The sequence below is a fragment of the Azorhizobium doebereinerae UFLA1-100 genome (genome assembly GCF_000473085.1).
Taxonomy (GTDB): Bacteria; Pseudomonadota; Alphaproteobacteria; order Rhizobiales; family Xanthobacteraceae; genus Azorhizobium; species Azorhizobium doebereinerae.
The window spans coordinates 1-55,982 of the sequence record NZ_AXBA01000025.1 but is presented as its reverse complement, the minus strand read 5'-3'; the positions used below and the strand labels follow the sequence as shown (position 1 = coordinate 55,982).

Genomic DNA, 55,982 nt, shown 5'->3' with positions numbered 1-55,982 from the left:
TCCTCGCTGCCCCCTTCCTCGCCGCGCTCGCCGCCAGCCAGCCGTCGGGTCCTGAGAACGAGACCACCGCACGCACGCTCGCCGCCGCCTTCACCCAGTATCTCGCTGCCTGCCGCGGCGAGCGGGTGGCCATGAGCCTGCTGCCGCCCGGGCGCTTCCTGATGCCCGGGGACCTGGAGGGCTCGCCCGCCCTCACCTTCGCGCCGCTCGACCTGCCCGGCGACGCGAAGCCCGCCGCCGGATCGCTGGCGGCCATGATGGAGCGGCGGTTCGAAGCCTATAAGTCCGCCGTGGTGCGGCCCTTCTTCCGCGACCATTTCGCCCGGCTGGACCGCCAGATCGTGCTGGTGGACGCGCTCTCCGCGCTGAATGCGGGACCAGCCGCGCTGGCCGATCTGGAACGGGCGCTGGACAGCATTCTCGCCGCCTTCCGACTCGGCCGGAACAGCCTGGTCAGCACCCTGTTCCGGCCGCGCATCGAGCGCGTGCTGTTCGCCGCCACCAAGGCGGACCATCTGCACCACACCAGCCACGACCGGCTGGAAGCCATCCTCCAGCGCCTGGTGGAGCGGGCGCTCGGCCGCGCCAAGGCGGAGGGCGCATTGTTCGACGTGGCCGCTTTGTCCGCCGTGCGGGCGACGCGCGAAGCCTCCGTCACCCGTGGCGGGCAGGTGCTCCCCGCCATCGTCGGCACGCCGGAGGCCGGCCAGGAGGTGGCCGGCCACGTCTTCGACGGCAATGAGGAAGTGGGGGTCTTTCCCGGCGACCTGCCGCTGGTGCCGGACGGGCTGTTCGAGCCCGGCGGCGGCGGCTTCCGCGGCCTTGCCAGCGCCGACGGCAGGGATGCCGACTTCCGCTTCGTGCGGTTCCGCCCGCCGCCCGGCATTGGCGCGGGCGCGCCGCTTCCCCATATCCGTCTCGACCGGGCGCTCCAGTTCCTGCTGGGCGATCGCCTCGCCTGACGGCGCCCAAGGAGAGGACACGAATGGCGGAGCAGCGCGGCCGGCGACCCGAGGTCTTCCGGCTGGAGGATGCCGGCCTCACCCTCGCCCCGGCGGAAGCCCTGCCGGAGGCCACGCCGGAGGATCTCGCGCCGATCGTGCCGGCACCGCCCCGCTCCCGGTTCGGCGTGACCCTGGGCGGGCTGTTCTGGACCGCACTGGGCGGACTGGTCAGCCTGGGCACCGGGCTCGCGGTGACGCGGCTGGTGGAGGATCTGTTTGCCCGCGCCGAATGGCTCGGGGCCGTCGGGCTCGCCTTCGCCGGCCTGTTCGCAGTGGCGGTGCTTGCGCTCATTGCCCGCGAGGCCCTCGGGCTCGCCCGCCTGTCCTCCCTCGACACGCTGCGCGCGCGTGCCGCCGACGCCCTGATCACCGACGACCGGCCGGAGGCGGAGGGCGTCGCCCGGGCACTCATCGCGCTCGCCAAGGAAAATCCGCGCCTCGCCCGGGCGCGCGGCGACCTCACCACCCATCTCGGTGCCATCATCGACGGCGCCGACCTCGTGCGCCTCACCGAGCGCACCCTGATGGCGCCGCTCGACGCGCAGGCCCGCGCCATGGTGTCCGACGCCGCCAAGCGGGTGTCGGTGGTCACCGCCGTCTCGCCGCGCGCGGCGGTGGACCTGTTCTTCGTGCTCTACACCGCCGTCACCCTGACCCGCCGCCTCGCGGAGCTTTACGGCGGCCGGCCGGGCTTCCTCGGCATGATCCGCCTCGGGCGCCATGTGCTGAGCCATCTCGCCGTCACCGGCGGCATGGCGGCGGGCGACGGCCTGGTGCAGCAGATCCTCGGCCATGGCATCGCGGCGCGGCTCTCCGCCCGGCTCGGTGAAGGCGTGGTGAACGGGCTCCTGACCGCCAGGCTCGGGCTGGCGGCCATCGCCGTCACGCGGCCGATGCCGTTCGCCGCTTTGCCTGCCCCGCGCCTGTCCGACGTGGCGGCGGGCCTGATCCGCAAGGCGGAAGCCGAGGATGCGCCTCAGCCCGGCAGGAGACGCGCCGGCGGGGCGGACGGTGAATAGGAGCCGGGGCGGTTGCGCCACAAGGTCTCCACCAACGGCCACGCCAGCACCAGGGCAAGGCCGATGATCACCAGGCCTTCCGTCCGCATGCCGGAGAGGAATGCCGCGGCCACCACCCAGGCGATGCCGGCGGCCGTCACCAGTCCCAGCGCCATCATGGCCCACCAGCGCCAGGCGGGCAGGCCCGCCTCATAGCGCACGGCGATGTTCTGCGCGGCGAGCGCCGCATGCAGTGCGGCGAGGAAGGCGACGAAGGCCGGGCCGTGGTCCTTCACGGCGGTGAGGCCCGTGCGCGAAGTGGAGCCCAGGCGCAGCGTCGGCGTACCGCGCCCCTCGATGAGCAGCGCATAGGAGGACGAGCCGAGCTGCCCGAGGTCATGCCGCAGCCGCAGCCTGGTGATGTCCTTGAGCCTCAGCCGGCCGGAGCGCGCGCCGACGGTCCATTCCAGGGCGCCCTCGGCGGCGCTTGTGTCCAGCACCACGCGGGTGGCCGCGCCGATCATGCGCGGACGATAGGCATAGCTGTGCCGGCCCGCGCCGTCGTCGCCGCCATGGACCAGCGTATCGGGATCGGACAGGGCCATCACGCCTCGCCCGGCGCATGGGCAAAGCCGCAATGATCCGGCTTCAGGTCGAGCAGCGGCGTGCCGTCCACGCAATCGAGGCTGCGGACGTCGACGCGCAGCCCGTCCAGCGCCACCACCTCGACGATGGTCGAGGCGATGGGATTGGGCCGCACCGGCGAGCGCACGGAGAAGGTGCCGGTGGTGGTCCCATCCCGGCGCGGGCTTTGCAGCACGAGATCGCGCCGTGCCTGGTCCATCCAGTAGAGCACCTGGAGTCGTCCGCCCGGCACGATGCCGCCGAGCGCGTCGGCCCAGCGCGGGTCTAGCTCCAGGGTACAGACCGGGCCGTCCGGCGCCGCCCGCTTGGGGCAGGCCGCGCGATCCGGGAACGGCGTGCGGATGCGGCCGATGAAGAACAGACCGGCATCGAAGGCCGGCGGCAAGGCCACCGCCTGCTCGCCGGGGCGGATGCCGTCGTCGCGCGCATCTGCGGCGGGCGGCGGAAGGGTCGACAGGGACGCGGACATGGGGCTCTCCTCGGCCCCATCATATCGCGGCGCGATGCGGACGGGAGCCTTCCTCTTTCCCCCGCCCGCCCGCCCCGGCATAAGGGAGCGCGATCCGAAGGAGACCCTCATGCTGCCGTCCCGCGACCTTGCCCGCCTCGTGGAGATCATGGCCGCGCTGCGCACGCCGGAGACCGGCTGCCCGTGGGACCTGGAGCAGGACTTCTCCACCATCGCTCCCTACACCGTGGAAGAAGCCTATGAGGTGGCGGACGCCATCGCCCGCGGCGACCTCGCCGACCTGAAGGACGAACTGGGCGACCTGCTGCTGCAGGTGGTGTTCCATTCCCAGCTTGCCCGGGAACAGGGCCTGTTCGAGCTTGGCGACGTGGTGGAGGCCATCACCACCAAGCTGATCCGCCGCCATCCGCATGTGTTCGGCGCCGCCCGCGACCTCAGCCCGGAGGCTGTGAAGGCACTGTGGAGCGAGATCAAGGATGCGGAGAAGGCCGAGCGCGCCGCCGCCCGGGCCGCCGCCGGCCTGCCGCCGGAAACCCGCGGTGGCGCATTGGAGGGCGTGCCCGCGACCATGCCGGCCATGACCCGCGCCTTGAAGCTTCAGGAAAAAGCCGGCCGCGTCGGCTTCGACTGGAACGATGCCCGTGCGGTGCTGGACAAGATCCGCGAGGAGACCGAGGAAGTGTCCGAGGTTCTGGACGAGGGCGGCCTCGCCGCCGTCCGGGACGAGGTGGGCGACCTCATGTTCGCGGTGGTCAACCTCGCCCGCCATGCGGGGATCGATCCCGAGGCGGCGCTGCGCGGGACCAACGAGAAGTTCACCCGCCGCTTCGCCTTCCTGGAAGTCGCACTGGCGGCACGCGGGCTGAAGCCGCAGGACGCTACGCTGGACGAGATGGAAGCCCTCTGGCAGCAGGCCAAGCATCAGGAGCGGGGCACGGATGGCATCGCCGACGGCCCCGCCTCCGCCTGAGCCCGCCTTGCCCCGGCTGCCCCACGTGTCTTGAGATCCCGATGCCTGCGATCCTGAATGTCGAAGATGCCCGCCGCCTCGCGCGCCGCCGCCTGCCGCGCGGACTATTCGAATATCTCGACCGGGGCACCGAGAACGAAGTGTCCCTCGCCGCGAACCGCGCCGGGCTCGACGCCATCCATCTCGCGCCTTTCTCGCTCGTGGACGTCTCCCAGCGCCGCCAGGACACCACACTGTTCGGCACCGCCCAGCCCTGCCCGCTGGTGATCGCGCCCACGGCAGTCGCGGGGCTCATGGGCTATGACGGCGAAGTTGAGATGGCCAGGGCCGCCAAGGCCCACGGCATCCCCTTCTGCGTCTCGACGCAGTCCATGACGGCGATCGAGCGCATCGCGGAAGGCTCCGGCGCGCGGCTGTGGTTCCAGCTCTATGTCTGGAAGAACCGCGCGCGCACCTTCGCGCTGCTGGATCGGGCCATGGGCGCCGGGGCGGAGACGCTGGTGCTGACGGTGGATACCGCCGTCTCGCCCAAGCGCGAATACAACCAGCGCAACCGCTTCGGCATTCCGCTGAAGCCCTCCGTGCGCGCCGGGATCGACGTGCTCGCTCATCCACGCTGGTTCATGGGCGTGTTCGCCCGCAGCCTGCTGGCGGGGGGCATGCCCACCTATGCGCATTATCCGCAGGACTTCCGCACCCCGCTCGGCCGCCTCGCGGTGGGCGAGGAGGTGAGCCTCGCCACCGACGTCTCCTGGCACGACGTGGAAGCGCTGCGCCGGCACTGGCGCGGGCGCCTGATCCTCAAGGGCATCCTGCGCGCGTCCGATGCGGTGAAGGCCATCGAGCATGGCGTGGACGGCATCGTCGTTTCCAACCACGGCGCCCGGAACCTCGATTGCGCGCCGCACCCGGCCCATGTGCTGCCCGGCATCGTGGCAGCGGCCGGCCGGCGCCTGACCATCCTGGCGGACAGCGGCGTGCGGCGCGGCAGCGACGTGGCGAAATATCTGGCGCTCGGTGCCGATGGCGTGCTGGTAGGCCGTGCGCCGCTTTATGGCCTGGCCGCGGGCGGCCAAGCCGGCGCGGTGCGCATGCTGGAGATCCTGCGCGCCGAGCTCGACACCACCATGGCCCTGCTCGGCCTCACCCGCATCGACCAGTTGCCGGAAACGCTGGAGCCCGCCGCACGGATGTGACGGCAGGACGCTACGGCGCTCAGCCAGCGCTACGCACCTGCGCCGCCCCGAACCGCCGCTTCACCAAGTCCACACGCTCGGGCAGGATGCGCAGCGAGACGTGCAGCAGGCCATCCGCATCGGTCTCCCGATCCATCACCTCGCCATGGCGATAGAGCCAGCCGAGCCCCTCGCCGTCCTCGGCGGGCAGCCGGACGGAGAGCGTCACCCGGCCGGCGGTGATCTGCGCCTCGATCATGTCGAGCAGGCCGGACGTACCCTCCCCCGTCAGGGCCGACACCAGAACCGGGCGCTCCGTCTCTCCGGCGCGCACCGCGGTGTTCACCATGCGCTCGCGCTCTTCCGGCGGCAGCAGGTCGATCTTGTTCCACACCTCCACCATGCGCCCGCCGGGCTCGGTATCGATGCCGAGTTCGGTGAGCACATCCTTCACGTCCGCCGCCTGGGCGTCGGTGTCGGGGTGGGAGATGTCGCGCACGTGCAGGATCACGTCCGCCTCGATCACCTCTTCCAGCGTGGCGCGGAAGGCGGCGACGAGTTGGGTGGGAAGTTCGGAGATGAAGCCGACCGTGTCTGAGAGGATGACGCGGGTGCCGTGTGGCAGGTCCACCGCGCGCAACGTCGGGTCGAGGGTGGCGAACAAGAGATCCTGCGCCATCACCTCGGCCTGGGTCAGGCGGTTGAACAGCGTGGACTTGCCAGCATTGGTGTAGCCGACCAGCGCCACCACCGGATACGGCACGCGCTTGCGGCTGGTGCGGTGCAGGGCACGGGTGCGCTTGACCTGCTCCAGCTCGCGCTCGATGCGGATGATGCGCTCGCCGATCTGCCGGCGATCGGCCTCGATCTGCGTCTCGCCGGGGCCGCCGAGGAAGCCGAAGCCGCCGCGCTGGCGCTCCAGATGGGTCCAGGACCGCACCAGGCGCGAGCGCTGGTAGTTCAGATGGGCAAGCTCCACCTGGAGCGTGCCTTCCTTGGTACGGGCGCGACTGCCGAAGATTTCCAGGATCAGAGCGGTGCGGTCCACCACCTTGGCGGACCACGCTTTTTCCAGGTTGCGTTGTTGCACCGGCGAGAGGGCGGCATCGACGAACACGAGGCCCACGTCCTCGGCCTCAACGATGCCGGCGATCTCCTCCACCTTGCCGGAGCCGATATAGGTGGCCGGCTTGACCTCCGAGAGCACGACGAGGCCCTTGAACACCACGTCGAGATCAATGGCGGCCGCCAGCCCTACCGCCTCGTCGAGACGGGCTTCGGGGCTGCGCCGGTCGGAACCGGCGCGCGCGGCACGCTTGGTGAGATGTGGGGTGATGACGGCGCAGCGGGTCGGCGGGGCGCGACGATCCACGCCCTTCAACCCGCCCCCGGCTGCCCCTCGCGGTCCCTTAGGCTCCACGCCAGATCACGCTTTCTCCGCCACCTCGTCGGTGGGATCGAACAATTGCACCGGATGCCCGGGCATGATCGTGGAGATAGCGTGCTTGTAGACCAATTGCGAGTGCCCATCGCGCCGAAGCAGCACGCAGAAATTGTCGAACCAGGTCACGACGCCCTGGAGCTTGACCCCGTTCACCAGGAAGATGGTGAGGGGCGTCTTCTGCTTGCGAACGTGATTGAGAAAGGTGTCTTGCAGGTTTTGTGTGCGTTCCGCCGCCATTTTCGTGTCCGTTTCTTTCGGCGTTGCCCCGCCATGCCGCAGGTTCTCTGCCCTTAGGGCACCGGAGACACCTGCGGAGACGGGAGTTCCAAACCTAGCATGGCACAGCGCGAGGCCAGTGCAACAATATTTTGCTCTGCAACATAAACGGACGCAGTGCACTCAAGCGGAGACTTCCGCGTAGGCGTGGTAGCGCTCGCGCAGCCGCCGGGCCATCGGGCCGGGCTTGCCGTCGCCGATCTTCGCGCCGTCGATGCTCACTACCGGCATGACCAGATTGGTGGCGGAGGAGATGAAGGCCTCGCGAGCGGCCATGGCCTCGGCGCGGGTGAAAGCCCGCTCCTCGATGCGCAGCTGCTCCTGCGCCGCCAGGTCGAACAGCACCGTCCGGGTGATGCCGCGCAGAATGCCGTGGTCCGCCGAGCGGGTGACCAGCACGCCGTCGGCGGTCACGATCCAGGCATTGGTGGAGGAGCCCTCGGTCACGTTTCCGGCGGCATCCACGAACCAGGCTTCCTTGGCGCCCGCCTCCTTGGCGGCCTGCTTGGCCAGGACGTTCGGCAGCAGGCCGACAGTCTTGATGTCCACCCGCTCCCAGCGGTTGTCCGGCATGGTGATGACCTTGATGCCGCTCTCGGCGGCGCGGTCGTTGGCCGCAAAGTTCACCGAGCGGGACGTCACCACGAGGCTCGCCGGCGTACCCTCCGCCGGGAAAGCGTGGTCGCGCCGGGCGACGCCGCGCGTCACCTGCATATAGACCAGGCCGTCGCGCACGCGGTTGCGCGCCACCGTCTCGCGTAGCACCACGCCGAGCGGCCCCCGCGCCATGGGCGGGGTGATGCGCAGCTCCTTCAGCGAGCGGTCGAGCCGGTCGAGATGGCGGCGCTCGTCCACCAGATGGCCGTCGCGGACCTCGCAGACCTCATAGACGCCGTCGGCGAACTGGTAGCCGCGATCCTCCACATGCACGCTGGCCTCGGCGTGGGGAACATATTGGCCGTTGACATAAGCGACACGCGACATGGGAGCACCGTCTTGAAGGGTTCTTGGAGGGTCAGTTGCGCCAGAAGGCGAGATGGATGAGGACGAAGGCGCCGACCGTCTCGAGCCGCCCGGCGATCATGGCGAAGCCGGCCGCGAGGGCGGCGAGCGGGTTGATGCCGTCGAGGCCGGGCCAGCCGGCGCCGGATTCGTCGTAGATCGGTCCGGTATTGCTGAGCGCCGCCACCGCGCCGGTCACGGCGGCATCAAAGCTGGGCAGGCCGCTCGCCATGACGATGAGCACCGAGCCGAAGGTCATGAACAGCGCCATGGCCCCCACCCACACGCCGCGCATGGCCGAGCCGACGCCGCCCTCCCCGGTGCGCGAGGGCTGCACCAGATTGGGATAGACGAGGCGCAGCAGGTCGCCCCGCGCCCGCAGCAGCATGGCCCGCACCCGCATGATCTTGAGCCCGCCGGACACGGACAGCGCCCCGCCGCCGATGAACGCCACCGCGAGCACGAGACCTGTGGGGACATGCCCGTAGGCGCCCGGATAGGGCGCAAGGCCGGTGGTGGAGATGAGCGAGGCGGCCGCGAACAGGCCGTCCGGCACAGCCTCGATGACCGACAGCCCGGCCGGGCCGCGGAAGAAGAAGGCGGCCAGCACCACCCCCAGCACCAGCCAGTAGCCGGCCAGGATCAGGCTCTCGCTTTGCTCCGGCGCGGCGTTGATCCGCCGGGAGACGATGGCCTTGTGCCAGCGCACGCTGGTGGCGGACCACAACAGGAATGGCAGCATCACCCACTTCGTCGCCGTCCCGCTGCCGAGCGCCAGATGCGCCTCCGGCGGCAGGTGGGCGCCGGTGGAGGCGACGGCGGTGGCGAGGCAGAGCGCGGCATAGACCGAGACGCCGGTGAACAGCACGGCCACGAAGGCCAGCAGCGTCACCGCCGCATAGATGGGGGCCACGCTGCGGACCGCCTCCATCAGGTCGATGGCCTCATGCGATTCGCCCGTGGCCGTGGCGCGGTCCGGCAGCCCGCCGACGCCCGCCGGGGCCAGCACGGCGATACCCGAGATGATGGTAAGCAGGCCGCCGCTCCATTGCAGCAGCGCGAACCAGAGGTAGAGGCCCGCCGGGCCGTCCCTCACCGCCGATGTGCCCGTGGTGGTGAAGGCCGACACCGCCTCCAGCAGCGCCCCGCGCAGCGGCAGGTCGGCGGCGAAGGCGATGGCCGGCGCGCTGACCAGCGGCACCAGCACCCACAGCGCCGCCATGGCGGCGAACATGTGCAGCCGCCGCATGCCGCCCCGGCGGCCATGCACGGAGAAATAGACCGCCCCCGCCAGGAAGGTACAGCCGAGCGCCGTGGCGATGAAGCTGCCCGCCGTGCCGTCTCCGGCCGCCAGGGCCGCCGCCGCCGGCACGAGCGCCGCCGCCGCGACCAGCGCGAAGACCAGGGCAAACAGGCGGATGGCGGAGGCCATGGGCGGGGATCGGGCCGGTTCAGAAGAATTCGAGGCTGACGCGGAACAACTGCTCCACGCGCTTGATCTGGTCGGCCCCGGCGAACAGCACCACGCGGTCCTGGGCGCGGACCACCGTGTCGCCCTTCGGCAGCATCACGGCGCCGTTGCGGACGATGGCGCCGATGCGCAGGCCCTGGAGCAAATCGATGTCCCGCAGCGGGCGGCCGACCAGCGGCGAGGTTTCCAGCGCCTCCGCCTCGATCATCTCGCCGGCGCCGTCGAGCAGCGCATGGACGCCACGGATGCGCCCGCGCCGCACATGCTGAAGCACCTTGGACACGGTGATCTGGCGCGGGTTCACATAAGCATCGATGCCGAGCCCCCGGGCAAAGCCCGCATAGCCCTGCTCGTTCACCAGCGCCAGGATGCGGCGCGCGCCAAGCTGCTTGGCCAGCAGGCAGGAGAGGATGTTGATACGGTCGTCGTTGGTGACGGCCACCATGGTATCGGCGTCCGCCACGCCCGCCTCGTCCAGGATCTCGCGCGCCAGCGTGTCGCCGTTGAGCACCACCGAGCGGGTCAGCGTCTCGGCGATGGCCTGGGCACGCTCGCGGGTGTGCTCGATGACCTTGATGCGGGCTGCGGAATTCCGCTTTTCCAGTTCCTGGGCCACGTAAAGGCCGATGTTGCCGCCGCCGCCGATGATGATGCGGCGGGCCGGGATCTCGTCATGCCCGAAGATGGAGAGGGTGCGGCCCACCTGGTCCGCCTGGGCGATGAAATAGGCGATGTCGCCCACCAGCAGATGGTCGCCGGAGCGCGCCGGGGAGACCTTGCCGCCGCGGTTGATGGCGACGATGGTTGCGGCGAGATCCGGGAACAGCTGGGTCAACTGGCTGAGCGGAGTGTCCACCACCGGGCAATCGTCGCCGCAATGGACGCCCGCCACCACCACCGAGCCGTCGGCGAACGACACGGTGTCGATGGCGCCGGGCAGCGACAGGCGCCGCAGCACCATCTCGCCCACCTCGATCTCCGGCGAGATCACCACGTCGATCGGCAGGTGATCGCGCGACATGAGGCCGCGCCATTCCGGCTGGAGATAGGTCTGGGCGCGGATGCGCGCCACCTTGGTCGGCACGTTGAACAGCGCGTGGCCCACCTGGCAGGCCACCATGTTCACTTCGTCATGCAGGGTAACGGCAATGAGCATGTCGGCCTGCTCAATGCCGGCACGCGCCAGCACATCGGGATGCGACCCGTGCCCCACCACGCCGCGCACGTCGAGCTGGTCCGTGGCGATCTGGATGCGCCGCGGATTGGCATCGACGATGGAGACGTCGTTCTGCTCGCCAGCGAGGCGCTCGGCGATGCCGAACCCCACCTGCCCCGCCCCGCAGATCACGACCTTCATTGGCTTTCCCCCTGGGGCCGTTCACGCGGTGGGCGAACTTCGCCCCCGCATGCGCTTCCCCGTTCCCGTCGGCCCGGCGGCGCTGCCGGGGCTTCCCCCGGCCCGGCGGCGCACGACGGACAATGTGACCTTACCCGTTCCCCGTTCGTCAGCCTACGCCCAGCGCCTTGAGCTTTCGATGCAGGGCCGAACGTTCCATGCCCACAAATTCCGCCGTGCGCGAGATGTTGCCGCCAAAGCGGTTAATCTGCGCCGCCAGATACTCGCGCTCGAAGACCTCGCGCGCCTCACGCAGCGGCAAGCCCATGAGGTGCTCCCCGCCATTGCCGTTCGGCAGGCTCGGCACCAGCGCGCCCACGTCCGGCGGCAGCATGGAGGCGGTGACCTCCGCGTCCGCGTCGCCGCCCGCCAGGATCAGCAGCCGTTCCACATTGTTGCGCAGCTGGCGCACGTTGCCGGGCCAGTCGTGGGACTGGAGCACGGCCATGGCGTCCTCGCCCACCTTGCGGCGCTGCAGGCCGGTGGTCTGCGAGATCAGTTCGATGAAGAAGTCCACGAGGTCGGGGATATCCTCGCGCCGCTCGGCCAGAGGCGGAACGCGGATCGGCACCACGCTGAGGCGGTGGTAGAGATCCTCGCGGAAGCGCCCGGCGGCGATCTCCTCCTCCAGGTGCCGCCCGGTGGAGGAGATGATGCGCACGTCCACGCGCACTTTCTCCGCCCCGCCGATGCGGGTGAAGGTCTGTTCCACCAGCACGCGCAGCACGCGATTCTGCGTCTCGCGCGGCATGTCGGCGATCTCGTCGAGGAACAGCGTCCCGCCGTGCGCCTCCTCCAGCGCGCCGCGATGGCGCTCGCGCCCCTCGCCGTCCTCGACGCCGAACAGTTCGTATTCCAGGCGCTCGGGCGTGATGGCGGCGGCGTTGATGACCACGAACGGCCCCTGCGAACGCGCCGAGGCGGTATGGATAAGGCGCGCGGTCAATTCCTTGCCCGAGCCGGACGGCCCGACGATCAGGATGCGGCTGTTGGTCGGCCCCACGCGCTCCACCGTGGCGCGCAGTTGCTGGATGACGCTGGAGCGCCCCACCATGGTGTGCGGCTGGGTGAGCTGCTTGAGCTCGCGCACCTCGCGGCGCAGGCGCAGCGTCTCCAGCGCCCGCTCGGTGATGACCACCAGACGGTCGGCATTGAACGGCTTCTCGATGAAGTCGTAGGCGCCGCGCTTGATGGCGGCCACCGCAGTTTCGATGTTGCCGTGGCCGGAGATCATCACCACCGGCACTTCCGGGTGCTCGCGCTTGATGATGTCCAGCAGTTCCAGTCCGTCCAGCCGGCTGCCCTGGAGCCAGATGTCGAGGAAGATGAGGTTGGGCCGGCGCGAGGCGATCTCCGCCAGCGCGCCGTCGGCGTCGCGCGCGGTGCGGGCGGAATAGCCTTCGTCCTCGAGGATGCCCGCCACCAGACCGCTGATGTCCGGCTCGTCGTCGACGATGAGGATGTCATGGGCCATGGCTCAGTTGCTCCCCGTCTTGGCGCGCGGAGCGGCCTCGGGCAGCGGACCCTCCGCCCGGATGCGCAGGCGGATCCAGGCGCCGCGCCCGTCCGGGGCGTCATAGAGCTCAATGCCGCCGCCGTGCTCTTCCATGATCTTGCCCACGATGGCGAGGCCGAGCCCCGTCCCCTTTTCCCGCGTCGTCACATAAGGCTCCAGCAGCCGGCTGCGGCTCTCCTGCGGCAGGCCCGTTCCGTTATCGATGATGTCGATCACCAGGTCTTCTCCGAGACGCTCCGCGCTCACGCGGATGCGCCCTTGTCCTCGTACCTCCACCGGAACGGCTTCGATGGCCTCGGCGGCGTTCTTGAGAATGTTGGTCAGGGCTTGTGAGATCAGGCGGCGGTCGAACCGCGCCGGCAGGGAGGATGGGATGTTGGCCTCGAATGCGACTTCCGGATGTCCGACCCGCATGAGGAAGACGGTCTGCCGGGTGGTCTCCGCCAGATCCTGGCTGTCGACCACGGGCTTGGGCATGCGGGCGAAGGAGGAGAATTCGTCCACCATGCGGCCGATGTCGCCCACCTGGCGGATGATGGTGTCGGTGCACTGGTCGAACACGTCGCGGTCCTGCGTCACGTGCTTGCCGAACTTGCGCTTCAGCCGCTCGGCGGAGAGCTGGATCGGGGTCAGCGGGTTCTTGATCTCGTGGGCGATGCGCCGCGCCACGTCCGCCCAGGCAGAGGTGCGCTGGGCGGAGATCAGCTCGGTGATGTCGTCGAGCGTCACCACCCAGCCGTGCTCGGCCTCGGACGACTGCTCGGTGGTGACACGCACCGCGAAGGTGCGCTCGCGGCCGTCGCGGGTCAGGGTGATGTTGCCCTGGACGCTGCGCTGGCGGGCATGCTCGGCCTCGGCCTCCGCCAGCAGGCCGGCCGTCTCCGGCGCCACCTCGGCCAGCGGCTGGTTCAGCGCCTCAACCTCGCTGAGCCCGAGCAGGCGCTCGGCGGAGCGGTTGAGGATGGTGATGCGCTCCTGTGAATCGAGGCCGATGACGCCGGCGCCGACGCCGGACAGCACCGCCTCGGTGAAACGGCGACGGCTGTCGATCTGATCGCGCGCCTTGAGGATGGCCTCGCGCTGGCTGCGCAGTTCCTGCGTCATCTTGTTGAAGGTCTCGCCCAGCGAGGCGAGGTCGCCCTCGGCCCGGTAGATCGGCACCCGCACGTCGAGATTGCCGGCTGCCACGTGGTCGGCGGCGGACATCAAGCGGCGGATGGGAGCCACCAGCCATTTGGAGAAGTTGATGCCCAGCCAAACCGCCGAGAGCAGCACGATCAGCGTGATGACCATGTACATCAGCGCGAACGCCACCTGAACGCCGAAGCGTCGTTCCTCCAGGCTGCGATAGTCCGCCAGCGTCTCCTGCGTGGTCTTCAGATAGCCGATCACACGCGGGTCGATGGGCCGGGCGACATAGAGGTAGAGGTCGTCGAAGTCGCGCAGCGGCATCACCGCGCCGACGAAATCGGCGTCCGAGGGCAGATAGATCACCGGCTGCTCGGCGGTCGCCTCGCCGATGGCGATGTTGCTCGGCACCAGGAATTCGCGGCCGATGTTCACGTTGGCCCGCTCGACCACGCTGAGGTCGCGGCGGATGAGCATGGCGCCGGGCAGGTTCCGCAGCGCCGCCTGGGCGGTGAATATCTGCGTGAAGCGCGCCCGGTCGCTGTCGTAAAGCGGCTTCAGGCGCGTCATGTCCGCGCTCATGGCGAGCAGGTCGCCGCGGATGTTCAGCGCGTGCTCGCGCACATAGGTCTGCGCCACGGACACCGCGCTCGCGACGATCTCCTGGGTGCGCATGGAGAACCAGCGGTCGAGCCCCCGGTCGAGGGTCAGGCTGGCCACGACCGCCACCAGGATGGCCGGCACCACGGAGACCACCGCGAACAGGCCGACGATCCGGATGTGCAGCCGGGCGGCGGCCCGCCCTCGCGCCCGCGCCTTGGCGATGCGCCAGATCTCGCGCCCCACCATGGCGCTGAGCACGAACACCGCCGCCGCATTCACCAGCAGCACGCTGATGACCACCTGGTGGGTCGGCACCACCGGGGTGAGGCCCATGAGAACAAGGAAGGTGGCCAGCGCGGACACCAGGGCCAGCACGACCACCACCGGCGCCAGCAGCCCCAGGGCGAAGCCGGCCGGCGTGATGGGGCCGTTGTCCGGCGTCTGGTCCACCGCGGCTGGGGTCATGGGGCACGCCACTCCTGACACGCGGTCACCGGCGGCGCCGGCACACGGGATTGCATTGCTGACACGGCGAGCCGGGACTGGCCCGTCAGGCATCGCCCCAGCACCGAGTCGCTCGGTACTGATGCAGTGGAACGACACTGGTGCAAAAATGTGACAGCCGCCAGAGGCAGGCGGCGTTGTCCCCGCGCCGCCGGTGCCTCAGCACGGAGAGATACGCTCCGGCAAGGCGGCGGCGGCCCCGCGCGCCATGGGGCGGCCCAGCAGGAAGCCCTGGCCATAGTCGCAGCCCAGCTGTCCGAGGATCTGCAAGGTCTCGCAGGTCTCCACACCCTCTCCCACCACGGTCATGCCGAGTCCGTGGGCCAGCTCAACCATAACGTGGACGATGTCGCGGGTGCGCTCGTTGCGCGCCAGGTCCTGGACGAAACTGCGGTCAATCTTCAGCACGTCCATGGGCAGGCGCTGGAGATAGCTGAAGCTGGAATAGCCGGTGCCGAAGTCGTCGATGGCCGTCGAGCAGCCGAGCGCCCGCAGGCTGTGCAGCGTGCGGATGGCAAGATCCGGCTGGCTGAGGATGGCGCTCTCGGTCAGTTCGAACCGCGCCAGCCTGGCGTCGAGGGCGTGCCGGGCCAGGCCCTCGCCGATCCGTTCGGCGAGATCGGGGGCGGAGAGCTGGGTGGCGGACAGGTTGATGGAAACATGCTGCGGGGCAAGCCCCGCGCCCTCGCGCTCGCGCCTCCAGGCGGCGCAGTCCGCCATCGCCGCCTCGATCACCCAGTCGCCCAGGCTGTCGGCCAGGCCCGAGGCTTCCGCCAGCGGCACGAACACGCCGGGCGGCACGCTGTCCCGGCCGGGCGGCTGCCAGCGCGCCAGCGCCTCGAAGCCGGCCACCGCGCCAGTGGTGATGGCGACCACCGGCTGGTAGTGCAGGGTCAATTCCCGGCGGCGCTGCTGCACGGCGTCGCGCAGGGCGGTCTCCAGTTCCAGGCGGCGCTGGTGGCTGGCCCGGATCGCCTCCTCGAACACGCAGGCGGCGCCGTCCGGGCTGCCTCGCGATGCCATGTCCGCATCGCGCAGGATGTCGGTGATCGGTCCGCCCCGTTCCACCACGCCAATGCCGGCGCGCACGTAGAAGCGGCGGCGGCTCGGCATCACCAGAGCGGTGCCGAGCCGGCGCTGTAGCCGCGCGGCAAGGTCCACGGCGCCGCCCGGTTGCCAGAGCACGATGGCAAATTCGCTTTCGCCGGTACGTGCCAGCGTGGCATCCGGCGGCAGAAGGGCGCCGAGCAGACCGGTCATCTCCAGCACCATGGGCTTGGCCCAGTCCTCGCCCAGGCTGGCGGCGAGGACGCCAAGGTCGCGCAGCTGAACCACCACGGCCCCCGCCGGCTCCCCGGCCCGCCGTGCGCTCAGGCGCATGAGCCCGGCCCTGTTGGGCAACCCCGTGGCACCGTCGAAATAGGCGAGGCGCTCCAGTTCCCGGCGCGCCGCGAGACGGTCGGAGATGTCCCGCAGGTGAGCCGCGAACATCCGCCGCCCATCGGCCTTGATCTCGCTGACCGTCAGTTCCACCGGAAACACGGATGCGTCCGACCGCCGGGCTTCCACTTCAATCAGCCGTTGCAGGATGCGGTTTTCCCCGGTGGCGAGGTGACGGGCGAACCCTTCCTTGTGCCGCCCGGCATAGTGGGCCGGAACGATGGTCTCGGTCATGGAGCGGCCGAGCACGCCGGCACGGGAATAGCCGAACATGACCTCGGCGGCGCGGTTGAACTCGATGATCGCGCCGGCCTCGTCGGCGATCACCACCCCGTCGATCGAACTGTCCAGCATGGCCTGCCGGCTGGCCTCGCTGACCACCTGCTCGGTGCCGGACCGGGCGACGACGCCGGAGAGCACGTCCGCCATGCATCGGAACGCCCGCTGCTCGCCGGCGCTCCAGGCGCGGCCCTCATCCGCGCTGTCGACGCAGAAATGCCCCCACCAGCGCCCGTGGACCATGACCGGGACGGTCAGGAAATTCACGATCCCATAGGCCTGGAAGAAGGCGCCCGCATAGCCCGTCAGGTCGCGCGTGAGGCCGCAGACCATCTCGCCGCGCCGTCGCCGGGCCGCCCATTCGGCGAGCAGCGGGTCGCCGCCATCCACGGTCAGCGGCGGGTGGGTGCCGGCGACGAGGGCGGGACGCCCGGGCAAGGTCCAGTCCACCCGGCAGGTCGCCGAAACACCGGCACCGTCCTTCTCGTGCACCTGGAACAGCGAGATCCGCTGAAGCCCGTAAACCGCCGCCATGCGACCGAGCAGATCCGCATTCAGGCATGACAGATCGCCGGCCCTGTTCGCCGCGGAAACCAGTTCGGCGAGGATGTCGAGTGCCTCGTTTGCCGATGTCCAGGTCACGCTCCGCCCTCCGACCCACGCGGAGCGGAAGCACGGACACCTCATGCGGTGCCACGCCGCCGAACACCGCCTCCCCCACCGGGACGGTTCACACCTCGGCGGACGGTTGGCTCCCCCGAGGTATGCCGATGCAGGGTTGCAGGTCTGGGACGCCGCCGCAAGGGCACGCCGGTATCACTGCGGTCACAATCGGCGGTATCCTATGGCCGCATATCAATCGGCCGAGCGGCGTCTCGACCGGCCGGGATGGGCGGTCAGCGGCTGGTGCGGATCACCTGGATGTCGAGGTCGCGGATCTTCTTGCGCAAGGTGTTGCGGTTGAGGCCCAGCAGTTCGGCGGCCTTGATCTGGTTCCCCCGCGTGGCGGCGAGAGCGGCCGACAGCAGCGGATATTCCACGTCCCGCAGGATGCGGTGGTAGAGGCCGGGCGGCGGCAGGTCCTCGCCGAAACCGGAGAAATACCCGTTGAGATGACGCTCCACCGACGCCCCCAGCGTGGCGTCCACCGGCCCGTCCTCCGACAGCGCACTGGGCGCCGGCTCCGACAGCTCCGCCTCGATGATGGACGGAGTGATGATCTCCTGGGGGTAGAGCGCTGCGAGGCGGCGAACGAGGTTCTCCAGCTCGCGCACGTTGCCCGGCCAGCGGTAGCGCTTCAGCCGGTCGAGCGCGGCCACATCCACCTGCTTGGCCGGCAGCCCCTCGCGCTCGGCCTGGAGGAAGAAGTGGCGCACCAGGTCCGGCACGTCCTCGGACCGCTCGCGCAGCGGCGGCAGGCGCAGCGGCACAACGTTGAGGCGGAAGAACAGATCCTCGCGGAACAGGCCCTGCTGGATCAGCGTGCGCAGATCCTTATTGGTGGCGGCGATGATGCGCACGTCGGTCTTGATGGGCGTGCGCCCGCCGACCGTCGTGTACTCGCCCTGCTGGAGCACGCGCAGGAGGCGGGTCTGCGCCTCCATGGGCATGTCGCCGATCTCGTCGAGGAACAGCGTGCCGCCCTCGGCCTGCTCGAAGCGGCCGGGATTGCGCGTGGTGGCGCCGGTGAACGAGCCCTTCTCGTGCCCGAACAGCTCGCTCTCGATGAGGTCGCGCGGGATCGCAGCCATGTTGATGGCGACGAAGGGGCCGGACCGGCGCTTGCCGTAATCGTGCAGTGCGCGCGCCACCAGTTCCTTGCCGGTGCCGCTCTCGCCCGCGATCATCACGGTGAGGTCGGTCTGCATCAGGCGGGCGAGCAGGCGGTAGATCTCCTGCATGGCGGGCGAGCGGCCCACCAGCGGGATGTTCTCCTGGTCGTCCGGACCCAGCGCCAGCTTCTCCGCCTTCTTCGGCTCGGCGAGCGCGCGGCCGACGATGGAGATCAGCTCCTTCAGGTCGAACGGCTTGGGCAGATATTCATAGGCCCCGCGCTCGGAGGCGCGGATGGCGGTCATGAAGGTGTTCTGCGCGCTCATGACGATGACCGGCAGGTCCGGCCGCGCCTTCTTGATCCGCGGCAGCAGGTCGAAGGCGTTCTCGTCCGGCATCACCACGTCGGTGATGACGAGGTCCCCGTCGCCCTGGCTGACCCAGCGCCAGAGCGTCGCCGCATTGCCGCAGGAGCGCACTTCGTAGCCGGCGCGCGACAGGGCCTGATTGAGCACCGTGCGGATCGCGGCATCGTCGTCGGCGACCAGGATGCTTCCCGTGGGCATGGACACCTCAGTTGTCCTCAGAAGAACGGCTGCTGCGGTACATGGGCAGCAGGACGCGGAACGTGGTGCGGCGGGGCTGGCTGTCGCATTCGACGATGCCGCCGTGATCGCCGATGATCTTCGCCACCAATGCAAGGCCGAGGCCACTGCCGGTCGGCTTGGTGGTGACGAACGGGTCGAACAGGTGGGGCACCAGGTCTTCCGGCACGCCCTTGCCGTTGTCGCGGACGCAGAACTCCAGCGGCAGGCTCACCTTCGAGGAGGCGCCCGGCACCGTGAGCCGCACGCCCGGCCGGAACGCCGTGGTCAGCTGGATCTCGCCGTCCTGGTCGCCGTCGATGGCTTCTGCCGCATTCTTCACCAGATTGAGGAAGACCTGGATGAGCTGGTCGCGATTGGCATAGACCGGCGGCAGGGAGGGATCGTATTCCTCCACGAAGCGGATGTGCCGGGCAAAGCCCGAGGACGCCAGCGTCCGCACATGCTCCAGCACCGCATGGATATTGACCGGCTCGCGCTCCACCGGGCGCTCGTCGGAGAACACCTCCATGCGGTCCACCAGCTTCACGATGCGGTCGGCCTCATCGCAGATGAGCCGGGTCAGGGCGCGGTCCTCGTCTCCCGCCGACTGCTCCAGCAACTGCGCGGCGCCGCGAATGCCCGACAGCGGGTTCTTGATCTCGTGCGCCAGCATGGAGGCGAGCGCGCTCACCGAGCGCGCGGCACCGCGATGGGTGAGCTGGCGGTCCATCTTCTCGGCGATGGTGCGTTCCTGGAACATCACCACCACATGGCCGGCCCGCTCGGCCATGGGCGCCACGTGGATGTCCACCACCCGCTCGCCGCCATTGCGCGGGGTGCCGAGATCGACGCGATACTCGTTCACCGGCGCGCCACGCTGGCGCACCTGCTCGATGAGGCTCAGCAGCGGGGTGCCGAAGGGCACGAATTCGGCGAACGGCCGGCGGCGCAGCAGCGGCACGCTGACCTGGAAGAAGGTCTCGGCGGCGACGTTCGCATCCACGATCTGCCCGTCATCCGAAACGGTGACGACGGGATGCGGCACGGCATCGAGGATGGCCCGCGTCAGGCCATCCTCCGCCGCCGGCCGCTGCTTCACATCCGCCTTCATGCGGCCGCCCTCCAGGCGAGTTGGTCAAATGCGGAACGGATGCCCGCCGTCACCACGGCCGGGTCCTCCGACGTCAGAATCCGGCCGCGCCAGGCCTTGGCCCAGGCGGCATCGGCACCGGCGGTCTCGGCCGCCGCCTCCAGCGCCCAGCCCACATGCTTGCGGGCCTGCCGAACACCGAGTTCGGTGCCGTAGAGCGACAGCCAGCCGTCATACAGCTCCAGCAGCACGTCACATTGCTCGGCAAGGCCGACCGGCGCGGGGGCGCGGCCGGTCTTCCAATGCTGCGCCACAGCGCCGGGAAACCAGGGCCGCCCCTGCGCACCGCGCCCGATCATCACGCCGTCGGCGCCCGACGCGGCCAGCATGGCCGCCGCGTCGCCGGTGCGCACCAGATCGCCATTGGCGACCACCGGGATGCCCACCGCCGCCTTGACCGCGCGGATCGCCGCCCAGTCGGCGGCGCCGGTATAGAATTGGCAGCGGGTCCGGCCGTGGATCGTCACCATGGCGATACCGGCGGCCTCGGCCCGCAGCGCCAGATCCGGCGCGATCACGGCGGTGCCGTCCCAGCCGAGCCGGGTCTTCAGGGTGACCGGCACGCGCACCGCGGCGCGCACCGCCTCCAGGATGCGGGTCGCCAGCGGCAGGTCGCGCAGCAAAGCGGCACCGGCCGCCCCGGTGGTGACGCGCTTGGCGGGACACCCCATGTTGATGTCGATGATCGCGGCGCCGGAGGCCTCGGCGAGACGCGCCGCCTCGGCCATCCAATAGGGCTCGTTGCCCGCGAGTTGCACTGCATGAAGGGTGACGCCGGCACCGTCGACCCGTAAGGTCATTTCCGCATGCCCGGTCATCAGGGCCTCGCTGGCCACCATCTCCGACACCACGAGGCCGGCGCCATAGCGCAGGGCCATCCGGCGGACCGGCGCGTCGGTGATGCCCGCCATCGGCGCGAGAATAACCGGCGCGGCAATGCGATGCGGTCCGATGACCAGGGGGGAAAGCGCTGGGAAAAGAGGATCTTGCACAGAAATTAGGCCATCCGTCCGTTGCCTACATTCTAGACATTCGCGAGCGTTGCGCAAGACCATTGCGGAACGATTCCAGGCCCGCTGCCTGCGACTTGTCCCCGATGCCCGCCAGAGTGGCGCGCCGGTGCCTGCTCAATATCCCTTGCGCCGCCGCGGCAGGCGCTGTTGAAGGGCACGCAACCCCTTGAGCCGAGATGCCTAACGACATGGCTTGCGCTGTTCTCATTGTTGCCGCCGGGCGCGGCATCCGCGCCGGTGGTGCGGTGCCGAAGCAATACCACAGTCTCGCTGGGGAAAGCGTGTTGCGCCGCACATTGCGCCGGTTCGCCGCCCACCCCGACGTCCAGGCCGTGCAGGTGGTGATCCACCCGGACGACGCGCACCTCTATGCCCACGCCGCCGACGGGCTGGCCGGCCTGCGCCCGGCGGTCGCCGGCGGCGCGACCCGCCAGCAGTCCGTGCTGGCGGGATTGGAGGCACTGGCGCCGCTGGCGCCCGAGCGCGTGCTGGTGCAGGACGGCGCCCGGCCCTTCACGCCTGCGGCAGTGATCGCGCGGGCGGTCGCGGCGCTCGAAAAGCATGCGGCCGCCATCCCCGTGCTGCCGGTGACGGACACGATCAAGCAGGTGGCCGCCGACGGCATCGTGACGGCAACGCCGGACCGCGACACGCTGCGGGCCGTGCAGACGCCCCAGGCCTTCCGATTCGACGCGCTGCTCGCCGCCCACCGCGCGGCGGCTGCGGCGGGCATCGACGACCTCACCGATGATGCCGCCGTGATGGAATGGGCCGGCCATGCGGTGGCCACCTTCGAGGGAGACCCCGGGAACGTGAAGCTGACCTCCGCCGACGACCTCGCCCGCGCCGCGCGCGCCTTCGCCGACCTGCCGGACGTGCGCACCGGCACCGGTTTCGACGTCCACGCCTTCGGCCCCGGCGACCATGTGATGCTGGGCGGCCTCGCCATCCCCTTCGACCAGGGGCTCGACGGCCATTCGGACGCGGACGTCGGCCTGCATGCCCTGACCGATGCGGTGCTCGGCGCGCTGGCCGACGGCGACATCGGCGCCCATTTTCCGCCCTCCGACCCGCAATGGAAGGGCGCCACCTCGGACCGCTTCCTCGCCTTCGCCCTGGAGAAGGTGGCGGCGCGGGGCGGCATCGTGGCCCATCTCGACCTCACCTTGATCTGCGAGGCGCCGAAGGTCGGGCCGCATCGCGACGCCATCCGCGCCGCCATCGCCCGCATCACCGGCCTGCCGGTCGGGCGGATCAGCGTGAAGGCCACCACCACGGAGAAGCTCGGCTTCACCGGCCGGCGCGAGGGCATCGCCGCCATGGCCTCCGCCACCATCCGCCTGCCGCTGGAGAGTTCCGAATGAGCGACGAGATCCTCGACCGCGCCCGCCGCGTGCTTGATGTCTGCCGCGCCGCCAAACTCATGGTGGTGACCGCCGAATCCTGCACCGGCGGCCTCGTCGCCGGCGCGCTGACGGAAATCCCCGGCTCCTCCGACGTGGTGGACCGGGGCTTCGTCACCTATTCCAACGCCGCCAAGCAGCAGATGCTGGGCGTGCCGGAGGCGATCCTCGCCGCCCATGGCGCGGTGAGCGAGGAGACCGCCCGGGCCATGGCGCGCGGGGCGCTCGCCGCCTCGCAGGCGCAACTGTCGGTCTCGGTCACGGGGGTCGCCGGGCCCGGCGGCGGCTCAGTGGAGAAGCCGGTGGGGCTGGTGCATTTCGCCGCCGCCAAAGCAGGCGGCATGGTGCTGCACCGGGAGGAGCGCTTCGGTGACCTCGGCCGCGGCGAGATCCGCCGCAGGTCGGTGCTGGTGGCGCTGGAACTGCTGGAGACGCTGGCGCGGTTCTGAACCCGCCCGCCCGGCGGAGGCTACTGCCAGCCGATGGTCGGGCTCACCCAGGCCTTGTCGGCCATGCGGGCGATCTCGCCATTGCTCACGCTGGGCCAGGGCACCTTGGCTGCGGTGGGCCGTGTGAAGATCACGCTCAAGGCCGGCTGGCGGACCTCGCGCCCCTGGATCGTATCGAAGATGTTGTCGGCCACCACCTCGATGCGCTCGGTCTGCGGGGTGCGCGCGAACATCACCGGCACCAGATGGATCACATTGCTCTGGAAACTGGTGCGGATGAGCGAGCGGGTCAGCGACCAGCCGCTGATGTCGTAATGCACCGAAACGGTCTGGAGATCGGCGGTGGTCGCGACGCGGGCGGATTGGCCCAGGACCGCCCGGGCGATTTCCTGCGGCGACTGCGCCGATGCAAGCCCCGGCCCCTCGACGACGCTGCGCACCTGGGACAGCGCAAAGAACAGGCCGCCGGACAAGGCAAGGCCCAGCACCAGCAGCAGGCGGCCGTCCACGGACGGCCGATGCATGGGCGTGGTCACGCGGCTGGCCAAGCGCTGGCGGGCCGCAGCTTGCTGGACTTGCGCCCGACTCGGCAGCTTGCGTGCAGTAGGCTTCATGATCCCCCGGTCACGTCGCATGTCCTCGATGCGACATCTTAGCCGATCCGCACCGCTCCTGGCAAAGCGGCACTGGGCAACCGCGGATTTTTCGACATGCGTCGTCGGCATCCGCGCCCGGACAGCCTCAGGCGCGAGAGCTCAGGCGCTCCTGCCGTAGACCTCGTCGGCCCGCTTCTCGAAAGCGTCGGCGAAGCGGCGGAAGGCGGCGTCGAACATGGCGCCCATCACCAGGCCCAGGGTACGGGAGCGGAACTCGTAGGAGATCGAGAAGTGCACCTCGCACCGATTCTCGTCCGCCGACAGGAACTCCCAGCGGTTGTCGAGGCGGCTGAACGGGCCGTCCAGATATTCCACATGGATCACCCGGCGCGGCCGGTCGAGCGTCACGCGGGAGGTGAAGGTCTCGCGGATCAGCTTGTAGGCGACCGTCATGTCGGCCACCAATATCTCGACCCCTTCCCCGCTCTGCGAGCGGCGGCGGACCCTGAGCGCCTGGCACAGCGGCACGAATTCCGGGTAGTGCTCCACGTCCGCCACGAGGTCGAACATGTCGAGGGGGGTGTGTCGCACCACCCGCTTGCTGGAAAAGGACGGCACGCGGTCAGCTCCGGCCGAGCTTCGCCTCGCGGGCGGTCCGCAGCTTGGCGAAATCGTCGCCCGCATGGTGCGAGGAGCGGGTCAGCGGGCTCGACGAGACCATCAGGAAGCCCTTGGCATAGGCCACCGTCTCGTAAGCCTTGAACTCGTCCGGCGTGACGAACTTCTCCACCTTGTGGTGCTTGCGCGTCGGCTGGAGATACTGGCCGATGGTCATGAAATCCACCTCGGCCGCGCGCAGGTCGTCCATGAGCTGGAGCACCTCGTTCCGCTCCTCGCCGAGGCCGACCATGATGCCGGACTTGGTGAAGATGGACGGGTCCAGTTCCTTCACCTGCTGGAGCAGACGCAGCGAATGGAAGTAGCGCGCGCCGGGCCGCACCGTGAGATAGTTGCCTGGCACCGTCTCCAGATTGTGGTTGAACACGTCGGGCCGGGCCGCGACCACCACCTCGATGGCGCCGGGCTTGCGCAGGAAATCGGGGGTCAGGATCTCGATGGTGGTGCCGGGGCTGAGCCGGCGGATCGCCGCGATGGTACGGGCGAAATGCTCGGCGCCGCCGTCTGTCAGGTCGTCGCGGTCCACGGAGGTGATGACCACGTGGGACAGGCCGAGCTTGGCCACCGCCTCGCCCACCTTCTGCGGCTCGTCGAGATCCAGCGCCTTGGGCAGGCCGGTGCGCACGTTGCAGAAGGCGCAGGCGCGCGTGCAGGTGTCGCCCATGATCATGAAAGTGGCGTGCTTCTTTTCCCAGCACTCGCCGATATTGGGGCAGCCGGCCTCCTCGCACACCGTGTGCAGGCCGTTGGAGCGCACGATGTCGGCGGTCTTCGACCAGCCGGCCGAGCCGGGGGCCTTGACGCGAATCCACTCCGGCTTGCGCAGAACGTCCGTTTCCGGGCGGTTCTGCTTTTCCGGATGGCGGGGCCGGTTCAACGTATTGACGACGGTGACCATGGAATCCGCATTGCTGTTGAGCCGGCGAAGGCGCGGCAGATGTTCAGATAAGCCTTAGCGGGCGATCCCGCCAGCGTCGAGGCGACGCAGCGCAAGGCGGCCTTGCGCGCGGCGCAAGAGGGAGGCGGCCCGTCCCTGTGGGCCCCCGCCTCCTGGAGCACGTACCGATCAGATTGATTCAATCTGATCGGACCGCGCCCTAGCGGCTGCGCACCGCCCGCCAGACCCAGAGCACGAGGATGGCGCCGACGGTCGCCGCCACCAGGGTGCGGAAAAAGCCGAACACCGGCACATTGACCCATTCCGCCAGCTTGCCGCCAACGAATGCGCCGATGATGCCGACCACGAGATTGGTCAGAAGCCCGTGGTCACTCTCGGTGATCCGCTCCGCGATCCAGCCGGCGATGAGGCCGATCAGGATCATGGTGAAGAAGCCGACGCCCGGCTGGCTCAGAACGGCATAGGTCTGGTCGTCCATGGGAACTCCCCCGCGCGGGCCGAGCCGGCGCCGTTCAGGTGTGGATCACCCGGCCGTAGGCGTCCAGCACTGCCTCGTGCATGGTCTCCGAAAGCGTCGGATGCGGGAAGACCGCATGGATCAGTTCCTCTTCCGTCGTCTCCAGATTCATGGCGATGACGAAGCCCTGGATCAGCTCGGTGACTTCCGCGCCCACCAGATGGGCGCCCAGCAACTCGCCGGTCTTCTTGTCGAAGATGGTCTTCACCAAACCCTCGGGCTCACCGAGCGCGATGGCCTTGCCGTTGCCAATGAACGGGAAGCGGCCGACGCGGATCTCGCGGCCCTGCTCCTTGGCCTTCTTCTCGGTGAGGCCGACGGAGGCGATCTGCGGCACGCAATAGGTGCAGCCGGGGATCTTGGACTTGTCCATCGGGTGGGTGTGCAGGCCCTTGATGGTCTCGACGCAGATCACGCCTTCATGCTCGGCCTTGTGCGCCAGCATGGGCGCGCCGGCCACGTCGCCGATAGCATAGATGCCCGGCACGTTGGTACGGCCGTAGCCATCGGTGGCGATGATGCCGCGCTCGATCTTGACGCCCAGGTTCTCCAGGCCGAGGCCGTCCACATTGCCGACCACGCCGACGGCGGAGATCATGCGCTCCACCTCGAAATCCTGCGTCGCGCCCTTCTCGTCCACCACATGGACGACGAGGCTGTCGGCCTTCTTGGTCACGCCGTTCACCTTGGCGCCGGAGAGGATCTTCATCCCCTGCTTCTCGAAGCGTTTGCGGGCGTGGGCGGCGATCTCCTCGTCCTCCACGGGGAGGATCTGCGGCAGCACCTCGACCACGGTCACATCGGCGCCCATGGTCTTGTAGAATGAGGCGAACTCGATGCCGATGGCGCCCGAGCCCATCACCAGCAGGGACTTGGGCATCTTCTCGGGCACCATGGCCTCGAAATAGGTCCAGATCAGCTTCTTGTCGGGTTCCAGGCCCGGCAGGGCGCGGGGCCGCGCGCCGGTGGAGACGATGATGTGTTTGCCCTGGTACTCGCCGGCCCCCAGCGCGCCCTTCGGCGCATTCTCGGCCGCCTCGACCTTGATCTTGCCGGGCGCGGTGATCGTCGCGGTGCCCCAGATCACGTCGATCTTGTTCTTCTTCATCAGGAAGCCGACGCCGGTGTTCAGCTGCTGCGACACGCCGCGCGAGCGCTTCACCACCGCGCTGATGTCGAAGCCGATCTTCTCGGCGGAGAGGCCGTAGTCCTTGGCGTGCTCCATGTAGTGATAGATCTCGGCGGAGCGCAGCAGGGCCTTGGTGGGGATGCAGCCCCAGTTCAGGCAGATGCCGCCGAGATGCTTTCTCTCCACCACGGCGGTCTTGAAGCCGAGCTGGGCGGCGCGGATGGCGGCCACATAGCCGCCGGGCCCGCCGCCGATGACGATCACGTCGTAGGAAGTATCAGCCATGGGTCTCTCCTCCCCCTCCCGCCACGCGGGCCGGTGGGTCGATGGTGGTCTTCCTGCCGAACGATGATCGCCTTCGCCGGGGGGCATCGGGGGCGGGAGCCGGAGCGGCTCGCCCCCGCCGCGGGTCAGCGCGTCAGCAGGGCGTAAATCTCGTCCTTGAGCCGCATCCGCTCCTTGCGGAGCTTCTCCACGTCGTCGTCGGAGCGCGGTTCCAGGTCGGTCTCGGCGCGGTGCACCGCGCGGTTGACCTCGTGATAGCTCTCGTAGAGGCGGTCGAAATGGGGATCCGCCTTGCGCAGCGCGTGGATCTTGTCCGCGTGCTCGGGGAACTCGGCCAGGATTTCGTGGGGCGTATGGCTCATCGGTGCATCCTCCAGATATGGCGGGGCGGTGATCCGCCCCTCGTCCCAGCAGCTACACCGTCCCGCAGCCCCGCGATTTGATCTGCCGCAGCGACTGGCCCCGCGCCTGGGGACCGGGGGCGCGCTCGCGCCCCCGGAACCGGGTCACACCAGCATGGACATGGGGTTCTCGATGAAGCCCTTGAAGGCGGCCAGCAGTTCCGCCCCCAGCGCGCCGTCCATCACCCGGTGGTCGCAGGTGACGGTGGCGGTGAACTGGGTGGCGATCTTGATCTCGCCGCCGCGCACCACCGCGCGCTGCTCGCTGGTGCCGACCGCGAAGATGGAGGACTGCGGGGCGTTGATGATCGCCACGAAGTCGCGCACGCCCATCATGCCGAGGTTGGACACCGAGGTGGAACCGCCCTGGTATTCGTCGGGCTTCAGCTTCTTGGTGCGGGCGCGCGAGGCCAAGTCACGCATCTCGTTGGAGATGGCCGAGAGGGTCTTGGTCTCCGCCTTCTTCACGATCGGCGCGAACAGGCCGCCGTCGATGGCCACCGCGACCCCCACGTCCGAATGCTTGAGGCGCAGGACGCGGTCCTCGGCCCACACCGCGTTGGCGGCCGGCACCTTCTGCAAGGCCAGGGCCACCGCCTTGATGACGAAGTCGTTCACCGAGACGCGGAAGACCGGCTTGCCGTCCTTGTCCTTCGGCGAGGAGGCGTTGACCGTCTCGCGCAGCTTCATCAGATCATCGATGTCGCAATCCACCGACAGATAGAAGGTCGGGGTGAGTTGCTCGCTCTCCACCAGCCGCTTGGCGATGGTCTTGCGCATGCCGTCGAGCTGGATTTCCTCGTAGGACCCCTCGGCGAACAGTGCCTTGACCTGATCGGCCGTCGGGCCGGAGGCGGCGACCACGGCCTTGGCCGGGGCTGCGGCCGGAGCGGGCGCGGGCGCCGCGGCAGCGGCGGGCTTGGCGCCCGGCTGCGCGCCGTCCACGTCGCGGGCGACGATGCGGCCATGCGGGCCGGAACCGGCCAAGGCGGAGAGCTCGACGCCCTTCTCCTTGGCGATGCGGCGGGCGAGCGGCGACGCGAACACGCGGCCCGCCTGGCCGTTGGCGACCGGCGCCGGGGCCGCGACGGGGGCGGAAGCCGGAGCCGGCGCGGGCGCAGCGGCCGGGGCCGGAGCGGCCGCAGGAGCCGGGGCCGCAGCGGCGGGCGCGGGCGCAGCCGCAGGCTTCGCCCCGCCGGCGGAAGCGGCGGCGGCGGCGACATCCTCACCCTCGCCGGCGAGCACGGCGATGAGCTGGTTCACCGGCACGTCCTGCGTGCCCTCGGGCACGACGATCTTGGCGATGACGCCTTCGTCCACGGCCTCCACTTCCATGGTGGCCTTGTCGGTCTCGATCTCGGCGATGATGTCGCCGGACTTGACGCTATCGCCTTCCTTCTTGAGCCACTTGGCGAGGTTGCCCTTCTCCATGGTGGGAGACAGGGCCGGCATCAGGATCTCGATGGGCATGGGTCTCTCCCCCTCAGCGATAGGTGACCGCGCGGACCGCCTCGATGACATCGGCGACGGACGGCAGGGCGAGCTTCTCAAGGTTCGCCGCGTACGGCATGGGCACGTCCTTGCCGGTCACGCGCAGCACCGGGGCGTCCAGATAGTCGAACGCGTCCGACATCAGGCGGGCGACGATCTCGGCGCCGACGCCGGACTGCGGCCAGCCTTCCTCGACGGTGACGCAGCGGCCGGTCTTCTTCACCGACTCGACGATGGTGGGAATGTCCATGGGGCGGATGGTGCGCAGGTCGATGACCTCCGCCTCGATGCCCTGCTTGGCCAGTTCCTCGGCCGCCTTCAGCGCGTAGGTCATGCCGATGGACCAGGAGACGAGGGTCACGTCCTTGCCGGCGCGGGCGATGCGCGCCTTGCCGATGGGCAGCACGTAGTCGTCCAGCTTCGGCACCTCGAAGGAGTGGCCGTAGAGGATCTCGTTCTCCAGGAAGATGACCGGGTTGGGGTCGCGGATCGCCGCCTTGAGCAGGCCCTTGGCGTCCGCCGCCGTATAAGGCGAGACCACCTTCAGGCCGGGGATGTGGCTGTACCAGGAGGCATAGTCCTGGCTGTGCTGCGCGGCGACGCGGGCGGCGGCGCCGTTCGGGCCGCGGAACACGATGGAGCACTGCACCTGGCCGCCGGACATGTAGAGCGTCTTGGCGGCGGAGTTGATGATCTGGTCGATCGCCTGCATGGCGAAGTTGAAGGTCATGAACTCGACGATGGGCTTCAGGCCCGCCATGGCGGCGCCGACACCCATGCCGGCGAAGCCGTGCTCGGTGATGGGGGTGTCCACCACGCGCCTAGCGCCGAACTCCTGGAGCAACCCTTGAGTGATCTTGTAGGCGCCCTGATATTCGGCGACCTCCTCACCCATGACGAACACGTCGCCATCGCGGCGCATCTCTTCCGCCATGGCGTCGCGCAGGGCCTCGCGGACGGTCATGGTGACGTATTCGGTGCCGGCGGGCACGTCCGGATCGGCGGGCGCAGTGGCCTGCGGCGCGCTCACCACCGCCGGGGCGGCGACCGGAGCGGGCGCTGGAGCGGCGGCGGGCGCAGGCGCGGCAGCCGGGGCGCTGGCGGCGGAGGCATCCTCGCCCTCGCCCAGGATGGTGGCGATGGGGGTGTTCACGGCCACATCCTGCGTGCCTTCCGGCACCAGGATCTTGCCGAGGACGCCCTCGTCCACCGCCTCCACTTCCATGGTCGCCTTGTCGGTCTCGATCTCGGCGATCACGTCGCCGGCCTTGACCGTGTCGCCTTCCTTTTTCACCCACTTGGTGAGATTGCCCTTCTCCATGGTCGGAGACAGGGCCGGCATGAGAATGTCGATGGGCATGGCTGTCAGCTCTTGCTGGGCGCGGGCGAGCCCTGACCTGCCGGGGCGGCAAGGGGCGGGCGCACGACCGTGAGGTTGGTGTAGACGGAGACCGCGGCTACCGCGATCGTCAGAGCGGCGATGAAGGCCACCTGGGCCTTGCCCACCCGGCGCGCATGGTCGGCGGCGGGGCCGGCGAGAAGGCGGGCGGCGAAGGGCCACAGCACGAGAAGCACAGTGGAAGCGGAGCCGTGGGGTCCGCCGGCCGCCTCAGCGGCCCCCTTCGCCTTCAATCCCTCGGTCACGGCTACGCCCCAGCTGGCGACGGCACTCGCCAGCGCAAGAAAGAGGACGATGAGGGCCACGACCGCCACGGGCAGCCTCGTTCAGCGAACGATGTCGGTGTACAGCTCGGACGGATCGGGCTCCGGATCGTGCGTCGCGAAATCGGCCGCGTCGTTGACGATGTCACGGATCTCCGCATCCACCTTCTTCAGTTCCTCCTCGGTCACGAGGCCCGCCTCGAGAAGGCGCGCGCGCACCTGCTCGATCGGATCGTGCTCGGTCCGCATCTTCTGCACCTCCTCCTTCGACCGGTACTTGGCCGGGTCGGACATGGAGTGGCCGCGATAGCGGTAGGTCTGCATTTCCAGGATATACGGGCCCTTGCCCTCGCGGGCGAAGGCCAGGGCGCGCTCGCCGGCGGCCTTCACCGCGCGCACGTCCATGCCGTCCACCTGCTCGCCGGGGATGTTGAAGGACTGGCCGCGCTTGGAGAAGTCGGTCTGGGCGGAGGCGCGGCTGACCGCGGTGCCCATGGCGTACTTGTTGTTCTCGATCACATACACGACCGGCAGCTTCCACAGCTCGGCCATGTTGAAGCTCTCGTAGACCTGGCCCTGGTTGGCCGCGCCGTCGCCGAAATAGGTGACGGAGACCGAGCCGTTCTCGCGATAGTGGTTGGCGAAGGCGAGGCCGGTGCCGAGCGAGACCTGGGCGCCGACGATGCCGTGGCCGCCGAAGAACTGCTTCTCGATGCTGAACATGTGCATCGAGCCGCCCTTGCCCTTGGACAGGCCGCCGCGACGGCCGGTCAGCTCGGCCATGACGCCCCGCGCTTCCATGCCGGTGGCCAGCATGTGGCCGTGGTCGCGATAGCCGGTGATGACCTGGTCACCCTGCTTCATGGCCAGCTGCATGCCCACCACCACGGCCTCCTGGCCGATGTAGAGGTGGCAGAAGCCGCCGATGAGGCCCATGCCGTACATCTGGCCGGCCTTTTCCTCGAAGCGCCGGATCAGCAGCATTTCGCGGTAGGCGAGCAGTTCCTGCTCTTTGGTGAAGGTCGGTACGCCGGCCGGAGCCGCCTCTGTCCGGGCGGACGGTTTCTTCGCTGCCATCGACTTCCTCAGGAAACGCTAGAGCCGCACCTCCTCTAGCGCACCTGGATGACCACCAAAAGGGGAAAAAGTGCTTTGCTGCACCGCAACACGTTGCAAATGCTTGATTTTACTCACTTGAACTTGAATTAAGTTCAATGGTCTCATGAACTTATTATTGGTTCAATTGTGCGCTTTGATCATCACCAGGTCCTTCACATGGATGAAATCCAGCTCCCGGCGCCCCTGCTCGTCGAGCATGTCGGGATCCAGATTGCGGGCATCCAGCAGCGAGACCTTGTTCTCCATTTCGCGCCGCTGCGCCTTCAGCGCGGCGAGTTCGCCTTCCAGGCGCAGCACGTCCTGCTCGTAATTGCGCTTCGCCATCAGGCCATGGTCGCCATTGTAGGCGTGGTAGGCGAAATAGCCGATCACCCCGCCGGCCACGAGATAGAGCAGCACGGCGATGAAGAAGGTGCGGAGGCGCGAGCGGGTCTGCATGGGCGGCGATCTTGCCGGCACAAGGTTGAAGCGCGGTTAAGGATGGCATTGACACCGCGCCGCCCTTCAGTCCGCGCCGGGCGATTCCCGCGGCCCGGCCCTCAAACACAAAATGCCCCGGACCAGCCGGGGCATTTCGTCGGCGGCGGGACGCTGCCCGCCGCAACCTTGGGACACGCCTCAGGCGAACGCCTTCAGCGCCGCCTTGCCGGCGTATCTCGCCTGGCCGCCCAGCTCCTGCTCGATACGCAGCAGCTGGTTGTACTTGGCGGTGCGGTCCGAGCGGGCCAGCGAGCCGGTCTTGATCTGCCCGCAGTTGGTGGCCACCGCCAGATCGGCGATGGTCGAGTCCTCGGTCTCACCCGAGCGGTGGGACATCACGGCGCGATAGCCCGACGTGTGGGCCAGTTGCACCGTCTCCAGCGTCTCGGTCAGCGTGCCGATCTGGTTGACCTTCACCAGGATGGCATTGCCGGTGGCCGCCTTGATGCCGCGGCCCAGGCGCTCGACATTGGTGACGAACAGGTCGTCGCCCACCAGCTGGCACTTGGCGCCGATGGCGTCGGTGAGCTGCTTCCAGCCCGCCCAGTCGTCCTCGGACATGCCGTCCTCGATGGTGACGATGGGATAGCGCGACACCAGCTCGGCGAGGTACTTCACCTGCGCATCGATGTCGCGGACCTTGCCCTCGCCCTCATAGTGATAGGCGCCGTCCTTGAAGAACTCGGTAGCGGCGCAGTCGAGGCCGAGGAACACGTCCTGGCCCGGCTTGAAGCCGGCCTTCTCGATCGCCTTCAGCACGAAGTCCAGCGCCGCCTCGGCCGAGGCCAGGTTGGGGGCGAAGCCGCCCTCGTCGCCCACATTGGTGTTGTGGCCGGCGTCCTTCAGGCCCTTCTTCAGGGTGTGGAAGATTTCCGCGCCCCAGCGCAGGCCCTCGGCGAAGCTGTCCGCGCCGGCCGGCAGGATCATGAATTCCTGGAAGTCGATCGGATTGTCCGCATGGGCGCCGCCATTGATGATGTTCATCATCGGCACCGGCAGGGTGCGGGCATTGACGCCGCCCACGTAACGATAGAGCGGCAGGTTGTTGGAGATGGCGGCCGCCTTGGCCACGGCGAGCGAGACGCCGAGGATGGCGTTGGCGCCGAGGCGGGCCTTGTTGGGGGTGCCGTCGAGGGTGATCAGCGTCTCGTCGATCTTGGCCTGGTCCTCGGCGTCGAAGCCGCCGATGGCATCGAAGATCTCGCCGTTCACCGCGTCAACGGCGCCGAGCACGCCCTTGCCCAGATAGCGATCCTTGTCGCCGTCGCGCAGTTCCACCGCCTCATGGGCGCCCGTGGACGCGCCGGACGGCACCGCCGCGCGGCCGAGCGCACCGTCTTCCAGCAGCACATCGACTTCCACCGTGGGGTTGCCGCGGCTGTCCAGGATTTCCCGGCCGACGATATCGACAATGGCGGTCATGGAACGTCCTTCCCTTCCTTCTGCCCAAAGCTTGAGACCGCCCGCCGGCGGGCTCTTGAACGGGGCGCGCCGCTTCTACCCCGTCCGGCGGCGGCTGGTAAGGGGTCATGGCGCGCAACAGCCTTCCGCGCACACGCCCGCAAATTGCGCTATCCTGCCCAAAAAAGGAGCGTCATGAACGTTCCGACCGGAAACGCCTGGACGCTCACGCCGTATCCCAAGGATCGATGATGACCGAAGCCAAGCTCCAGCTCGGGCGCGACACCGCCCTGCCCGCCTCCCCGGAGGAGGCCGTGCTGGACCGCGTCCCCAATCCCCACCCCGACGTGGATTATGTGGCGCGCTTCACCGCGCCTGAATTCACCTCGCTCTGCCCGGTCACCGGCCAGCCGGACTTCGCCCATCTGGTGCTCGATTACGTGCCCGACGCGCATCTGGTGGAATCGAAGTCGCTGAAGCTCTATCTCGCCAGCTTCCGCAACCATGGGGCGTTCCATGAGGACTGCACGGTTGCCATCGGCAAGCGCCTGGCGGACCTGCTGAAGCCGCGTTTCTTCCGCATCGCCGGCTACTGGTATCCGCGCGGCGGCATTCCCATCGACGTGTTCTGGCAGACCGGCGAGCTTCCGCGCGGCGTCTGGCTGCCCGATACGGGCGTCGCTCCCTACCGTGGAAGGGGCTGACATGGCCAAGCTCATCATCACCAATGGCGACAGCGCCGTCGAGCGCCTGCGGGCGGGCGGCATCGCCGGGCATCTCTTGCCCTGGCGCGACATGCTGCATGACGGCCCGGTGCCGGGCAGCCCCTCGCTCGCCCAGGTGGCGGACACGCGGGCAGAATTCCTCTCCGACGTGCTGGGGCTGGAATTCGACAGCGTGCGCGCCGACTTCGCCGAGCGCGATGCCCAGCTTGAGATCCACATCGCCTTCCGCGAGGTGCAGCTGTGGTTCGAGCATGACCTGTTCGACCAGCTCCAGCTGATCCAGCTCTTGCACTATTTCGCCCTGGAGCCGGACCGGCTCGGCGTGCAGATGGTCCAGTCGGACGCCTACCTGGGCACGCTGGAGGCCGGCTACATCCGCGCGCTGGCCGACAAGGCGGCGCCGGTGACCGCATTGCAGCTGGAGGCCGGACGCACGGCATGGGAGGCATTCACCGCCCCGACCCCGAAGGCGCTGGCGGCACTGGCCGCCCGCGACCAGGCCGCCCTGCCCTATCTCGGCGCCGCGCTGCGCCGGGCCCTGGCGGAGCTGCCGGCGCCCCACAGCGGCCTGTCGCTGACCGAGGAGCGCATCCTGCGCCGCCTGTCGGAAGGCCCGCAGAAGGTCCACCAGCTGTTTTCCGCCGTGCACCAGATGGACGAGGCCCAGTTCCTGGCCGACCTGCCCTTCTTCCTGCGCCTCGACGCCCTCGCCTTCGCCCGCGAGCCGCTGATCGAAGGGCTGCCGTTCCGCGCCGTGGACTGCAAGTCGTTCGATCCCGCCGGCGTCGATCCGAGCCCGGAGGAAATGAGCTACCGCACCTTCGCCCGCGCCACCATCGCCCTGACCCCCGCCGGCGAGGCGGCGCTCAAGGGGCGATTCGACCATGCCCGCGAGAATGCCATCGAGCGCTGGCTCGGCGGCACGCATATCCACCCCGGCGCCATGTGGCGCTACGACCGCGCCCGCAGCGCTCTGGCGGAACCGAACTGAGGGAGCTCCCGGTCAGATGACGACCGGGTGTGCCTTGGCCACCGCGTCGATCTCCTGGAGCAGCGCGAGCAGCGGCTCCAGGTCTTTCAGCGGCACCATGTTCGGGCCGTCGGACGGGGCGTGGTCGGGGTCCTGATGGGTCTCGATGAACACCGCCGCGACGCCGATGGCCACCGCCGCCCGCGCCAGCACCGGCACGAACTCCCGCTGCCCGCCGGAGGACGAGCCCTTGCCGCCGGGCTGCTGCACCGAATGGGTGGCGTCGAACACCACCGGCGATCCCGTGGTCTGCGCCATGATCGGCAGGGCGCGCATGTCGGAGACCAGCGTGTTGTAGCCGAATGAGACGCCGCGCTCGGTCACCATCACCCGCCCGTTGCCGGACTGGGTGAGCTTGGCCACCACATTGGCCATGTCCCAGGGGGCGAGGAACTGCCCCTTCTTCACGTTCACCACCCGTCCGGTCTGCGCGGCGGCGACCAGCAGGTCGGTCTGCCGGCACAGGAAGGCGGGGATCTGCAGCACGTCCACCACCTCGCCCACCGGGGCGCACTGGTCGATCTCGTGCACGTCGGTCAGGGTCGGCAGGCCGAGGCGCTCGCGGATCTCCGCGAACACCGGCAGCGCCTTGTCGAGGCCCATGCCGCGCGCGGCGGTCACCGAGGTGCGGTTGGCCTTGTCGAAGGAGGATTTGTAGATCAGGCCGATGCCGCGCCGCACCGCGATCTCCTTCAGCGCGGCGGCGGTCTCCAGCGCATGGTCGCGGCTCTCCATCTGGCAGGGGCCGGCGATGAGCGCGAGGGGCAGCGCATTGCCGATGCGGATCGGCCCCACCTCGACCACGGCCTGCGGCTCAACGGCGGTCACGGACATGGTCTCTCCTTGGGGGCGGCATCTGGTGACGCGCTTCATAGCCAAACAGCCGGCGGCGGGAAACCTCCCGCCGCGCGGCCCTCTCATGCGCCTCAGTGCGGGGTCGCCACCTTCAGCCCGACGATGCCGACGCCGATGAGGGCGATGGAGACGAGCCGCAGCGCATCCGCCGGCTCGCCCAAGGCGAAGATGCCCACCGCCACCGCGCCCACCATGCCGATCCCCGCCCATACCGCATAAGCGGTGCCGATGGGCAGGTCGCGCGCGGCGAGCGACAGCAGGAACAGGCTGACGGCGGCGCTCACCAGGGTGAAGACCGAGGGCCAGAGGCGGGTGAAACCGTCGGTATATTTGAGCCCGATGGCCCAGCCCACTTCCATGAGACCAGCGCCGAACAGGATGATCCAAGCCATGGATCCAACTCCGCAAGCGGCGGGGTCGTCCTCGCCAGGATCGAAAGCCGCTGCGGTCGTCCGCGCGGGAGCCTCCGCTCCTGCGGGAGGCTCAGGGGATGTGGGGCACCTGCGGCCCGGTTCAAGAGGCCGGGGCGTCCCGAAGCTCAGGCCGGCTCGGCCTCGTCGGTGCGCTCGAACACCAGCGTCGCGCCCATGGCCGCGCGCGGCGGAATCACGGCGATGCCCTGGATCTGCTCCTCCAGCATGCGGCGGGCGGCCAGGCCGCGCCGCAGATCGGCGGCGCCCGGCGTCGAGAAGCGCACGGCGGCAAGGCGCAGCCCCTCCCCCGCCGGAGCCGGAACGCCGTAGCGCTCGGTGAACAGGGCGGGCGTCATGAGGTCGATCGCCCCGCGCGGCGTCTGCGCCACATACCAGCCGTCCGTGGCGCGCCGGGGCGTGCAGTCGGAGACGGTGTCGATGAAGCTGGCGTGGTCCGCCGGGCTGTCGGCCACCAGCACCACGCCGATCACATGGGTCACGCCATTGGCGTGGCGCTGCATCTGCGGCGACCAGAAATTCTCGGGCTTGCGCTGCATGCAGGTGAAGAAGCCGGCGTCGGACGGGATTGGGTCGCGGGCGAAGACCAGCGAGAAGCCCACCTCCACCTCGGCGCCGTCGGCGCGGCGCGCGGTGCGGGCGAAGTCGAACAGATCGAAGCCGCCGACGCCGGCCGCATCGAAGGCAGCCTTGTCGGCGGCCGGATCGCTGCCTTCCAGCGCCAGCATCGACAGGCCCTCGCCGCGGCGCGCCAACATGTCCTTGTTGAAGGCCCCGAAGGAGAAGAAGGCGCCGTTGTGCGGCGGGATCTTCTCCGGCTCGGCCACTTCAAGGAGTTCGATGAAGAAGCCGGGGGTCTGCACGATGCGGTTGTGCGTGCCCCACGGATGATGGTTGCGCGAGCCCACGGTGAAGCCGAGGAGGTCGTAGATTTCCCCCGCCGCGTCCAGATCCCGGACCAGATGGACGACGTGATCGAGACCGCGACGCATGGGAACTCCTCCTCGTCAGACCAGCCGGCTCTGCTCCATGGCCGCCCCGATGAAGGAGGCGAACAAGGGATGCGGCTGGAACGGGCGCGACTTCAGCTCCGGATGGAACTGCACGCCGATGAACCAGGGATGATCGGCATATTCGACGATTTCCGGCAGCAGGCCGTCGGGAGACATGCCGGAGAAGCGCATGCCATGGGCTTCCAGGCGCTCCTTATAGCCGGTGTTCACCTCGTAGCGATGACGATGCCGCTCGGAGATTTCCTGCGTGCCGTAGATGCCGGCGACGCGGCTGCCCTCGCGCAGCTGGGCCAGATAGGCGCCGAGCCGCATGGTGCCGCCAAGGTCACCGGCGGCGGAGCGGCGCTCCAGCTCGTTGCCCTTGAGCCATTCGGTGAGCAGGCCCACCACCGGCTCGGAGGTCTCGCCGAACTCGGTGGAATTGGCGTTCTTCACGCCGGCGAGGTTCCGGGCCGCCTCGATCACCGCCATCTGCATGCCGAAGCAGATGCCGAAATACGGCACGGAGCGCTCGCGGGCGAACTGCGCCGCCTTGATCTTGCCCTCGGCGCCGCGCTGGCCGAAGCCGCCGGGCACTAGGATGCCGTGGACATGCTCCAGGAACGGCGCCGGGTCCTCGGTCTCGAAGGTCTCGCTCTCGATCCAGTCGAGATTGACCTTCACCTTGTTGGCGATGCCACCGTGGTTCAGCGCCTCGATGAGCGACTTGTAGGCGTCCTTGAGGCCCGTGTACTTGCCCACGATGGCGATGGTGACCTCGCCCTCGGGGTTGCGCACGCGCTGCTCGATGTTGGACCAGCGGGCGAGATTCGGCGCCGGCGCCGGCTCGATGCCGAAGGCGGCCAGCACTTCGTCGTCCAGCCCTTCCGCGTGATAGGAGGACGGCACGGCGTAGATATTGTCCACGTCGCGCGCCTCGATCACCGCGCTCTCGCGCACGTTGCAGAACAGCGACAGCTTGCGCCGCTCCTCGCGCGGGATCTCGCGGTCGCAGCGGCAGAGCAGGATGTCGGGCTGGATGCCGATGGAGCGCAGCTCCTTCACCGAATGCTGGGTCGGCTTGGTCTTCAATTCCCCGGCGGAGGGGATGAAGGGCATCAGGGTGAGGTGGATGAAGATGGCGTGGTTGCGCGGCAGCTCGTTCTTGAGCTGGCGGGTCGCCTCGAAGAAGGGCAGGCCCTCGATGTCGCCCACCGTGCCGCCCACCTCGATCAGCACGAAGTCGAAGCCCTCGTTGCCGTCCAGCACGAAGTCCTTGATCGCGTTGGTGACGTGGGGAATCACCTGGATGGTGGCGCCGAGATAGTCGCCGCGCCGCTCCTTGGTGAGGATGTCCTGGTAGATGCGCCCGGTGGTGATGTTGTCCTGCCTGGTGGCAGGATGCCCGGTGAAGCGCTCGTAATGCCCGAGGTCGAGGTCGGTCTCGGCGCCGTCGTCGGTGACGAACACCTCGCCGTGCTGATACGGGCTCATGGTGCCCGGATCGACGTTGAGATACGGGTCCAGCTTGCGCAGCCGGACGGTGTATCCGCGCGCTTGCAGAAGCGCGCCGAGAGCTGCGGAGGCGAGGCCCTTGCCAAGGGAGGACACGACGCCGCCGGTGATGAAGATGTAGCGCGCCATGGGCTTCAACTCTACTCCGCGCAAACGCGATTCGGCGAGTGCGACGCCCGATATGACGTCGCCTCGCCTGTGGAGAACATCACGCCGCGGCCATCCGCGGCGCAGCGATCACTGAGACTTCGGAACCTGGGGGCCGGACGGGGCGGGAGCCTCGGGCGCGGCGGCGCCGGGGGCCGTGCCCTGCGGCCGGATCTGGTCGAGGATGGAGCCGCCCGTGCTGCTCGGGACGCTCGGCCCCGACGGCGCGTTGGTCGGCGCCAGGATGGACGCCGGGGTGCGGCCCCAGCCGGCCAGGATGGTCAGCGACAGGCTGGTGATGAAGAACAGGCCGGCCAGCACAGCGGTCGCGCGGGTCAGCACGTTGGCCGTGCCGCGCGCCGTGAAGAAGCCACCGCCCCCACCGCCGCCGCCGATGCCAAGGCCACCGCCTTCGGAGCGCTGGATCAGGACCACGCCGATAAGGGCGAGCACCACCATCAGGTGAATGACGATCAGAACGGTCTGCATGAATTCCATCATCCTCGCGCCGGGCTCAAGCCCAGGCGCGCCATTTCGGCCGGTTCCTACACGATCGCACGGCGCAATGAAAGTCCGCTGCCCTGCGTTGCGCGGCGGGCTGACGCGCGAACACGGCAAAGCCGCGGCAGCCCTTATGTGGAGCGGGCGGGCGCCGATCTCAAGCACCCGCCCGCTCGTTCAATGCCCCAGCACCGCCAGCAGCAGGAGCGCGACGATGTTGGTGATCTTGATCATCGGATTCACCGCCGGCCCGGCGGTGTCCTTATAGGGATCGCCCACCGTATCGCCGGTCACCGACGCCTTGTGGGCGTCCGAGCCCTTGTAGTGGCGCACCCCGTCCTTGTCGACGAAGCCGTCCTCGAAGCTCTTCTTGGCATTGTCCCACGCCCCGCCGCCGGACGTCATGGAGATGGCCACGAACAGCCCGGTGACGATGACGCCGAGGAGCATGGCGCCCACCGCCGAGAAGGCCGCCGACTTGCCGGCCGCCCCGCCGCCCGCCACCAGATAGATGACGAAATAGCAGACGATGGGCGAAAGCACCGGCAGCAGCGAGGGAATGATCATTTCCTTGATGGCCGCCTTGGTGAGCAGGTCCACGGCGCGGGAATAGTCCGGCTTGTCGGTGCCGGCCATGATTCCCGGCTTCTCGCGGAACTGCCGCCGCACCTCCTCCACGATGGCCCCCGCCGCCCGGCCCACCGCCGTCATGCCCATGGCGGCGAACAGGAACGGCAGCAGGCCGCCGAACAGCAGGCCGACCACCACATAGGGATTCTCCAGCGAGAAATTCGGCGAGACCCCGGAGAAATAGCTGCCGGGCTGGGCCTGGGCGATGAAATAGCGCAGGTCCGCATTGTAGGCGGCGAACAGCACCAGCGCGCCGAGGCCCGCCGAGCCGATGGCATAGCCCTTGGTCACCGCCTTGGTGGTGTTGCCCACCGCGTCGAGGGCGTCGGTGGAATGGCGCACCTCGGCGGGCAGCCCCGCCATCTCGGCGATACCGCCCGCATTGTCGGTGACCGGCCCGAAGGCGTCGAGCGCCACCACCATGCCGGCCAGCGCCAGCATGGTGGTGGCCGCGATGGCGATGCCGAACAGGCCGGCGAGGCCGTAGGCGACCAGAATGCCGGCGATGATGACCAGGGTGGGCAGCGCGGTCGATTCGAGCGAGACCGCAAGGCCCTGGATGATGTTGGTGCCGTGCCCCGTCACCGAGGCCTGGGCGATGGACACCACCGGCCGGTAGCCGGTGCCGGTGTAATATTCGGTGATGACGACGATGGCCCCGGTCACCGCCAGGCCGACGATGCCGGAGAGGAACAGTTCCGTGCCCGTCAACGCCGTGCCGGCGATGGGGCCGAAGCCGATCAGCAGCCAGGTGACGAGGGCGAGCGCGAAGACGGAGAGCCCGGCGCTGGCGCCGAATCCCTTGTAAAGCGCCCCCATGATCGAGGAACTGGGGCCGAGCTTCACGAAGAAGGTGCCGGCGATCGAGGTGAGGATGCACACCGCCCCGATGGCCAGCGGAAAGATCACCAGATTGTTCAGCACCGCCGGCGCGGCGGAGAAGAAGATGATGGCCAGCACCATGGTGGCCACCACCGTCACCGCATAGGTCTCGAACAGGTCCGCCGCCATGCCGGCGCAGTCGCCGACATTGTCGCCCACGTTGTCGGCGATGGTGGCGGGATTGCGCGGATCGTCCTCGGGAATGCCGGCCTCCACCTTGCCGACGAGGTCGCCGCCGACATCCGCGCCCTTGGTGAAGATGCCGCCGCCGAGGCGGGCGAAGATGGAGATGAGCGAGGCGCCGAAGCCGAGCGCCACCAGCGCGTCCACCACGGTGCGGTTGGTGAGGCTGTAGCCGAGCCCGCGCGTCAGGACGGCGAAATAGACCGTCACGCCGAGCAGCGCGAGGCCCGCCACCAGCAGGCCCGTGACCGCGCCGGCCTTGAAGGCGATGTCGAGGCCGCCGGCGAGCGAGCGCGTCGCCGCCTGGGCGGTGCGCACATTGGCCCGCACCGAGACGTTCATGCCGATGAAGCCGGCGAGGGCGGAGAGGATGGCGCCGAGCGCGAAGCCGATGGCGACCAGCCAGCCGAGGAACACGCCCACCAGCAGGAAGATCACCACGCCAACGATGCCGATGGTGGTGTACTGACGCTTCAGATAGGCCTGCGCGCCCTCGGCGATCGCCGCTGCGATCTCCTGCATGCGCGCCGTGCCGGGATCGGCCGCCATGACGGCGCGGCCAGCCCACACTCCATAGCCCACGGCGAAAAGTCCGCAGGCGACAATCAGCAATAGTGCCAACATGAAACCACCCCTTCGTTTCCAGCCCACTTTCTTGTTATGGGCGGGAGTGTGAGGGGTGCGTTGGAAAGTCGCAACCGGCGAGTTGGCGCAGCCGGGCTTCGCTATTCCTTCGCCAGGAAGGCGCCGATGCGTTCAACGGCCTCGCGCATGTCGGCGGGCGAGCCGGCATAGGAGAAGCGCAGGAACTGCTTGCCGCGGAACGGGTCGAAATCCACCCCCGGCGTCGCCGCCACATGGGCCGCGTCCAGCAGCCGGGTGGCGAAGGCGTGCGAATCGCCGGTGAAGCGGGAGACGTCCGCATAGAGGTAGAAGGCCCCGTCGGCGGGCAGGAAATGCTCCAGCCCGACGCGCGGCAGCCCCGCGGTCAGGATGCGGCGGTTCTCCTCATAGCCGTGCTTCACGGCATCCATCTCCGCCCGCCCCTCGAACGCCGCCTCGGCGGCGATCTGCGACAGGGTGGGCACGGAGATCGAAAAGTTCTGCTGCAACCGCTCCATGGTGCGCGCCATTCCCTCCGGCACCACCATCCAGCCCACCCGCCAGCCGGTCATGCAGAAGTATTTGGAGAAGGAATTGATCACCACGGCGTCGGGGGCGATCTGCGCCGCGCTCACCGCCGGGAAGGCATAGTCGAGCCCGTGGTAGATCTCGTCGGAGACGAAACGCAGGCCAAGATCCCTGGCCGCCGCGTGGAGGGCGGTCAGCGCCGCCCGGTCCATCATGGTGCCGGTGGGGTTGGCCGGGCTCGCCACCAGCACGCCCTTCAGCGGCTTTTCCGCATGGGCGGCGCGCAGCGTCTCCGGCGTCAGCGCGAATCGGTCCTCGGCCCGCGTCTCGATCAGCACCGGCTCGCAGCCGAGCGCGGAGAGCACGTGGCGATAGGGCGGATAGCCGGGCGCGGCGATGGCCACCCGGTCGCCGGCTTCGAACAGCGCCAGGAAGGCCAGGATGAAGCCGCCGGAGGAGCCGTTGGTCACCACCACCCGCTCCGGATCGAGCGCGAAACCATACTGCTCCTGGTAATAGCGGGCGATGCGGGCCCGCAGCGAGGGCATGCCGAGCGCGGCCGTATAGCCCACCTGCCCCCGCTCCAGCGCGGCGGCGGCGGCCCTGCGGGCGGTCAGCGGCGCCGGATCGGCCGGCTGGCCGACCTCCAGATGGATGACCCGCGCCCCGGACGCCTCCAGCCGCGCCGCATGCTCCATCACGTCCATGACGATGAACGGCGCCACATCGCTGCGGCGGGAGGCGGGGACGAGGCCGGAAAGGGGCGCGGTGAGGGTCATGACCTTCGCTTTCGTGATCGCTGAAACGGGCCGGATGCCGGCACGGCAGCCCTACCGCCGTTTTGCCGCCGCATTCCCCTTGTGGGTAGACGTTGGGACAACCCAGAGACTGTGACCGTTGACCCGGCTGTGCGGGCGCCCGTGTTACCGCGCCGCCGGATCGACGCCAAGAGGCCGCCCCTGCCAGGGTCGCGCCGCTCCGATTTCCGGTTGTGTGTGGGGATTGACTGCCTTCGATGTTCGCCGCGCTGTTCTCCGCTCTTGCTCCGGCGCGCCGCGCCACCGGCGCCCTGCTCGGCGCGGTGGCCGCCTGCCATCTGTCGCTCACCGCCGCGTTCGCCCAGGCGCCCCCCACCAAGGGGCTGCCGGTGATCCGCGACACCGAGATCGAGAACCTGCTGCGCGACTACACCCGCCCGATCCTGAAGGTGGCCAAGCTCTCGCAGCAGAATGTCGAGGTGGTGCTGATCAACGATCGCGCCTTCAACGCCTTCGTGGCCGACGGCCGGCGCATCTTCATCAATACCGGCGCATTGGTGGATTCCACCACACCGAACCAGATCATTGGCGTGCTCGCCCATGAGACCGGCCATATCGCGGGCGGGCATCTGGCCCGCCGCCGCGAGCAGTTGGCCGGGGCGCAGACCATGGCCATCGTCGCCATGATGATGGCCGCCGGCGGCGTGGCGGCCGGAGCGGCGAGCGGGGCCAGCGGCGGCAATGTGGGCAATGCGGCCGCCGGCGCCGTGCTGGCGCCGCAGGAGATGATCCGCCGCTCCCTCCTGCAATACCAGCGCGAGGAAGAACAGGCGGCCGACCGCTCGGCGGTGAGCTATCTCAACGCTACCCAGCAATCGGCCAAGGGCATGCTGGAGACGTTCGAGCGCTTCCAGAACGACCAGTTGTTCATCACCCAGCGCGTCGATCCCTACCTGTTGAGCCATCCCATGGCGCGCGAACGCATCGCCGCACTGGAGGTGCTGGCCAAGGCCAGCCCCTACTACAATGCCAAGGACCCGCCCGCGCTCCAGGCCCGCCATGACATGATGCGGGCCAAGCTGATCGGCTTCCAGGAGCGCCCCGACGTGGTGGCGCGGCGCTATCCGTCCACCGACCAGTCGATGCCCGCGCTGTATGCGCGGGCGATTTCCGCCTATCGCTTCGGCTCCGTCTCCGGCGCGGTGGCGCAGATCGACGCCCTGATCGCCAAGGAGCCGGGCAATCCTTATTTTGAGGAGCTCAAGGGCCAGGCGCTGCTGGAGAGCGGGCGGGCCACCGAGGCGGTGCCGCCGCTGCGCAAGGCGGTCAGCATGACCAATGGCGCGCCGCTGATCCGCGCCATGCTCGGCCAGGCCCTCGTCGAATCCGGCAATCCGGCCTATACGGACGAGGCGATCCGGGAACTGGTCCAGGCGACGCAGCGTGATCCGGACAGCGCCGGCGGATGGCGCGCCCTCGCCAAGGCCTACGGAATGAAGAACAACCGGCCGCAGGCGGACCTCGCCTCGGCCCAGGCGGCCATCGCCACCGGCGACATGCGCACGGCGCGCGAACTCGCCGCCCGCGCACGCCAGACCTTCCCGCCCAACTCGCCGGGCTGGCTGAAGGCAGACGATATCGTGAATAGCAAGCCGGCCAAATCCGGCGACACTCAATAAGGTTCGACCGTCACCATGGAGATTTCGATGCTGTCCCGCTCCGGCCTGCGTGCCGCCCTCGCCGCCGTGGCCGTTCTCGGGTTGACGGCAACCACCACGCTGCCCGCCGCAGCCTTCACCGACCAGGAGAAGGCCGAGCTCGGCCCGCTGATCCGCGACTACCTCGTCAACAACCCCGAAGTGCTGCAGGAAGCCATCGCGGTGCTGGAGAAGCGCCAGAGCGACGCGGAATCCCAGGCCCGCGCCAAGACCCTGGCCGGCATGAAGGCCACCGTGTTCGACAGCCCGCGCGGCGTCGTGGTGGGCAATCCGAAGGGCAATGTCACGCTGGTCGAGTTCTTCGACTACAACTGCGGCTACTGCAAGCACACGCTCTCCGACATCAACGCCCTGATCAAGGCCAACCCCAACCTGCGCGTGGTGCTGCGCGAGTTCCCGGTGCTCGGGCCAGGCTCGGTGGAGGCTGCGCAGGTGGCCGTGGCGGTCCGCCTGGCGGCGCCCGACAAATACCTGGCCTTCCATCAGGCGCTGCTCGGCGGCCGCGGCCAGGCGGACCGCGCCCGCGCGCTTGCCGCCGCCAAGGAAGTGGGCATCGACCCGGCCCTGCTCCAGAAGCAGGCGACTTCGCCCGAGCTGAACGCCACGCTGGACGAGAGCATGCAGATCGCCCAGGCGCTGGGGCTCAACGGCACGCCCAGCTTCGTCATCGGCGACGACGTCATCGTGGGCGCCGTGGGGCTGGAAAAGCTCCAGCAGGCGGTCACGGCCGCCGGCAAGACGCCCGCCTCCAACTGACCCAGGGCGAAGCCGGCCGCCCCACGCGGCCGGCATGGCCGCCATGTGACGGTCCGGTGAATGGTCTCAGATGGCGGCTTTCCTTGCGACGGAAGGCCCCGTATAACCGCGCGGGCCCGGCAGGATCGGGTCGCAGGCTGAACCGTCACGGATGTCCGACACCATCCACGTCCTCAATGGGCCCAATCTCAATCTGCTCGGCACGCGCGAACCCGGCATCTATGGTGCCGCGACGCTGGCCGACGTGGAGGCCCTGTGCCGCGACACCGCTGCCCGGCACGGCCTTGAGGTGGTGTTCCGCCAGACCAATCACGAAGGCGCGCTGGTGGACCTGATCCAGGCCGCCGCCGGCGCCGCCGGCATCGTGCTCAATGCGGGCGCCTATACCCACACCTCGGTCGCCCTGCGCGACGCCATCGCCGGCGTCGGCGTGCCCACCGTCGAGGTGCACCTGTCCAACGTGTTCGCCCGCGAACCCTTTCGCCACCATTCCTATCTCTCTCCGGTCGTCCGGGGCGTGATCTGCGGCTTCGGCCCGCAGAGCTATGCCCTCGGCATCGCCGCCCTCGCCACCGCCCGGCAGGCGCGCGCATGACGGCGACCACCATCCGCAAGGAGCTCCTGCGTGGCCACGGCCGCGCGTGTGCATGACATGATGAAAACAACCAAGACCCCGATCGACACCGCCCTCATCCGCGAGATCGCGAACCTCCTGTCCGGCAGCGACCTGACGGAGATCGAGGTGCAGAACGACGACCTGCGCATCCGCGTCGCCCGCACGCCCGCGCAGGTCACGGTGGCCGCGGCCGCCCCCGCCGCCGTGGCCGCCGCCCCGGCTGCCGCAGCAGCCCCCGTGGTGGCCGACCCGGCCGTCATCGACTTCGCCAAGCACCCCGGCGTCGTCACCTCGCCCATGGTCGGCACCGCCTATCTGGCGCCGGAGCCCGGCGCCGCCAACTTCGTGGACGTCGGCAGCCAGGTGCGCGAAGGCCAGAGCCTGCTGATTATCGAAGCCATGAAGACCATGAACGCCATCCCGGCGCCACGGGCCGGCACCGTCACCCGCATCCTGGTGGCGAACGGCCGCCCGGTGGAATATGGCGAGCCGCTCCTCATCATCGAGTGAAACCCGCGCGCCGGCCGGCGGGATCGCCCCGGCGCAGTGAGAGACCGGAAGCGGCGCGCCAGCCTCATGCCTTGCGGCGCGCCCTCCCCTCCGAGGCACGAGCACCTCTCTCGCCCTGCGGCCGTGCCGCCGGGCGGCGGTGCCAAGCAGGCTGAAGTCCGATGTTCGAGAAAATCCTGATTGCCAATCGCGGCGAGATCGCCCTGCGCATCCTGCGCGCGTGCAAGGAGCTGGGCATCGCCACCGTTGCCGTGCACTCCACCGCCGACGCCGACGCCATGCATGTGCGCCTCGCCGACGAGAGCGTGTGCATCGGCCCGCCGGCCGCCCGCGACAGCTATCTCAACATCCCCTCGCTGCTGGCCGCCTGCGAGATCACCGGCGCGGACGCGGTGCATCCCGGCTACGGCTTCCTGGCGGAGAACGCGCGCTTCGCCGAGATCCTGGCCGACCACAAGGTGCATTTCATCGGCCCCAAGGCCGAGCACATCCGCATCATGGGCGACAAGATCGAGGCCAAGAAGACCGCGCAGCGGCTCGGCATCCCGGTCGTCCCCGGCTCCGAGGGTGGCATCAATTCCGACGAAGAAGCCCACCGCGTGGCGGCCGAGATCGGCTTCCCGGTGCTGGTGAAGGCCGCCGCCGGCGGCGGCGGGCGCGGCATGAAGGTGGCGATGACCGCCGACGATCTCAGCCAGGCCCTCTCCACCGCCCGCACCGAGGCCAAGGCGGCGTTCGGCGACGACGCGGTCTATCTGGAGAAGTACCTCGCCACCCCCCGGCACATCGAGGTGCAGGTGCTGGGCGACGGCAAGGGCAATGCGGTGCACCTGGGCGAGCGCGACTGTTCGCTGCAGCGCCGGCACCAGAAGGTGTGGGAGGAGGCCCCCTCCCCCGCCCTCACCGCGGCCCAGCGCGCGGAGATCGGCGAGACCGTGGCCAAGGCCATGCGCGAGCTGAAGTATCTCGGCGTCGGCACGGTCGAGTTCCTGTACGAGAACGGCCAGTTCTACTTCATCGAGATGAACACCCGCATCCAGGTGGAGCATCCGGTGACCGAGATGATCACCGGCATCGACCTCATCAACGAGCAGATCCGCGTCGCCGCCGGCCTGCCCATGGGGCTGACCCAGGCCGACGTGCAGTTCACCGGCCACGCCATCGAATGCCGCATCAATGCGGAGCACCCGCACACCTTCCGGCCCTCCCCCGGCAAGATCACGCACTATCACGTGCCCGGCGGCCTCGGCATCCGCGTCGACAGCAATGCCTACCAGGGCTACACGATCCCGCCGCACTACGATTCGCTGGTGGGCAAGCTGATCGTCCACGGCAACACCCGCGAGGAATGCCTGCGCCGCCTGCGCCGGGCGCTGGACGAATTCGTGGTGGACGGCATCGAGACCACGCTGCCGCTGTTCCGCACCCTGGTGCGCACCCGGGACATCGCCGAGGGTGCCTACGACATCCATTGGCTGGAGCATTTCCTCGCCGATGGCGAGAGCACCAAGGCCGGCTAGGGCGCAAAGCCCCGGAGGGACGCGCCAGGCGCCCCTCCCTTATCCATCAGCCTTGACGACGCACCTTCTGCCGCACCGGGGCCGCCTTGCGGCGGCCCGCACGGATGCCCCGCGCCGCCTGCCGCGGAGTGGACCTCTCGCGCACGCGGCGGCTATCCCCGCGAAATGTGGTCGCATATCTGCGACAGCAAAGCATATTAGAATGCCGTCCCTTCCCGGCGAGCGGAATATTCCTGGGAAGAAAACAATCCGCGACATGCGAAATGCTTTCGAGGGGGCCATGCACAACTACTTCCGTTTCATCTTTCTCATCTTCGCGCTCGCCCTGCCGCTCGGTGCCGCGCAGGCCCAGCAATCGCCGAAAGACTTCGTCGGCTCGATCTACAAGCACTATGTCGGCCAGGACGATCTGGGGCTAACCTGGGGCGAGGACCCGGCGGATGCGCAGCGCTATTTTTCCCAGTCGCTGGCCAAGCTGATCGTGGACGAGGAGAAGACCCATCCGGGCGAATTGTCCGACGTGATCCAGGTGGATTTCTTCGTCGGCGGCCAGGACTGGCTCATCACCAAGCTCACCACCGACATCGTGCCGCAGGACGCGACGCACTGCACCGCCGTGGTGAAGTTCCGGAACTTCGGCAAGCCGGCCCAGGTGACGCTGGCACTGGTCAACGAAGCGGCCGGATGGCGCATCGACAACATCACCTGGAACCCGAAGCAGCCGTCGCTGCGTGCGCTCTATGAGCAATGGGCGGCCGGGCAGAAGAAAAGCTGAGACGACCCTTCCCTCCGCGGCGCACGCGCCGCGGAGCAAGGCCGCCGGTGGCCGTCAGTCCTCTTCCTCCAGGCTGAACTGCTGGGTCTTCTCGTCATAGGAGAAGACCTCGCCATAGCGGCCCCAGGCGATCACCGTGCGCAAGGTGCGCTCGGCGAACTCCTCGGACATATGGTCCTCCAGTTCCTCGGAGAAGCGGAAATACGGCGCCTTGTGGCTCGGGCGCTCGTCCAGCACGCGGCGGATGTGGGCGGCGAGCGCCACATGCGCCAGGAGCTGCTTGGCGAACTGCGCCTTGCGCGGCTCCACGTCCGCCTGCACGAAGGCGCGGCCCTCCGGCGTGAGGATGATGTCGCCCTGCGTCACCTCGGCGAAGCGCAGCATCTGCAAGGTTTCCGCGATGGGAAACAGCGCGTCGCCCGACAGGTTGAGGCTGTCGGCCAGCGCCGGCAGGTCGGCGCGCCCGTCATAGGGCGCGTCCGCCAGTTCCTCCAGCAGGCCCGCCATGATGTTGGTGGTGACCGGCTCCAGCGCGGTCGCAATGCCCGCCTCCGTCCGCTGCCCGCCCGGGCTCGGTGCCGCGCCGGGCGCGTCGCGATTGGTCATGCGGGCGTAGATGTCCTCCACCAGCGCGCGGAACTCCGGCGCCAGCCGGTCGCGCGGATGCGCGAGCGTGATGGGCATCTCGTAGGCCACGCGGCCGGGGTTGGAGGAGAAGATCATCACCCGGTCGCACATGAGGACGGCTTCCTCGATATTGTGCGTCACGATGAGGATCGACTTGATGGGCAGCCGCCCCTCGGTCCAAAGGTCGATGATGTCGGTGCGCAGCGTCTCGGCGGTGAGCACGTCGAGCGCGGAGAACGGCTCGTCCATCAGCATCAGGCGGGGGTGCACCACCAGCGCCCGGGCGAACCCCACGCGCTGGCGCATGCCGCCGGACAATTCCTTGGGATAGGCGTTCTCGAAGCCGCCGAGACCGATGAGGTCGATGGCCTCCTCGGCGCGGCGGAGCCGCTCGGCCGCGTCGACGCCCAGCGCCTCCAGGCCGATCTCCACATTCTGTTGCACCGTCAGCCAGGGAAACAGCGCGAAGGTCTGGAACACCATGGACAGGCCCTTGCACGGGCCGGTCACCGGCTCACCCAGCCAGCGCACGTCGCCCGCATAGGGCGGCACGAGGCCGGAGATGATGCGCAGCAAGGTGGACTTGCCCGAGCCCGAGCGGCCGAGCAGGCCGACGATCTCGCCCTCGCGGATGGTCAGCGAGACATCGTCCAGCACGAGGTAACGGTTGTTGTCGCTCTTTCGGAACGACTGCACCACATGGGACACCTCGACGAGGGGCGTGCCGGCGCCGGCGGATCGGGTTTCGAGCATGGCAGGTCTCCTCAATCCAGGCGCAGGCGCCGGGCGGCGAAGGTGAACAGCGGCCGCCACAGGGTGCGGTTGAAGGCGATGACGTAGAGCGACATGATCGCGATGCCGAGCGTGATGCGCGGATAGTCCGCCGCCGTGGTGGCATCGGCGATATAGGCGCCGAGCCCTTCAGCGTGCAGCGTGGTGGTGCCCCAACTCGCCACTTCCGCGACGATGGAGGCGTTCCAGGAGCCCCCGCTCGCGGTCAGCGCGCCGGTGACGTAATAGGGAAACACCCCCGGCAGGATGACCTTGAACCACCATTGCGCGCCCTTGAGATGGAAGGAGCGGGCTGCCTCCTTCATGTCGTTGGGAAACGCGCTGGCGCCGGCGATGACGTTGAACAGGATGTACCACTGGGTGCCCAGCACCATCAGCGGCGACAGCCAGATGTCCGGGTTGAGGTCGAGCCGGACGATGGCCACCACGGCGAAGGGGAAGACAATGTTGGCCGGAAAGGCGGCGAGGAACTGCGCCACCGGCTGCATCGCGTTGGCGACCTTGGGCCGAAGGCCGATCCACACCCCCACCGGCACCCAGACGAGGGAGGCGAGAGCGATCAGCACCGCCACGCGGATCAGCGTGAGGAAGCCGAGCCACAGCACGTGCAGCACCTCGCGCAGCGCCACCTCCGTGGCGACGAAGCTGACGATCAGCCAGAGGCCGTAGAGCGCCACCGCAATGATGGCCGCGGTCCAGATGCCGTCCATGGGCCGGCTGGCCCAGGCCGAGGACACCGGGCGCGGCAAACCGACCGGCGCGCGCAGCGGCATGCGGGCGAGCCCCCGGAACAGCGCGCCGAGCGGCGACAGCACCCAGCGGAACAGATGGGCGCGCTTGACCAGATCCAGCACCCAGGACTGCGGCGGGGGGCCGCCCGCCGACTGCTCGAAGCGGAAGCGGTCGGCCCAGGCCACCAGCGGGCGGAACAGCAGTTGGTCGTAGATCAGGATGACCGCCAGCATGGCCACCACCGACCAGGCCACGGCGGCAAGGTTCTGCTCGGCGATGGCGGTGGAGACGTAGGCGCCGATGCCCGGCAGGGTGATGGTGGTGTTGCCCACCGAGATGGCCTCGGAGGCGACCACGAAGAACCAGCCGCCGGACATGGACATCATGGCGTTCCACACCAGGCCGGGCATGGAGAACGGCACCTCCAGGCGCCAGAAGCGCTGCCAGCCGGTGAGGCGGAAGCTGCGGGAAACCTCCTCCAGGTCGCGCGGCAGGGTCTTCAGCGACTGGTAGAAGCTGAAGGTCATGTTCCAGGCCTGGCTGGTGAAGATGGCGAACACCGCCGCCATCTCCACGCCGATAACCTTGCCGGGGAACAGGTTCATGAAGAACAGCACGGTGAAGGACAGGAAGCCCAGCACCGGCACCGACTGGAGGATGTCCAGCACCGGCACCAGCACCATCTCCGCCCGCCGGCTCTTGGCCGCCAACGCCCCGTAGACGAAGGTGAAGACCAGCGAGGCGAGCATGGCCGCGAGCATGCGCAGCGTGGTGCGCAGGGCATATTCCGGCAGCGCCCACGGGCTCAGCGAGATCGGCACCTTCTCCATGTCGGCGATGGGGATCAGCGTGTCCTGCGTGCCCTGGGTGAACAGCGCGAACACCCCGAACACCAGGACGAAGGCGAACAGGTCGAAGGGCGACACCAGGGCGCGGCGAGGATCGCTCGTCTTGCGGGCAGCGGACTGGAAGAACATGACGGACACCCGCGATGCACGAGAAGACGAGGGCTGCGACCATGCCCCCTGGTGGCCCAGTAGCGCGGCTCCATGACAAATAAACTACGCCGCCGCAAGACGTGGCGGGCGGCGGCGCGGCGTGCCGCAGCGGCGCATTGCATTCGCCGCCGAACCCGGGATGGGATGCAAGCCGCCTCGGACCTGACATATGATGCGCCCATGAGCCGTCCCCGCGACCCCCTCGTCGAGATCACACCGGATGTCCTGCTGAAGGCCTATGCCTGCGGCATCTTTCCCATGGCCGAAAGCGCCGACGATCCCGGGCTCTACTGGATCGAGCCCGACCGGCGCGGCATCATCCCGCTGGACGGCTTCCACATCCCCTCGCGCCTCGCCCGCACCGTGCGGCAGGACCGCTTCGAGATTCGCGTCGACACCGATTTCGACGGCGTCATCAATGGCTGCGCCGCCCCGCAGGAGGGCCGCGAGAAGACCTGGATCAACCCGCGCATCCGCCGGCTCTATGGCGAATTGTTCGAGCGCGGCCAGTGCCACACGGTGGAAGCCTGGCGCGACGGGCGCCTCGTCGGCGGGCTCTACGGCGTGGAGCTGGGCGGCGCCTTCTTCGGCGAGAGCATGTTCCATGTGGAGCGCGACGCCTCGAAGGTGGCGCTGGTCCATCTGGTGGCGCGGCTGAAAGCGGGCGGCTTCACGCTGCTGGACACCCAGTTCGTCACCACCCACCTCGGCGGCTTCGGCGCCATCGAAGTCACGCGCCGACACTACCACCGCCTGCTGGAGCAGGCGCTGCCGGTGTCGGCCGATTTCTACTTCTGGCCGCCGGGCTTGGCGGTGCCGGGCGCGCTGGCTTTGCAGTCGGTCAGCCAGACGTCGTAGATCGGGTGCTCCACGCCATGCAGGCCGGGGCTTGAGGCGAACATCCAGCCGGTGAAGATGCGCTTGGCCTCGCCCTGGAGGGTGATCTCGTTCACCTCGGTGAAGGAGGTGGTGTTCTGCGGCTCGGTGGGCGGGCGGGTGTAGCAGGCCCGGGGCGTCACCTGGAGCGCGCCGAACTGCACCGTCTCGCCCATGCCCACCTCGAACGAAGTGATGCGGCCGGTGATCTTGTCGAGACCGGCATAGACGGCGGTGGGATTGACGATCTTCTCCGCCGGAGGCGGCACCACCTGCACGTCATTGTCCACGGGGGCGACGGGCGCGGGCGCGGGCGCGGCGGCCGGCGGAGCGGCGGCGGGCGGCGCGCCGGCCGGCGGACGGGCGGTCCGGCCCTGCTGCGCCTGCCCTTGCGGCTGGCCCTGACCCTGGCCCTGCCCCGGCGTCTGGCCGCCGATGCCGTAGATGCCCTGGTATGGCTGCTGCTGTGCGGGAGCGGGCGGCGGCGGCGCCGGCTGGGCGCGCTGCTGGGTGCCGTTGCCGGTGGGATAGCCCGGATAGTCCGGCGTGCCGACCCCGGCCGGCGGCAGGAGCGGCGCCGAATCGATACCGCTGCGGCTCTGCGCGGAAGCGGTTCCGCATGCTCCTGTCAGCGCAGCGGCCACCACGGCGGAGGCGAGCATGGCGGGGGCAAGGCGGAAGAGACGCATCAGACGCGCACCTGGAAAGTTTCGAACGGCCGGCCCGGCCCGCATGTGCCGCGAAGACCGCGTCCGCCGCAGGGACTCACCCCGCGCGGACGCCGCTGCGGCGCCGCCCGCTCGTTAACACCCGCAATAAGGCTTGGCCAGGGCAGGCCACGGCAAAGGCGCGGGGCCGCGCCATCCGTGTGCTGCGGAAGAAACCTTGGGGCACGGCGCCCGGTGCTACTCGCCGGGCGTCCAGGCGTTGTAGTCGCCGGTCACGCGCGGGCGATGGCCGCCCGCCTGCACCGAGCCCTTCGGGCGATAGGCCAGAGGCGAGCCGGTGAAGTTGCGCTGGTGCGGCTTCTGCCAGTCGCGCGGCGTGTAGTTTTCCTCGGTCGGCGGCACGTCCACGCGGTGGTGCATCCAGCCGTACCAGCCGGGCGGGATCGTGGTGCTGTCGGCATAGCCGCTGTAGATCACCCAGCGCCGGTCGAAGCCCAGCGTCGGGTCCACGGCGCCGCCCTTGGTGCGGTAGTAGGTATTGCCAAACTCGTCATGGCCGACGAGTTCGCCGAACCGGCGTGTCCACAGCGATGTCCCCGGCGTGGTCTTGTTCCACCAGGTGAAGATGTAGAGCAGCAACTCTTTCACGGGCCACGCCTCGCTTGATGACGGCCGGAACATGCCACCACGCCCCGCCAGTGTCCACCCGAACCTCCCCCGTGGCGGAGGCAATGCCGCCGCACCCGTTCCGGCGCCGCGCCGAACGGCCGGCCGGCCGGCCGGGATCGCGCTCACGGCACGAACAGCGTCATCACATAGATGGCGAACAGCACGAGGTGAACGATGCCGTTGAGCGCGTTGGTACGGCCGGTGCCGAAACTGACGATGGACAGCACCAGGACCAGCAGGAGCTGGATGCGGTCCTCCGGATCGATGCCGAGGATCAGCGGCCGCCCGACCAGATTGCTGACGGCCACCATGGCCGGCATGGTCAGGCCGATGGTGGCGAGTGCCGAGCCGAGCGCGGTGTTGATGCTGCGCTGGAGCTCGTTGTTCCGCGCCGCCCGGATGGCGGTGATGGTCTCCGGCAGCAGCAGCATGGCCACCACCACCGCCCCGACCACGGCGTCGGGGTCCGCCAGCCCGAGCCGGTCGAGCCCTTCCTCAACCCCGGCGGCGACCCCGCTCGACAGCGCCACGATGCCGGCCAGCGCTGCCAGCAGGCAGGGCACGTGCAGCCACAGCGGCCGGCGGACGGGCGCCTCCTCCTCGCGCTCATCGGGCAGGAAGTGGTCGCGGTGGCGCACCGTCTGCATGAACAGGAAGGCGCCGTAGAGCACAACCGTCCCGACCATGATGAAGGCGACCTGGAAATTATTGTAGCTGCCGCGCAGCCCGGAATTGGTGGCTTCCGGCAGCAGCAGGCAGAGCACCGAAATCGCGATGATGACCGACAGATAGCCGTTCACGCCCTGCTGGCGAACCTCCTGCTCGCGGTGGCGCAGGGCACCGAGCAGCAGGCAGGCGCCGACGATGCCGGTGCAGACGAACATGACGGTGGAAAGCACCGCCTCGCGGGCGACGGTGGGATTGTTCTCGCCGTTCAGCATCATCGCCACCAGGACCGAGACCTCGATCACGGTGACGCTCAGGGTCAGGATCAGCGTGCCGAACGGCTGGCCGATGCGGCTGGAGATCGCCTCGGCGTGGTGGACGGCGGCGAAGCACGAGCCGATCAGCAGGAATGTCTCCACCCCCGCCAGCCTGCCGGAGAACGGCAGCGCGAATACCGGGCCGAGGATGGCGAGGCCGAGCGAGGCCAGCGGAAACAGATAGGCGAAGACCGTCAGCCGCATCAGTGTGTCCCAGGCCCAGGCCGGCGTCGCAGCCAGGCTGCGCCTGGCTCGGGGCCGTCGATCCAAGAAAGTCCGGCACGCCGCCGGCGGCCGGGAAGCCCAGGGCATTTCCCGTTTCGATGAAACGGCGGAATGCCCTGTCCAGTTGCTCTAGGTGGTGTGGACAGTTACCTGATCCACAGGACGATGGCAGCGATTGTGACGATGGCGAGGTAGTTTCGCGCGGTCTTCTCGAAGCGGGTCGCGACACGCCTGAACTGCTTGAGCTTGGAGAAGCAGCATTCGATCAGGTGGCGCTGAGCGTAGAGGTGCCTGTCGAGGCTATGCTTCCTGGCGCGGGATGGATTGGACGGGATGACCGCCTGCGCGTTCCTTGCCGCGATTGTGGCGCGCAGGGCGTCGCTGT

General features: G+C 69.1%; 53 protein-coding genes (1 of these 53 running past the window's edge). 15 read left to right on the top strand and 38 right to left on the bottom strand.

Annotation, left to right across the window (positions count from 1 at the left end; translation table 11 throughout):
• Together YU1_RS0117625 and YU1_RS0117620 are read left to right on the top strand one after the other, a co-directional pair.
• Positions 1–962, top strand: the 3' portion of a protein-coding gene (locus YU1_RS0117625; RefSeq protein ID WP_029005200.1) for a YcjX family GTP-binding protein. Its footprint begins 499 nt before the window's first position; the window shows 962 of its 1,461 coding nt (coding positions 500–1,461); the start codon falls outside the window, past its left edge; it ends in the stop codon at positions 960–962.
• A 23-nt stretch (positions 963–985) separates the two neighbouring features.
• Positions 986–2,023, top strand: coding sequence for a YcjF family protein (locus YU1_RS0117620; protein WP_029005199.1), 1,038 nt, complete (start codon positions 986–988; stop codon positions 2,021–2,023).
• On the opposite strand, the gene YU1_RS0117615 is transcribed toward YU1_RS0117620, so the two are convergent.
• Both YU1_RS0117615 and YU1_RS0117610 read right to left on the bottom strand, forming a co-directional pair.
• Entirely contained in the window at positions 1,981–2,607 is a 627-nt protein-coding gene (locus YU1_RS0117615) for a hypothetical protein (protein WP_029005198.1), read from the bottom strand. The two genes, YU1_RS0117620 and YU1_RS0117615, sit on opposite strands and share 43 nt — an antisense overlap.
• A complete protein-coding gene (locus YU1_RS0117610) occupies positions 2,607–3,116 on the bottom strand; it encodes an SAM-dependent methyltransferase (protein WP_051356991.1) in 510 nt (169 codons plus the stop codon). Before YU1_RS0117610 ends, YU1_RS0117615 begins: the two co-directional genes overlap by 1 nt.
• 109 nt (positions 3,117–3,225) lie before the next feature.
• Here YU1_RS0117610 and mazG point away from each other — a divergent pair, with 109 nt between their 5' ends.
• Positions 3,226–4,086, top strand: a complete 861-nt coding sequence (gene mazG / locus YU1_RS0117605; RefSeq protein ID WP_029005196.1) for a nucleoside triphosphate pyrophosphohydrolase — start codon at positions 3,226–3,228, stop codon at positions 4,084–4,086.
• A gap of 41 nt (positions 4,087–4,127) precedes the next feature.
• Positions 4,128–5,282 carry an alpha-hydroxy acid oxidase gene (locus tag YU1_RS30035; protein WP_035715775.1) on the top strand — a complete coding sequence of 385 codons (1,155 nt, stop codon included), beginning with the start codon at positions 4,128–4,130 and terminating at the stop codon, positions 5,280–5,282.
• Between the two features lie 19 nt (positions 5,283–5,301).
• On the opposite strand, the gene hflX is transcribed toward YU1_RS30035, so the two are convergent.
• From hflX to dusB, 11 genes are all read right to left on the bottom strand, one after another.
• Positions 5,302–6,681: a GTPase HflX gene (hflX, locus tag YU1_RS0117595; RefSeq protein ID WP_029005195.1), complete on the bottom strand. Its 1,380-nt coding sequence runs from the start codon at positions 6,679–6,681 to the stop codon at positions 5,302–5,304.
• 6 nt (positions 6,682–6,687) lie between these two features.
• Positions 6,688–6,942 carry an RNA chaperone Hfq gene (hfq, locus tag YU1_RS0117590; protein WP_029005194.1) on the bottom strand — a complete coding sequence of 85 codons (255 nt, stop codon included), beginning with the start codon at positions 6,940–6,942 and terminating at the stop codon, positions 6,688–6,690.
• 162 nt (positions 6,943–7,104) lie between these two features.
• Positions 7,105–7,965, bottom strand: a complete 861-nt coding sequence (locus YU1_RS0117585; RefSeq protein WP_029005193.1) for a D-amino-acid transaminase — start codon at positions 7,963–7,965, stop codon at positions 7,105–7,107.
• A gap of 31 nt (positions 7,966–7,996) precedes the next feature.
• Positions 7,997–9,415: a TrkH family potassium uptake protein gene (locus YU1_RS0117580; RefSeq protein ID WP_029005192.1), complete on the bottom strand. Its 1,419-nt coding sequence runs from the start codon at positions 9,413–9,415 to the stop codon at positions 7,997–7,999.
• A 19-nt stretch (positions 9,416–9,434) separates the two neighbouring features.
• Complete coding sequence (gene trkA, locus YU1_RS0117575) at positions 9,435–10,811, bottom strand: Trk system potassium transporter TrkA (protein WP_029005191.1); 1,377 nt, start codon at positions 10,809–10,811, stop codon at positions 9,435–9,437.
• A gap of 148 nt (positions 10,812–10,959) precedes the next feature.
• Positions 10,960–12,324, bottom strand: coding sequence for a nitrogen assimilation response regulator NtrX (gene ntrX / locus YU1_RS0117570; RefSeq protein WP_029005190.1), 1,365 nt, complete (start codon positions 12,322–12,324; stop codon positions 10,960–10,962).
• 3 nt (positions 12,325–12,327) lie between these two features.
• Positions 12,328–14,562 (bottom strand): sensor histidine kinase NtrY-like, encoded by a 2,235-nt coding sequence (locus tag YU1_RS0117565; protein ID WP_029005189.1) that lies wholly within the window; start codon positions 14,560–14,562, stop codon positions 12,328–12,330.
• Between the two features lie 198 nt (positions 14,563–14,760).
• A complete protein-coding gene (locus YU1_RS0117560) occupies positions 14,761–16,962 on the bottom strand; it encodes a putative bifunctional diguanylate cyclase/phosphodiesterase (RefSeq protein ID WP_029005188.1) in 2,202 nt (733 codons plus the stop codon).
• Positions 16,963–17,216: 254 nt separating this feature from the next.
• Positions 17,217–18,659 carry a nitrogen regulation protein NR(I) gene (gene ntrC, locus YU1_RS0117555; RefSeq protein ID WP_029005187.1) on the bottom strand — a complete coding sequence of 481 codons (1,443 nt, stop codon included), beginning with the start codon at positions 18,657–18,659 and terminating at the stop codon, positions 17,217–17,219.
• Between the two features lie 7 nt (positions 18,660–18,666).
• Positions 18,667–19,791 (bottom strand): two-component system sensor histidine kinase NtrB, encoded by a 1,125-nt coding sequence (locus tag YU1_RS0117550; protein WP_029005186.1) that lies wholly within the window; start codon positions 19,789–19,791, stop codon positions 18,667–18,669.
• Positions 19,788–20,789, bottom strand: a complete 1,002-nt coding sequence (gene dusB, locus YU1_RS0117545) for a tRNA dihydrouridine synthase DusB (RefSeq protein ID WP_029005185.1) — start codon at positions 20,787–20,789, stop codon at positions 19,788–19,790. The genes YU1_RS0117550 and dusB overlap by 4 nt, the downstream gene beginning before the upstream one ends.
• A 230-nt stretch (positions 20,790–21,019) precedes the next feature.
• On the opposite strand from dusB, the gene YU1_RS0117540 reads away from it, so the two are divergent.
• Together YU1_RS0117540 and YU1_RS0117535 are read left to right on the top strand one after the other, a co-directional pair.
• Positions 21,020–22,207, top strand: a complete 1,188-nt coding sequence (locus tag YU1_RS0117540; protein WP_029005184.1) for a bifunctional 2-C-methyl-D-erythritol 4-phosphate cytidylyltransferase/2-C-methyl-D-erythritol 2,4-cyclodiphosphate synthase — start codon at positions 21,020–21,022, stop codon at positions 22,205–22,207.
• A complete protein-coding gene (locus YU1_RS0117535; RefSeq protein ID WP_029005183.1) occupies positions 22,204–22,695 on the top strand; it encodes a CinA family protein in 492 nt (163 codons plus the stop codon). Before YU1_RS0117540 ends, YU1_RS0117535 begins: the two co-directional genes overlap by 4 nt.
• 20 nt (positions 22,696–22,715) lie before the next feature.
• Here the strand turns inward: YU1_RS0117535 and YU1_RS0117530 are convergent, their stop codons facing one another.
• The 12 genes from YU1_RS0117530 to eno all read right to left on the bottom strand — a co-directional run bounded on the left by YU1_RS0117530 (position 22,716) and on the right by eno (position 33,373).
• Positions 22,716–23,219: a hypothetical protein gene (locus YU1_RS0117530; RefSeq protein ID WP_029005182.1), complete on the bottom strand. Its 504-nt coding sequence runs from the start codon at positions 23,217–23,219 to the stop codon at positions 22,716–22,718.
• Positions 23,220–23,450: 231 nt separating this feature from the next.
• Positions 23,451–23,909, bottom strand: a complete 459-nt coding sequence (locus tag YU1_RS0117525; protein ID WP_029005181.1) for a type II toxin-antitoxin system RatA family toxin — start codon at positions 23,907–23,909, stop codon at positions 23,451–23,453.
• A 4-nt stretch (positions 23,910–23,913) separates the two neighbouring features.
• On the bottom strand, positions 23,914–24,867 hold the full coding sequence (lipA, locus tag YU1_RS0117520) for a lipoyl synthase (RefSeq protein ID WP_029005180.1): 954 nt from the start codon (positions 24,865–24,867) through the stop codon (positions 23,914–23,916).
• A gap of 199 nt (positions 24,868–25,066) precedes the next feature.
• Positions 25,067–25,345 (bottom strand): GlsB/YeaQ/YmgE family stress response membrane protein, encoded by a 279-nt coding sequence (locus YU1_RS0117515; RefSeq protein ID WP_029005179.1) that lies wholly within the window; start codon positions 25,343–25,345, stop codon positions 25,067–25,069.
• A 34-nt stretch (positions 25,346–25,379) separates the two neighbouring features.
• A complete protein-coding gene (gene lpdA, locus YU1_RS0117510; RefSeq protein ID WP_029005178.1) occupies positions 25,380–26,798 on the bottom strand; it encodes a dihydrolipoyl dehydrogenase in 1,419 nt (472 codons plus the stop codon).
• 125 nt (positions 26,799–26,923) lie between these two features.
• Positions 26,924–27,160, bottom strand: coding sequence for an HP1242/YdcH family protein (locus tag YU1_RS0117505; RefSeq protein WP_029005177.1), 237 nt, complete (start codon positions 27,158–27,160; stop codon positions 26,924–26,926).
• Positions 27,161–27,304: 144 nt separating this feature from the next.
• Positions 27,305–28,669, bottom strand: coding sequence for a pyruvate dehydrogenase complex dihydrolipoamide acetyltransferase (locus YU1_RS0117500; protein ID WP_029005176.1), 1,365 nt, complete (start codon positions 28,667–28,669; stop codon positions 27,305–27,307).
• A 13-nt stretch (positions 28,670–28,682) separates the two neighbouring features.
• Complete coding sequence (locus YU1_RS0117495; RefSeq protein WP_029005175.1) at positions 28,683–30,050, bottom strand: pyruvate dehydrogenase complex E1 component subunit beta; 1,368 nt, start codon at positions 30,048–30,050, stop codon at positions 28,683–28,685.
• Positions 30,051–30,055: 5 nt separating this feature from the next.
• Positions 30,056–30,403: a hypothetical protein gene (locus YU1_RS0117490; protein ID WP_029005174.1), complete on the bottom strand. Its 348-nt coding sequence runs from the start codon at positions 30,401–30,403 to the stop codon at positions 30,056–30,058.
• 12 nt (positions 30,404–30,415) lie between these two features.
• Positions 30,416–31,429, bottom strand: a complete 1,014-nt coding sequence (gene pdhA, locus YU1_RS0117485) for a pyruvate dehydrogenase (acetyl-transferring) E1 component subunit alpha (RefSeq protein WP_029005173.1) — start codon at positions 31,427–31,429, stop codon at positions 30,416–30,418.
• A gap of 162 nt (positions 31,430–31,591) precedes the next feature.
• Positions 31,592–31,909: an FtsB family cell division protein gene (locus tag YU1_RS0117480; protein WP_029005172.1), complete on the bottom strand. Its 318-nt coding sequence runs from the start codon at positions 31,907–31,909 to the stop codon at positions 31,592–31,594.
• 180 nt (positions 31,910–32,089) lie between these two features.
• Positions 32,090–33,373, bottom strand: a complete 1,284-nt coding sequence (gene eno / locus YU1_RS0117475; RefSeq protein WP_029005171.1) for a phosphopyruvate hydratase — start codon at positions 33,371–33,373, stop codon at positions 32,090–32,092.
• A 230-nt stretch (positions 33,374–33,603) separates the two neighbouring features.
• Between eno and queF the strand changes: the two genes are divergently transcribed.
• Both queF and YU1_RS0117465 read left to right on the top strand, forming a co-directional pair.
• Positions 33,604–34,056, top strand: coding sequence for a preQ(1) synthase (queF, locus tag YU1_RS0117470; RefSeq protein ID WP_029005170.1), 453 nt, complete (start codon positions 33,604–33,606; stop codon positions 34,054–34,056).
• Between the two features lies 1 nt (position 34,057).
• Positions 34,058–35,068, top strand: coding sequence for a hypothetical protein (locus tag YU1_RS0117465; protein WP_051356990.1), 1,011 nt, complete (start codon positions 34,058–34,060; stop codon positions 35,066–35,068).
• A 12-nt stretch (positions 35,069–35,080) separates the two neighbouring features.
• Here the strand turns inward: YU1_RS0117465 and kdsA are convergent, their stop codons facing one another.
• The 7 genes from kdsA to YU1_RS0117430 all read right to left on the bottom strand — a co-directional run bounded on the left by kdsA (position 35,081) and on the right by YU1_RS0117430 (position 43,153).
• Positions 35,081–35,941: a 3-deoxy-8-phosphooctulonate synthase gene (kdsA, locus tag YU1_RS0117460; RefSeq protein ID WP_035715767.1), complete on the bottom strand. Its 861-nt coding sequence runs from the start codon at positions 35,939–35,941 to the stop codon at positions 35,081–35,083.
• Between the two features lie 92 nt (positions 35,942–36,033).
• A complete protein-coding gene (gene sugE / locus YU1_RS0117455) occupies positions 36,034–36,354 on the bottom strand; it encodes a quaternary ammonium compound efflux SMR transporter SugE (RefSeq protein WP_029005167.1) in 321 nt (106 codons plus the stop codon).
• 146 nt (positions 36,355–36,500) lie between these two features.
• Entirely contained in the window at positions 36,501–37,385 is an 885-nt protein-coding gene (locus tag YU1_RS0117450) for a VOC family protein (protein WP_029005166.1), read from the bottom strand.
• Positions 37,386–37,400: 15 nt separating this feature from the next.
• Positions 37,401–39,029, bottom strand: a complete 1,629-nt coding sequence (locus tag YU1_RS0117445) for a CTP synthase (protein WP_029005165.1) — start codon at positions 39,027–39,029, stop codon at positions 37,401–37,403.
• Positions 39,030–39,137: 108 nt separating this feature from the next.
• A complete protein-coding gene (gene secG, locus YU1_RS0117440; RefSeq protein ID WP_029005164.1) occupies positions 39,138–39,536 on the bottom strand; it encodes a preprotein translocase subunit SecG in 399 nt (132 codons plus the stop codon).
• Between the two features lie 189 nt (positions 39,537–39,725).
• On the bottom strand, positions 39,726–41,867 hold the full coding sequence (locus YU1_RS0117435) for a sodium-translocating pyrophosphatase (protein WP_029005163.1): 2,142 nt from the start codon (positions 41,865–41,867) through the stop codon (positions 39,726–39,728).
• A 101-nt stretch (positions 41,868–41,968) separates the two neighbouring features.
• Complete coding sequence (locus YU1_RS0117430) at positions 41,969–43,153, bottom strand: pyridoxal phosphate-dependent aminotransferase (protein WP_029005162.1); 1,185 nt, start codon at positions 43,151–43,153, stop codon at positions 41,969–41,971.
• Positions 43,154–43,389: 236 nt separating this feature from the next.
• Between YU1_RS0117430 and YU1_RS0117425 the strand changes: the two genes are divergently transcribed.
• The 6 genes from YU1_RS0117425 (at position 43,390) to YU1_RS34045 (ending at position 49,027) form a co-directional block, all read left to right on the top strand.
• On the top strand, positions 43,390–44,811 hold the full coding sequence (locus YU1_RS0117425) for a M48 family metalloprotease (protein WP_035715764.1): 1,422 nt from the start codon (positions 43,390–43,392) through the stop codon (positions 44,809–44,811).
• 27 nt (positions 44,812–44,838) lie between these two features.
• A complete protein-coding gene (locus YU1_RS0117420) occupies positions 44,839–45,606 on the top strand; it encodes a DsbA family protein (protein ID WP_029005160.1) in 768 nt (255 codons plus the stop codon).
• A 151-nt stretch (positions 45,607–45,757) separates the two neighbouring features.
• The gene (gene aroQ, locus YU1_RS0117415; protein WP_029005159.1) at positions 45,758–46,201 is read left to right on the top strand and encodes a type II 3-dehydroquinate dehydratase; all 444 of its coding nucleotides are present in this window, start codon (positions 45,758–45,760) and stop codon (positions 46,199–46,201) included.
• Positions 46,202–46,261: 60 nt separating this feature from the next.
• On the top strand, positions 46,262–46,732 hold the full coding sequence (gene accB, locus YU1_RS0117410; RefSeq protein ID WP_029005158.1) for an acetyl-CoA carboxylase biotin carboxyl carrier protein: 471 nt from the start codon (positions 46,262–46,264) through the stop codon (positions 46,730–46,732).
• 161 nt (positions 46,733–46,893) lie between these two features.
• Positions 46,894–48,252 (top strand): acetyl-CoA carboxylase biotin carboxylase subunit, encoded by a 1,359-nt coding sequence (gene accC, locus YU1_RS0117405; protein ID WP_029005157.1) that lies wholly within the window; start codon positions 46,894–46,896, stop codon positions 48,250–48,252.
• A gap of 256 nt (positions 48,253–48,508) precedes the next feature.
• Positions 48,509–49,027, top strand: a complete 519-nt coding sequence (locus YU1_RS34045; RefSeq protein WP_035715762.1) for a DUF3828 domain-containing protein — start codon at positions 48,509–48,511, stop codon at positions 49,025–49,027.
• 54 nt (positions 49,028–49,081) lie between these two features.
• Here the strand turns inward: YU1_RS34045 and YU1_RS0117395 are convergent, their stop codons facing one another.
• Positions 49,082–50,407, bottom strand: coding sequence for an ABC transporter ATP-binding protein (locus YU1_RS0117395; RefSeq protein ID WP_029005155.1), 1,326 nt, complete (start codon positions 50,405–50,407; stop codon positions 49,082–49,084).
• A gap of 11 nt (positions 50,408–50,418) precedes the next feature.
• On the bottom strand, positions 50,419–52,155 hold the full coding sequence (locus tag YU1_RS30030; protein ID WP_035715759.1) for an ABC transporter permease: 1,737 nt from the start codon (positions 52,153–52,155) through the stop codon (positions 50,419–50,421).
• Positions 52,156–52,356: 201 nt separating this feature from the next.
• Between YU1_RS30030 and aat the strand changes: the two genes are divergently transcribed.
• Positions 52,357–53,034, top strand: coding sequence for a leucyl/phenylalanyl-tRNA--protein transferase (aat, locus tag YU1_RS0117385; RefSeq protein WP_029005154.1), 678 nt, complete (start codon positions 52,357–52,359; stop codon positions 53,032–53,034).
• Here the strand turns inward: aat and YU1_RS32795 are convergent.
• From YU1_RS32795 to YU1_RS0117365, 4 genes are all read right to left on the bottom strand, one after another.
• Positions 52,965–53,741: a DUF2155 domain-containing protein gene (locus YU1_RS32795; RefSeq protein WP_084539950.1), complete on the bottom strand. Its 777-nt coding sequence runs from the start codon at positions 53,739–53,741 to the stop codon at positions 52,965–52,967. The genes aat and YU1_RS32795 overlap by 70 nt on opposite strands.
• A 216-nt stretch (positions 53,742–53,957) precedes the next feature.
• Positions 53,958–54,368, bottom strand: coding sequence for an NADH:ubiquinone oxidoreductase subunit NDUFA12 (locus YU1_RS0117375; protein ID WP_029005153.1), 411 nt, complete (start codon positions 54,366–54,368; stop codon positions 53,958–53,960).
• 143 nt (positions 54,369–54,511) lie between these two features.
• Positions 54,512–55,576, bottom strand: a complete 1,065-nt coding sequence (locus YU1_RS0117370) for a calcium:cation antiporter (protein ID WP_029005152.1) — start codon at positions 55,574–55,576, stop codon at positions 54,512–54,514.
• 167 nt (positions 55,577–55,743) lie between these two features.
• Positions 55,744–55,982 (bottom strand): IS5/IS1182 family transposase (locus YU1_RS0117365; RefSeq protein ID WP_029004616.1); only part of this gene is annotated, 239 nt, incomplete at its 5' end.

Excerpts from the sequence above, each read along its gene's own strand:
- ntrC (WP_029005187.1), bottom strand. The coding sequence starts at position 18,659 with ATGCCCACGGGAAGCATCCTGGTCGCCGACGACGATGCCGCGATCCGC.
- accC (WP_029005157.1), top strand. The coding sequence starts at position 46,894 with ATGTTCGAGAAAATCCTGATTGCCAATCGCGGCGAGATCGCCCTGCGC.
- lipA (WP_029005180.1), bottom strand. The coding sequence starts at position 24,867 with ATGGTCACCGTCGTCAATACGTTGAACCGGCCCCGCCATCCGGAAAAG.
- YU1_RS0117535 (WP_029005183.1), top strand. The coding sequence starts at position 22,204 with ATGAGCGACGAGATCCTCGACCGCGCCCGCCGCGTGCTTGATGTCTGC.
- secG (WP_029005164.1), bottom strand. The coding sequence starts at position 39,536 with ATGCAGACCGTTCTGATCGTCATTCACCTGATGGTGGTGCTCGCCCTT.
- YU1_RS0117430 (WP_029005162.1), bottom strand. The coding sequence starts at position 43,153 with ATGACCCTCACCGCGCCCCTTTCCGGCCTCGTCCCCGCCTCCCGCCGC.
- YU1_RS0117480 (WP_029005172.1), bottom strand. The coding sequence starts at position 31,909 with ATGCAGACCCGCTCGCGCCTCCGCACCTTCTTCATCGCCGTGCTGCTC.
- aat (WP_029005154.1), top strand. The coding sequence starts at position 52,357 with ATGAGCCGTCCCCGCGACCCCCTCGTCGAGATCACACCGGATGTCCTG.
- YU1_RS0117610 (WP_051356991.1), bottom strand. The coding sequence starts at position 3,116 with ATGTCCGCGTCCCTGTCGACCCTTCCGCCGCCCGCCGCAGATGCGCGC.
- YU1_RS0117505 (WP_029005177.1), bottom strand. The coding sequence starts at position 27,160 with ATGAGCCATACGCCCCACGAAATCCTGGCCGAGTTCCCCGAGCACGCG.
- YU1_RS0117370 (WP_029005152.1), bottom strand. The coding sequence starts at position 55,576 with ATGCGGCTGACGGTCTTCGCCTATCTGTTTCCGCTGGCCTCGCTCGGC.
- YU1_RS0117565 (WP_029005189.1), bottom strand. The coding sequence starts at position 14,562 with ATGACCCCAGCCGCGGTGGACCAGACGCCGGACAACGGCCCCATCACG.
- aroQ (WP_029005159.1), top strand. The coding sequence starts at position 45,758 with ATGTCCGACACCATCCACGTCCTCAATGGGCCCAATCTCAATCTGCTC.
- pdhA (WP_029005173.1), bottom strand. The coding sequence starts at position 31,429 with ATGGCAGCGAAGAAACCGTCCGCCCGGACAGAGGCGGCTCCGGCCGGC.
- YU1_RS0117580 (WP_029005192.1), bottom strand. The coding sequence starts at position 9,415 with ATGGCCTCCGCCATCCGCCTGTTTGCCCTGGTCTTCGCGCTGGTCGCG.
- YU1_RS0117465 (WP_051356990.1), top strand. The coding sequence starts at position 34,058 with ATGGCCAAGCTCATCATCACCAATGGCGACAGCGCCGTCGAGCGCCTG.
- mazG (WP_029005196.1), top strand. The coding sequence starts at position 3,226 with ATGCTGCCGTCCCGCGACCTTGCCCGCCTCGTGGAGATCATGGCCGCG.
- YU1_RS0117540 (WP_029005184.1), top strand. The coding sequence starts at position 21,020 with ATGCCTAACGACATGGCTTGCGCTGTTCTCATTGTTGCCGCCGGGCGC.
- YU1_RS0117395 (WP_029005155.1), bottom strand. The coding sequence starts at position 50,407 with ATGCTCGAAACCCGATCCGCCGGCGCCGGCACGCCCCTCGTCGAGGTG.
- YU1_RS0117530 (WP_029005182.1), bottom strand. The coding sequence starts at position 23,219 with ATGCATCGGCCGTCCGTGGACGGCCGCCTGCTGCTGGTGCTGGGCCTT.
- ntrX (WP_029005190.1), bottom strand. The coding sequence starts at position 12,324 with ATGGCCCATGACATCCTCATCGTCGACGACGAGCCGGACATCAGCGGT.
- YU1_RS0117550 (WP_029005186.1), bottom strand. The coding sequence starts at position 19,791 with ATGAAGGCGGATGTGAAGCAGCGGCCGGCGGCGGAGGATGGCCTGACG.
- YU1_RS0117450 (WP_029005166.1), bottom strand. The coding sequence starts at position 37,385 with ATGCGTCGCGGTCTCGATCACGTCGTCCATCTGGTCCGGGATCTGGAC.
- YU1_RS0117615 (WP_029005198.1), bottom strand. The coding sequence starts at position 2,607 with ATGGCCCTGTCCGATCCCGATACGCTGGTCCATGGCGGCGACGACGGC.
- YU1_RS34045 (WP_035715762.1), top strand. The coding sequence starts at position 48,509 with ATGCGAAATGCTTTCGAGGGGGCCATGCACAACTACTTCCGTTTCATC.
- YU1_RS0117420 (WP_029005160.1), top strand. The coding sequence starts at position 44,839 with ATGCTGTCCCGCTCCGGCCTGCGTGCCGCCCTCGCCGCCGTGGCCGTT.
- lpdA (WP_029005178.1), bottom strand. The coding sequence starts at position 26,798 with ATGGCTGATACTTCCTACGACGTGATCGTCATCGGCGGCGGGCCCGGC.
- kdsA (WP_035715767.1), bottom strand. The coding sequence starts at position 35,941 with ATGTCCGTGACCGCCGTTGAGCCGCAGGCCGTGGTCGAGGTGGGGCCG.
- YU1_RS0117585 (WP_029005193.1), bottom strand. The coding sequence starts at position 7,965 with ATGTCGCGTGTCGCTTATGTCAACGGCCAATATGTTCCCCACGCCGAG.
- YU1_RS0117495 (WP_029005175.1), bottom strand. The coding sequence starts at position 30,050 with ATGCCCATCGACATTCTCATGCCGGCCCTGTCTCCGACCATGGAGAAG.
- accB (WP_029005158.1), top strand. The coding sequence starts at position 46,262 with ATGAAAACAACCAAGACCCCGATCGACACCGCCCTCATCCGCGAGATC.
- sugE (WP_029005167.1), bottom strand. The coding sequence starts at position 36,354 with ATGGCTTGGATCATCCTGTTCGGCGCTGGTCTCATGGAAGTGGGCTGG.
- YU1_RS0117425 (WP_035715764.1), top strand. The coding sequence starts at position 43,390 with ATGTTCGCCGCGCTGTTCTCCGCTCTTGCTCCGGCGCGCCGCGCCACC.
- eno (WP_029005171.1), bottom strand. The coding sequence starts at position 33,373 with ATGACCGCCATTGTCGATATCGTCGGCCGGGAAATCCTGGACAGCCGC.
- YU1_RS0117500 (WP_029005176.1), bottom strand. The coding sequence starts at position 28,669 with ATGCCCATCGAGATCCTGATGCCGGCCCTGTCTCCCACCATGGAGAAG.
- YU1_RS32795 (WP_084539950.1), bottom strand. The coding sequence starts at position 53,741 with ATGCGTCTCTTCCGCCTTGCCCCCGCCATGCTCGCCTCCGCCGTGGTG.
- YU1_RS0117620 (WP_029005199.1), top strand. The coding sequence starts at position 986 with ATGGCGGAGCAGCGCGGCCGGCGACCCGAGGTCTTCCGGCTGGAGGAT.
- YU1_RS30035 (WP_035715775.1), top strand. The coding sequence starts at position 4,128 with ATGCCTGCGATCCTGAATGTCGAAGATGCCCGCCGCCTCGCGCGCCGC.
- trkA (WP_029005191.1), bottom strand. The coding sequence starts at position 10,811 with ATGAAGGTCGTGATCTGCGGGGCGGGGCAGGTGGGGTTCGGCATCGCC.
- YU1_RS0117445 (WP_029005165.1), bottom strand. The coding sequence starts at position 39,029 with ATGGCGCGCTACATCTTCATCACCGGCGGCGTCGTGTCCTCCCTTGGC.
- YU1_RS30030 (WP_035715759.1), bottom strand. The coding sequence starts at position 52,155 with ATGTTCTTCCAGTCCGCTGCCCGCAAGACGAGCGATCCTCGCCGCGCC.
- queF (WP_029005170.1), top strand. The coding sequence starts at position 33,604 with ATGACCGAAGCCAAGCTCCAGCTCGGGCGCGACACCGCCCTGCCCGCC.
- YU1_RS0117435 (WP_029005163.1), bottom strand. The coding sequence starts at position 41,867 with ATGTTGGCACTATTGCTGATTGTCGCCTGCGGACTTTTCGCCGTGGGC.
- YU1_RS0117515 (WP_029005179.1), bottom strand. The coding sequence starts at position 25,345 with ATGGACGACCAGACCTATGCCGTTCTGAGCCAGCCGGGCGTCGGCTTC.
- hfq (WP_029005194.1), bottom strand. The coding sequence starts at position 6,942 with ATGGCGGCGGAACGCACACAAAACCTGCAAGACACCTTTCTCAATCAC.